Source organism: Azospirillum humicireducens (genome assembly GCF_001639105.2).
GTDB classification, from domain to species: domain Bacteria; phylum Pseudomonadota; class Alphaproteobacteria; order Azospirillales; family Azospirillaceae; genus Azospirillum; species Azospirillum humicireducens.
This window is the reverse complement of sequence record NZ_CP015285.1, coordinates 2609147-2664181: the sequence shown is the minus strand read 5'-3', so window position 1 is coordinate 2664181 and position 55035 is coordinate 2609147. Positions and strand designations below refer to the sequence as shown.

Below are 55035 nucleotides of genomic sequence, written 5' to 3'. Positions count from 1 at the left end.
GCAGATGCGCCGGAGGAGGATCCGGCCGGCGGGTTGCCAACGGACGATTTCGCCAGGATGGACAGCGCCATGGCCTGGGTGCTCCACGGCGGTGTGGTGCCTATGGTGTCGAAAGCGGCATAATCCGCCGGTCCGACAGTTGTTCGGCGGGTCGCCCTCACGCTGGCGGTTTTCAATAGCGCATGGGTCGTCTAGTATCGATGCCATGCCCATCGACATCTCCGACTCCCGGCCCGGCGACCAGCCCGATGGCCGGCCGGACGAGCAGGCCGGCGACGCACTCCGGAAGGGTCACGCCGGCAGCGGTTCCGTGCGCGTGTTCTTCGATGCCATCCTCCACCCTCACCGCAGCCTGGGCCGCAATGGCTACCGGACGCTGATGGCGGTGGTGATCCTGCTGAATCTGGTCGTCGCCGGCATCTTCGTCGCCAATGGCGCCTGGCCGGTGGTGCCCTTCTGCGGGCTGGACGTGCTGGCGCTGTGGCTGGCCTTCCGCGTCAGCTACCGGTCCGCCCGCCAGTATGAGCGGGTGCGGCTGACCGAAACCTCCCTGACGGTGCAGCGGGTCCATTGGAAGGCGCCGGAGCGTCACTGGTCCTTCCATCCCCACTGGCTGCGGATCACCCACACCGAGCGCGCCGACCACGACCGCAGCGGTCCGGCCGGTCAGGTCACGCTGACCTCGCACGGCCAGTCGGTCGGTGTCGGCAGCTTCCTGACACCGGACGAGCGCTCCAGCTTCGCCCGCGCGCTGGACGACGCGCTGCATCGCTGGCGCCGCCCGCCCTGCCCGCCGGCACCGGCCGGGTAAGGATGACGGCGGAGCGACGGCGGCAAGGAGGAGGCACCAAGGGAAACGCCCGGCAATGCCGGGCGTTTCCCTGTCGCTGAGGCCCAAGCCACCGAGACCGGAGTCTGCGCCTGCGTCACGACCCCTGACTGAGCGCGTCCGCCAATGCACGGTCTTGCGGGTTCTGGCCGACGACCAGCTGCATGGACTGGGTCGGCATGGCTATGCCCAGCTCGTCGAACTTCTTCTTCAGCAGGCGGTTGAACTCGCGGCTCACGCCCCACTGGCGGGTCGGACGGGTCTTGAACTGGGCCAGGATGTTGATGCCGGTGTCGGACAGCTTGTCGACGCCCAGCACCTCCAGCGGAGTCAGGATGTCGGCGGCGAATTGCGGCTGGGCCTGCACCTCGGCACCCGTCTCCTTCAGCACGGTGATGACGCGGTCGGGATCCTCGCGGTTGGACACCGTGACGGTGAACAGCGTGACCGAGAAGTCCTTGCTCATGTTCTTCACGGTGGTGACGGCGCTGAACGGCACCGAATGGACCGCGCCCGCCCCGTCGCGCAGCCGGATGGAGCGGATCGAGATCGCCTCCACCGTGCCGGAATGGCCGCCGCCGACGTCCACCACGTCGCCGACCGACACCGTGTCCTCGAACAGGATGAACAGGCCGGTGATGATGTCCTTGACCAGGGTCTGCGATCCGAAACCGATGGCCAGACCGACCACACCGGCACCGGCCAGCAGCGGCGCGATGTTGACGCCCAGCTCCGACAGGGTGATCAGCGACACCATCGTCACCAGCAGGATCAGGAAGGCGTTGCGCAGCAGCGGCAGCAGGGTGCGCATGCGGGCGCTGCGCTCGATGCGGGTGCCGTTCTTGTCGGTGGCACGCAACAGATGCTCGATCAGCGCGCTCACCACCTCCCAGGCGACGATGGCGCCGGCAAGCAGCAGGCCGATGGAGATGACGCTGCCGACGATGCGGCGGCCGGCGGCCGTCTCGACCATCCCCAGCGTGTCGATGCCCCAGCCGTTCAGTGCGACGCCCAGCGCGACCAGCCAGATGACGATCTTGCCGATGCGCTGGACGATGGGAAGGTAATGGAAGGCGCGCAGGTGCAGCTGCGGCAGGTTGCCGGCCAGATCGCGGTTCATGGTCAGGCCGCGGCGCAGCGCCCGGTTCAGCCCGCCCACCAGCAGCCGGGCCACCACCACCGCCACCACCGTCACCGCGGTGCCGCGGGCCAGATACTCGAAGCCGCCATAGACGTTCAGCACCCAGACGCCCAGCGTCACCACGACATAGAGGATGGCGAGGACATGCCAGATCTCGGCGAAGCGGCGGCGTGCGGTGCGCAGGACCGCCCCCTGCCCTTCCGCCTCGCGCCGGGCGGTGGCCAGCGGGTCGCCGTCGCCCGACAGCGGGTTGCCGCGCATCCAGTCGGCCACGGCGACGCGGTTCTGCAGGATCAGCAGGGTGGTCATGACGGCGAGAACCACGCCCAGCAGCTTCAGCAGCGCGCCGTAGGCGCCCAGCGGCAGGCCCAGCACATAGGCGCCCTCCGCCAGGAAATAGCCGTAGACCGCGACCGCGACCAGACGGCGGGACCAGACGTAACAGCGGCGTGCCCCGACGTCGCTGGTCTGAACGATCCGCAGGTTGGGGGCATCGGGAGCGAAGGTCATCCGCACCAGGATCAGCAGCGCCTGGGTGATGACCGTGGCGTTCACCACCGCCAGCGCCACCAGCCGCACGCGCGGCGCCGGTTCGGTCACCGACAGGATGGTGTAGGCAACGACGATGAAGCCGACGATCGGCGCCAACTCCAGCACCGCGCGGCCGAGCAGCATCGGAATGCGCAGCAGGGTGGAGCCGACATGGCGGGCGGCCAGCGCCTGGCGCGGCCGGGCGAGCAGCCAGGCGATGCCGCGGGCGGCCACGACGCCGATGCCGAGGATCATCGCCAGCTGGACGGCGATCTGCACCCAGCGCTCGCGCGCCATGTCGTCCTGCACCTGCCGCTGCACCCAGGACAGGGCCCCCGGCAGATCGGCGAAGACGTTGGCCACCTGCACCAGCTGGCGGCTGACCACGTCCATGCGGGCCGCCAGGAAGGCCAGCGCCCGGGCGCCGATGGTCTGCGGCAGCGCCGATTCGCCTTCCGCCTCCTTGGCCTGGGCCAGCCCGCGCTGGGCGGTGATCAGGTTGCGCAGCTGCGTGACCAGCTGCGACCGGGCATCCTGGTTCTCCAGCGTGCCGACCAGCGCCTCCAGCTGCTGCACGGTGGCCTCGTCCACCACCACCGGGGCCGCGGGAGCGGCGCCGCCGGCGGGTGCCGGAGCGGCGGCAGGCGCAGGCGATGCGGCCAGAGCGGCCGGACCAGCCCCGGCGAGCAGGGCCGCGAGCAGCAGGACGGCAAGGCCGCCGGACAGGAACAAACGCCAAGCGCGTGCCCAGACATGTGCAGGGGAGGGTGCGGCGGGCGTTGCGGACCGGATCATCGGCAATTCACTCGGGTGGTCTCGGAAATGGCGGCGGAAAACGGAGCCGGCGGAAAGCAGCCGGCCGGAACCCTGGCCTGGAACTGTGGCTCCAATATGCCGGGTTTCGGGAAGTTAGGTCTCCAGCTTCCGCTTGCCAACCCGACCGTCTGTTCCTTTTTTAAGCGGGACCCCTGCCGGACGCCCCGGAAACGCAGAAGAGGACGAGCCATGAGCGATACACCCGCCATACCGGACAAGGACGCGGACAGGATCACCGGGCCGGAACCCGGCCAGGAAGTGGAGCAGGAGGGCGCCGTCCGCGACAAGCTGGTCGCCACCAAGGAGCGGTGGGCGCGCGACGGCCGCGCCCTGACCGGCCATGCCGCCGATCCGGCGCGCGACCGGCTGCCACCCGGCCAGCGCCTGGTGACCGACTGGCCGGTGCTGGACCTCGGCATCACGCCGAAGGTGACGACCGCCAACTGGACGCTGAGCGTCGACGGGCTGGTGGAGAACCCGCTGTCCTGGACCTGGCAGGATTTCCAGGCCCAGCCGCAGGAGAGCTTCGTCTCCGACATCCACTGCGTCACCACATGGTCGCGCTACGACAACCGGTGGGAGGGCGTCAGCGCCCGCCGCCTGCTGGAGCTGGCCCGGCCGAAGCCGGAGGCGCGCTTCGTCGTCTTCCATTCCTTCGACGGCTACACCACCAACGTCGCCCTGCCGGACTTCGACGACGACGGCGTGCTGCTCGCCACCAATTGGGAAGGCCAGCCGATCAGCCGCGAGCATGGCGGCCCGGTGCGGATCATCCTGCCCAAGCTGTATCTGTGGAAGAGCGCCAAGTGGGTGAAGCGGATCGAGCTGCTGGCCGGCGACCGCAAGGGCTATTGGGAGGTCCGCGGCTACAACAATCACGCCGACCCGTGGCTGGAGGAACGCTATTCCGACTGACGGCCCGAAACAGGCCGTGAACCCGGACCTGGCGTGACACCTGACGGAACCGACTCTCCCGCTTCAGGCGAAGCGCTTGCGCATCTCGTTCGGTCCGATCCCGAATTGGCGGATCATCGCCCGCCGCAAGCCGACCTCGGAATGGAACCCGGTCTGTGCGGCGATTTGCCCGAAGCCGAGGTCGGTTGTGTGAAGGAGGGACCGGGCCAGCTCGCACCTGACCTTTTCGACGGCTTCGGCCGGAGTTGCTCCCGTCGCCGCCTGGAAGCGGCGATGGAAGGTTCGCAATGACTGACCGGCGATTTCGGCCATCCTCTCCACGGTCCAGTCCGCCACGGGATTGCTGACGATGCGCTGGGTCAACTCCCGGTAAGGCGATGCGTCGGCGATCTGCAGTGCTAACGGTTCGCTGTATTGTTTTTGTCCGCCCGGCCGCTTCATGTAGACGACGAGCCGCCGCGCGATGCGCGCGGCGAGCGCAGGATCGTGATCCCGCTGGACCAGCTCCAGCGACAGGTCGATCCCGGCGGTGACGCCCGCCGTCGTCCAGATCGGCCCGTCATTCATGAACAACGGGGCCGGGTCGACCCTGATCGAGGGGAATTCCCGAGCGAAGCGCTCGCAGGAGCGCCAATGCGTGACCGCCTTGCGCTTGTCGAGAACGCCGGTTTCGGCCAGCAGGAACGCCCCGGTGCACACTGCGCAGATACGCTCCGCGCGGCGAAGCAGGGCCTGGAGAGCGGCAATGAATCCGGGATCCCGACGGACCTCGTGAACGCCGGGTCCGCCCGGCACGAAGACCGTATCGACCGTCTCCACGGCAGGGATCGCGGTCGCGACCAGCCCGACCCCGGACGCGGTTTCGACCGGCCCGTCCGCGAAGGCGACGACCCGCAACTCGTAGGGCGGTGTCGCCCCTTCCTCGTTCGCCGTGGTGAACACCTGGGTCGGCCCGGCGACGTCGATGATCTGAACGCCGGGAAATGCCAATATCAAGATCAGTCGACTTGGCACTTTCTGGTCTGTGTTTGGCATGGACAGAATATCCATCGTCTGCAAATCATAATCATAGATTTCCCAAAGGAAATGACGCTGTCAATACATGAGAGGAGATTGCGATGGATTTCACGCGTCGGGAAACTTTCGGCATTGCCGCAGCCGTTTCCGTGATCGTCGGCGGCGGTCGTCTTGCGCGCGGCGCGGAAAATGATGGGGCAGTGGCAAGTCTCTCGAAGCAGGGGATGCACTGCAACATCGTGACCGTGCCCGACATGGTGCAGCTCGACATCACCGGTCCGTTCGAAGTGTTGGCGCGTACGCCCGGCTGGACGGTCGATCTTGTCGCGGCGACCATGGATCCCGTCCGTACGGACCGCGGGCTGCGGCTGCTGCCCAGCGCCACGCGCGAGACCGCCAAGCCATGCGACATCATCGTCGTGCCGGGAGGAACCGGTATCGATGCGGCGATGCTCGATCCGGCATGGATCGCTTTCGTCCAGCACCAGGCGGCGACGGCCAAATATGTGTTTGGTGTCTGCACCGGTTCCCTGCTGCTCGGTGCCGCGGGGCTGCTGCGAGGCCGCCGCGCCGGCGGACATTGGCAGGCGCGTGACCTGCTGACGCAATTCGGCGCCACAGTCTCGAACGATCGCATGACGAGGGACGGCAACCTCTATACGGCGGGCGGCGTGACCTCCGGCATCGACATGGCGTTGCGGGTCGTCGGCGATCTTGCGGGCGACGAGGTGGCGATGAAAATCCAACTCGCCATGGAATACGACCCGGAACCCCCGTTCAAGGGCGGCACACCCTATACGTCACCGGAGCCTGTCGTGCAGGCCGTGCTTGCCGACACGAAGAAGCGTCGCCTCAAGCGTGAGGAGCAGGTTGCCCTGGCGGCGGCGCGCATGCGGGAAGCGAACTGACGTTTCTGCCGGGATGCCCCGCGCGCATTTCACAGCAGGGCAATCGCATATGAAGATCATGCTCCTTTCCAAGGAAACCCGTCATCCCCGCGAAGGCGGGGATGACGGAAGTCCCTTCATAGGACTCTAGATTTCAAATGCGATTGCCCTCACCAAAAGCCACTTTCCCCTTCCCGGCGAAACCGTTAAGGTGCGGCGCAAGTGGCCCCGTAGCTCATCAGGATAGAGCGCGAGTTTCCTAAACTTGAGGCAGCAGGTTCGAGTCCTGCCGGGGTCACCACCGCCCTTTCGGGTTCAGCGTTCCGGGTTCAGCGGGCAACGTCCGATGCGCGGCAATCAATGGGCCACGATGGCGCAGACCGCCGCATTCGTCGCCTTGGCGAGATCGGCGGGAGCCAGCACGATCTGAAGGCCGCGCCGTCCGCCATTCACCACCATTTCCGGCAGCGCCTCGGCGCTCGCGTCGATAAAGGTCGGCAGGGCCTTCTTCTGGCCCAGCGGGCTGATGCCGCCGACCAGGAAGCCTGTGGTCTTTTCCGCCAGCGCCGGGTCGGCAAGATCGGCCTTCTTCGCCTTTGCCGCCGCTGCAATGGCCTTCAAATCCAACTTCGCCGCGACCGGAATGACGGCGCAGGCCAGCGCCTTCGGCTCCAGCTGGACGATCAGGGTCTTGTAGACGATGGCGGGATCGAGCCCGAGCGATTCGGCGGCGTGCAGGCCGATGGCGTCGGCCGACGGGTCGTAGTCGTACTCCATCAGCCGGAAGCCGACGCCCGCCGCCTTCGCCGCATTGACCGCCGGTGTGACCTTAGCCGCCATGCTCCGCACCGCTCACTGGAAAACAGCGGCGGGAGCTTGGCAGGCGCTGCGATGGGTGTAAAGCCCCCTCCCATTGCGGGAGAGGGAGATGGTCATTCGCCGCCGCGCGAGGACGGATTGCCGATCATCGTCAGGAATTCGCGGCGGGTGGAGGGATCGGTACGGAAGGCGCCCAGCATGCGGCTGGTCACCATGGTCACGCCGGTCTTGTGGACGCCACGGGTGGTCATGCACTGGTGCTGCGCCTCGACCACCACGGCGACGCCTTCGGGCTGAAGGACCTCGTCGATCGTGTTGGCGATCTGGGCAGTCATCTTCTCCTGGATCTGCAGGCGCTTGCCATAGGCCTCGACCAGACGCGCCAGCTTGGAGATGCCGACGACGCGGCGGCGCGGCAGATAGGCGACATGGGCCTTGCCGATGATCGGCACCATGTGGTGCTCGCAGTAGGACTCCACCCGGATGTCGCGCAGAATGACCATCTCGTCGTAGCCGTCGGTCTCCTCGAAGGTGCGCGACAGGATCTCGACCGGGTCGATGCGATAGCCGGCGAAGAACTCGTCGTAGGAGCGGACGACGCGGTCGGGCGTGCCGACCAGACCTTCGCGCGCCGGATCGTCGCCGGCCCAGCGGATCAGGGTCCGCACGGCTTCCTCCGCTTCGGCGCGTGACGGACGGGCGATGGTGTCGGGCCGGGACAGTCCGGGGCCGCGAAGCACATTGTCGACCGCCGGGGGGTTGACGTGCGGGGTCTTGGTAGCCGTCACGGGAACATCCTTTCCAATACTGGGAAACGCCCTGCGCGAAGCCGGTTGCCGTGAACCGAGAGCTGTCGCGCAACACGCCCATAGTGTCCAGCGTCAGTACGAAGCCGATGCCTCGGCGGATCAGCCGAACGGCTCGCAAGACGAAAAGCACCTAATCCATGAACGGAGTGGCGGCGTCCGCCTTCCCATTTCCGCCCGGTATCCGTCTCCGGGCGCCATTCGGAAGCCGGTAGATAGGGTCGGACCCATGGTCGTCAAGCGATGGATAAAGTACGGACAGCCATGCGGATTGTCAAAGCTGAGTGTTAATTTCTTCCCATATATACACAAATTCCGTTGTACTATTCATGTGCGTCGGATTTGCCGGTCGGTCGGGTCGTCCGATCAGTTCAGCTGCATCGGCTGGTGCGGGCTGTCGAGCGAGAAGGCCGGGATGGTCACGTCGAACGCGCGGCCATCCGCCCCCTCCATGCCGTAGGTGCCGGCCATGATGCCGGACGGCGTGCCCAGCGGCGTGCCGCTGGTGTATTCGAAATGGTCGCCGGGCTCCAGGACCGGCTGCTCGCCGACCACGCCGGGGCCCCGCACCTCCTGCACGCGGCCCATGGCGTCGGTGATGCGCCAGTGGCGGGTGCGCAGTTGGACCGTCTCGCTGCCCTCGTTCTCGATGCGCACATGGTAGGCCCAGACGAAGCGGCTCTCGGCTGGGGCCGACTGGTCTTCCAGGAACACGGGCTGGACGGTGACGCGGATGTCATGGGTGACGGCAGTGTACATGTCTGGCGATCCTGGCAGACGATCCGAGGACGGGGCCGGCCGAAAAAGGACTGGCGGCCGGGGGTCCGGGTGGCTGGGCGGCGGTTCAGCGCAGAATAAAGTCGGCCTTCCCCACTGTCCAGAACCCGGCCGGACAAAGCTGCGACATCCACGCACCGGGATCGATACAGTCATGCACAGTCCCCGGGTCTCCACGGTCTTGCGACGGAGGGACGACGATGATATATGCGCAAGTCCCAGCAACGGCCGATGAGCCTTGTCCATGTCCCGTTCGCACGCCCTTCGCATCCGACGACGGAGCCTCGCACCGCGCATCGCGGTTGCGGCCGTCCTTGGGTCGCGTGCGGACGCCAAAGGCACATCGGGGACCTGACACCCCCGGCCTTCCGGCGGCGGCGCGATCCGCCCTTCAGAAGACTTCTGAGAAGACCTTCTTCCCGCCGGGAGCCCCACGCATGATCATCACCGTCGAAGAGCCGAAGCACGCCGCCGCCATCGAAGCCCTGCTGGACGCGTCGTTCGGCCCCGACCGCTTTTCCAAGACCGCCTACCGGCTGCGCGACGGCATCGACTCCATCCCCGCCCTGAACCTCGTCGCCATCGAGCATGACGAGCATGGGCGCGAGGTGGTGGTGGGCACCATCCGCTATTGGCCGATCCTGGTCGGCGGCGCCACCCCGTCCATCCTGCTCGGCCCCATCGCCGTCGCCGCCCATCTGCAGGGCAGCGGACTGGGCAGCAAGCTGATCCGGATGAGCCTGAACAAGGCGGTGGCGCTGGGCCACAAGTCGGTGATCCTGGTCGGCGACGCCCCCTATTACGAGCGGTTCGGCTTCTCCCGCACCCTGACGCTGGGCATGGAGATGCCGGGTCCGGTCGACATGAACCGGCTGCTGGGCCTGGAACTGGTCGAAGGCGCGCTGTCCGGCGCCGCCGGCATGATCGGCAGGCCGGAACCGGTGGGCGCGCAGGACGGCACCGTCGGCGCCACCCCGGTGCTGGCGCAGTCCCTCGACATGCCGGCCGGCATCCAGACCGGAGAACCCCCCGTCCCTTTCAGCGCCCTTTTCGCACGGACGGCGGCGGAGCGACTCTGGACTGACCGCGTGCGGCGGACCGACTGGTTCTGGCGCGGCGGGCTGCAGGCCGGAACGGCGTGACCGAACCCCATCGCGCAGACCGGGGTCTTGCACGCATGGGTGGGGCGAAGCGGGATTGACTCGATTCGCCCCACACGCGATACCATCTTTTCAGGAGCGACGCCGGACGGACGGCGCGCCGCGCGCCACGCAACATCGTGAGCGCGCTATTCGTTTTGGTTCCAAGCGGAAGGGTGCGGGTTGACCAAGAAGCTGTTCATCAAGACCTGGGGCTGCCAGATGAACGTCTATGACTCCGCCCGGATGGCGGATGTCCTGGCACCGCTGGGCTACCAACCGGTCGATGAGCCGGACGGCGCCGACATGGTGATCCTGAACACCTGCCACATCCGCGAGAAGGCGGCCGAAAAGGTCTTCTCCGAGCTGGGGCGCCTGCGCCAGATGAAGGACCGCAAGGCGGAGACCGAGGACGGCCGGATGATCCTGGCGGTCGCCGGCTGTGTCGCCCAGGCCGAAGGCGAGGAGATCGTCGCCCGTGCCCCCTTCGTCGACATGGTTTTCGGCCCGCAGACCTACCACACCCTGCCGGAGATGGTAGCGAAGGCCAGCCGCGCCGCCGGCAGCGTGCTGAACACCGATTTCCCGGCCGAATCCAAGTTCGACTTCCTGCCGGAGGAGGCGGGATCCCAAGGCGTCTCCGCTTTCCTGGCGGTGCAGGAGGGCTGCGACAAGTTCTGCACCTTCTGCGTCGTGCCCTACACCCGCGGCGCCGAGTTCTCCCGCCCTGCCGAGCAGATCGTTGCGGAAGCAAAACGGCTTGTCGCCGGAGGCACGCGCGAGATCACCCTGCTGGGCCAGAACGTCAACGCCTGGCACGGCGACGGGCCGGATGGCTCGACCTGGGGCCTCGGCCGACTGATCCGCGAGCTGGCCGAGATCGACGGGCTGGAGCGCATCCGCTACACCACGTCGCACCCGCGCGACATGGCCGACGACCTGATCCGCGCCCATGCCGAGGTGCCGCAGCTGATGCCTTACCTGCATCTGCCGGTGCAGGCCGGGTCGGACCGCATCCTGGCGGCGATGAACCGCAAGCACAGCGCCGACGACTATCGCCGTCTGGTCGACCGGCTGCGCAGCGCCAAACCCGATCTGGCGATGTCCGGCGACTTCATCGTCGGCTTCCCCGGCGAGAGCGATGCCGATTTCGCCGCAACGCTGAAGCTGGTCACCGACATCGGCTATGCCCAGGCCTACTCCTTCAAATACAGCCCGCGCCCCGGCACGCCGGCATCCGTCGACGGCGCCCAGCTGCCGGAAGAGGTGAAGGAGTCCCGTCTGGCGGCGCTGCAGCAGTTGCTGAACGCCCAGCAGGTCGCCTTCAACCACGGCTTCGTCGGACGCAGCGTGCCGGTCCTGTTCGACCGGGTCGGCCGCCGCGACGGCCAGCTGCTGGGCCGCAGCCCGTGGATGCAGTCGGTCCATGCCGAGGCGAACGAGCGGCTGCTCGGCCGCATCGTCGAGGTGCGGGTCGACGCCGCGCTGGCCAACAGCCTCGCCGGCACGGTGGTGACCGGCGAATACATCACCGCCTCTCCCCTACAGCCTGCCGTAACCTTGGAGGCAAGCGCTTGAACGGTCTGCCCGAACGGCGCATCGACGTTCAATTCGATGACAACCGGCTTCTGCCGATGCTGTACGGGGAGCATGACCGCCACCTCGCCCGCATCGAGTCCCTTTTGGGCGTGTCGCTGATCTCGCGCGGCAACACCCTGACCATCTCCGGTCCGCCCGACGCCGCCGAGACGGCGCAGGCGGCGCTGAACGGCCTGTATCAGCGGCTGACCCGCGGCCAGACCATCGACGGGGGCGAAGTCGACGGCGCCGTCCGCATGGCGACCGCCGATCCCGGTTTCGCCGGGGTCGCCTCGGGCGAGGAGTCCCGCGCTCCCGGCCAGCAGGCGACGATCACCCGGGCGGAGATCGCGCTGCGCACCCGCCGGCGCGGCCCGATCATTCCGCGGTCTCCCACCCAGGCCGCCTATCTGCAGGCCCTGGCGGAAAGCGAACTGGTCTTCGGGCTCGGTCCGGCCGGCACCGGCAAGACCTATCTGGCGGTGGCGCAGGCGGTGGCCCTTCTGACAACCGGTCAGGTCGACCGCATCGTGCTGTCGAGGCCGGCGGTCGAGGCGGGCGAGCGGCTGGGCTTCCTGCCCGGCGACCTGAAGGAGAAGGTCGATCCTTACCTGCGCCCGCTCTACGACGCGCTGCACGACATGCTGCCGGCGGAACAGGTGAAGAAGCGGCTGGAGTCCGGGGAGATCGAGATCGCGCCGCTGGCCTTCATGCGCGGCCGGACGCTGGGCAACGCCTTCGTCATCCTGGACGAGGCGCAGAACACCACGCCGATGCAGATGAAGATGTTCCTGACCCGCCTCGGCGAAGGCGGGCGGATGGTCGTCACCGGCGACATCTCCCAGATCGACCTGCCGTCGGGCACCCGCTCGGGCCTGCGCGACGCGCTGGACATCCTGCGCGGGGTGGAGGGCGTGCGCTTCGTCCGCTTCACCGACGCCGACGTGGTCCGCCACCCGATGGTGGCCCGCATCATCCGCGCCTATGACCAGGCCGACGCCCGCGAGGCAGCGCGCAAGCAAGCCCGCCGTAGCGGTTCGGCATCCGAAACGACCGACCGCGAGGCAGGTATCGTTGGGGAAGAGGAATGACCAGCGCCGTTGACATCACTGTTTCACGTGAAGCCGGCGACTGGGCCGAGGACGCCGAGTGGCTGGCCGAGCGCGCGGCGCTTGCCGCCCTGGGTGCCGCCTATGACGACGAGGAAGGACCGGCCGAGCTGTCGGTCGTCCTGGCCGACGATGCGCTGGTCCACAGGCTGAACCGAGAGTATCGCGGCAAGGACAAGCCGACCAACGTGTTGTCCTTCGCCCTCACCGAAGCGGAGGAGCCGGAAGCGCAGGACGGCGCGCCCGTCATGCTGGGCGATGTCATCCTGGCCTATGAAACGGTCGCCCGCGAAGCCTCCGAACAGCGGAAAAACTTCAAAGACCATCTGACTCACCTTGTGATGCATGGTGTTCTGCATCTGCTGGGCTATGATCACGAGACGGACGACGAGGCCGAGGAGATGGAAGCGCTGGAAACCCGGTTGCTTGCCAGCCTCGGAATCGACGATCCTTACGCCGCCAACCACCAACCGCCGGACCGATGAGCGAAATATCCGACAGTCGCACGCCCCGTGATGACCACGGGGCCGAAGACCATTCCCTGGGCCACCTGTTCAAGGGGTGGCTCCGCACCGTCTGGGGCGGCCGCGAGGACAATTCCCTGCGCGGCACGATCGAGGAACTGATCGCCGGCCTGAACGATGCCGCCAGCGAGGACGGCGAGGATTCGCTGGGATCCGGCGAGCGTGCGCTGTTGACCAACATCCTGAAGCTGCGCGACCGCACCGTCGCCGACGTGATGGTGCCGCGCGCCGACATCATCGCGGTCGGGATCGAGACGCCCTTCCCCACCCTGGTCCAGCGCGTCGCCGAGGAAGGCCATTCCCGCCTGCCGGTGTTCCGCGAGACGCTGGACGACGTGGTCGGCATCATCCACATCAAGGATGTGCTGACCCTGCTGGCGAAGCAGGCGATCTCGCCCGAGGGCCTGCGCCACCGGCCGGATCTGACCGGCATCATCCGCGAGGCGAAGATCGTCGCCCCCTCCATGCCTGTGCTCGACCTGCTGGTGCAGATGCGCCAGACCCGCCAGCACATGGCGCTGGTGGTGGACGAGTTCGGCGGCATCGACGGCCTCGTCACCATCGAGGATTTGGTGGAGGAGATCGTCGGCGAGATCGAGGACGAGCATGACGAGGCCACGGCCCCGCGGCTGGTCGAACGCCCCGACGGCAGCCTGATCGCCGACGCCCGCCTGCCCATCGAGGATTTCGAAGACCGGGTCGGCCCGGTCCTGACCGAGGAGGAGCGCGAGGACATCGACACGCTCGGCGGCCTTGTCGTCTCCATCGCCGGCCGCGTGCCGGGCCTGGGCGAACGGCTGGTCCACCCCTCGGGCCTGGAGTTCGAGATCGTCGATGCAGACTCCCGCCGCCTGAAGCGCCTGCGCGTCCACAACGTTCCGGCCAACAGCTCCAAACTGGCGGCGACGGCCTGAAAGTCGATGGCCTGAAAGACGGAGAGGGGCGCTCTGCACTGTCCCCTCTTCCACAACCCAGCCCCGCCCACAAGAACCTTGGCGCTCCAGCCGGGCGACATTACCTATGGCGCCGCTTGCCTTTGCCGCCGCCGGAGTTTCAGCCTTGACCGTAACCGACACCCTGCCCGTCCCGGCCCGGCTGGGCCGTGTCTCCGCACGGCTGTCCGCATTGACGGGATGGCACCGGGCGGCCGCCGCCATGGCGCTGGGCGGGCTTGCCACGCTGGCCTTGCCGCCGGTCGATCTGCTGCCGGTGCTGCTGCTGGCCTTTCCCGGATTGATCTGGCTGCTGGACGGGGTCGAGACGAAGAAGGGCGCCTTCGCGGTCGGCTGGTTCTTCGGGTTCGGCCATCATCTGCTCGGGCTCTACTGGATCAGTGCCGCGCTGTTCACCGACATCGAGCGCTTCTGGTGGGCCCTGCCGCTGTCGGCGGCCGGTCTGCCGATCCTGCTGGCGATGTTCAGCGGCGGAGCCACCCTGTCCTTCCACCTGCTGCGCCGTCGCGGCTTCGGCGCCGGGCTGGCGCGCGCATTGCTGTTCGCCGCCTGCTGGTGCCTGTGGGAATGGCTGCGCGGCCATGTCTTCACCGGTTTCCCATGGAACCTGATCGGCTATGGCTGGGTCGGGGTGCTGCCGGTGCTGCAGAGCGTGTCGCTGTTCGGCATCTATGGCCTGACGCTGGTCACGGTGCTGGTGGCCTCGTTGCCGGCCGCCCTGCCCGACCGCGCCACCACGCCGCTCCGTGCCTGGGCCGGTGTCGCCGCCGGTCTGGCTCTGCTGGCCGCGCTCGGCGGCTGGGGTGCCTGGAGGATGGCGGGCGCCGTTGACGAGCCGGTGCCCGGCGTCAGGCTGCGGCTGGTTCAGGCGGCCATCGACCAGCGGCTGAAATGGGCGCCCGGCGAGCGGGTGCAGAATTTCCAGAGCCACCTCGCCCTGTCGGCCGAACCTCCCGCCGATCCCGCCGCCCTGCCGCCCACCGTGATCATCTGGCCGGAGACCGCCGTCCCCTTCTTCATCGAAGATGACGCCCGCGTGCGGCAGGCCATGGCGTCGGTGACGCCGCCCGGCGGGCTGCTGATCACCGGAGCGCCCCGCACCACCGTCGGCGAGGACGGCGAGCGGCGTTACTACAACGGCATGGTGGCGGTGGACGGCAGCGGCGCCGCGGTCGCCAGCTACGACAAGTTCCACCTCGTGCCCTTCGGCGAGTACATGCCGTTGCGGCAATGGTTGCCGGTCGGCGCCATCGCCGGCAACGGGGCGGAATTCTCCGCCGGGCCGGGGCCACGCACCCTCCATCTCGGCGCCCAAGCGCCCGGCCTGCCGCCCTTCAGCCCGCTGATCTGTTACGAGAGCATCTTCCCCGCCGCGGTGGTCGACACGGCCGACCGGCCGCGATGGCTGCTGAACCTGACCAACGATGCCTGGTACGGCCGCACCGCCGGCCCCCACCAGCATTTCGCCATCAATCGGGTCCGCGCCGTGGAGGAAGGGCTGCCGCTGGTCCGGGTGGCGAATACGGGAATATCCGGGGTGGTGGATTCCTACGGACGTGTGAGACACTTGCTCGGACTGGGTGAGCGGGGTTTCATCGATACCACATTGCCGAAAGCTCCAGACGGCGTCACAGCCTATGCCCGCATGGGCGACTGGATTTTCGTCATAGGGCTTCTGGGCTGTTTTCTGGTGGCCTTGGCCTCGCGATATCACCGGTAAAGCAGCATTACGGGCAATAAGCCCGCCACAGGCAGAACAATTTCGTGTATCCGGCTTGACCGGAGCGGGCTTGACTGCATACGTGGATATGTCGTAACTAGGTTGCACAACCGTTGCAGGGATAAACGAGATGCAGACTGAAACTGGGGCGCCGCGCGGGCGCCGTGCGGGTGCGGGCCGTCCGAAGACCGGAAAGCCGAATCCCATCGACGTCCATGTCGGATCCCGCGTCCGTCTCCGCCGCACGCTGCTCGGCATGAGCCAGGAGAAGCTGGGCGAGGCCATCGGCCTGACCTTCCAGCAGGTGCAGAAGTACGAGCGCGGCGCCAACCGCATCGGCGCGTCGCGCCTGTTCGATCTCAGCCGCGTGCTCGACGTGCCGGTGTCCTTCTTCTTCGACGACATGCCGGCCGATGCCGCCGCCGCCCGTGTCGAGGATGACGATGAGGCGGGCGCGTCGGACGAGCGCTCCGCCGGCGCCTACGAGCCCGATCCGATGGCCAAGCGCGAGACGTTGGAACTGGTCCGCGCCTATTACAAGATCAGCGACCCGTCGGTCCGCAAGCGCCTGTTCGAGTTGACGAAAGCGGTCGCCAGCGCCGCCGTTGCGGAAGCCGCGGAGTAAATCCTGCCGGTTGACGCAAAGCGTGCGATACCCACCGAATGGGGATGGTGCGGCGCAGCCGCGCTCCCCCTTCGTGTGGCGTGTGCGCTGATCGGTCCGTTGCTTTACCGCTGGTAGTCTTCTTGACCGCGGGTGAATTCCTTGTCAAAACCGGTTTTGGACCGGTGTCTGCGGCCGCTGTACCGGTCTGCCGTTTCGGCTCATGAAATAGCGTGCCGCCGAATGCCGAGGTTTCCCGTGGCAAAGCTCAACTACGTCTTCACCAGCGAGTCCGTGTCGGAAGGTCATCCCGACAAGGTCTGCGACCGCATTTCCGACGCCATCGTCGATCTTTATCTTTCGCACGACCCGCAGGCCCGCGTGGCCGTCGAGACGCTCGCGACCACCAACCAGGTCGTTCTGGCCGGCGAAGTCCGCGGCCCCGACAGCATCAAGGCCGACCAGCTGGTCGAGGTGGCCCGCGCCGCGGTGAAGGACATCGGTTACGAGCAGGACGGCTTCCATTGGGAGAAGATGGACGTCAAGTGCTTCGTCCATTCCCAGTCCGCCGACATCGCCGTCGGCGTCGACGCCGCCGGCAACAAGGACGAGGGTGCCGGCGACCAGGGCATCATGTTCGGCTATGCCTGCCGCGAGACCCCGGCGCTGATGCCGGCGCCGATCTACTACAGCCACGCCATCCTGAAGTCGCTGGCCGAGGCGCGCCATTCCGGCGCCGCCCCGCAGCTGGGCCCGGACGCCAAGAGCCAGGTCACCCTGCAATACATCGACGGCCGCCCGACCCGCGCCACCGCCATCGTGCTGTCGACCCAGCATGCCGAGGGGCTGGACCAGGACGCCGTTCGCGAGATCGTCCTGCCGCACATCGTCAACTGCCTGCCGGAAGGCTGGATGTGCGACGATAAGAACCTGTACGTCAACCCGACCGGCCGTTTCGTCATCGGCGGCCCGGACGGTGACGCCGGCCTGACCGGCCGCAAGATCATCGTCGACACCTACGGCGGTGCCGCTCCGCACGGCGGCGGCGCCTTCTCCGGCAAGGATCCGACGAAGGTCGACCGCTCGGCCGCCTACGCCGCCCGCTACCTCGCCAAGAACGTCGTCGCGGCGGAGCTGGCGGAGAAGTGCACGATCCAGGTCTCCTACGCCATCGGCGTGTCGAAGCCGCTGTCGGTCTATGTCGACACCCACGGCACCGGCAACGTCGACGAGGACCGTCTGTCCGATGTGCTGCAGCAGCTGGTGGACCTGTCCCCGCGCGGCATCCGCACGCATCTGGGCCTGAACAAGCCGATCTACGCCCGCACCGCCGCCTACGGCCATTTCGGCCGCGAGCCGGAGGTGGATGGCGGCTTCTCGTGGGAGAAGACCGATCTGGTGGGCGACCTGCGGAACGCCTTCCTCTAAGGCGCCTTCGCGGCATAATATCCGCAGCCGATGCGGAAAAGACGGCAGGGGCTGGAAACGGCCCCTGCTTTCTTTTGCGCTTTCCTCATTTTCACGCAGCGTTCCGACATGACCGACGACAGCACCTCCGGATCCCTTTCCGAAAGCTCCAACCGCCTGTTCGGGCGCCGCAAGGGCCGGCCGCTGCGCAAACGCCGGACGGAGCTGATCGATACCCTGCTGCCGCAGCTTCAGATCGCGCTGCCGAAGCCCGGCGACCGGCTGGACCCGGCCGGCCTGTTCGACGGCCCGAAACGGGAGGTCTGGCTGGAGATCGGGTTCGGCATGGGACATCATCTCGCCTGGCAGGCCGGGCGCAATCCGGATGTCGGCATCATCGGCGCCGAACCCTTCCTCAACGGCATCGCCGGCCTGCTGGGCATGGTCGAGGACGGCGGGTTGAGCAACGTCCGCATCCAGCCCGACGACGCCCGGCCGCTGCTGGACGCCCTGCCCGACGCCTCCATCGGCCGCGCCTTCGTTCTCTTCGCCGACCCCTGGCCGAAGAAGCGCCATGCCGACCGCCGCTTCATCGGACCGGAGAACCTGCCGCGGTTGGCCCGCGTGCTGAAGGATGGCGCCGAGCTGCGGCTGGCCAGCGACGACATGGGTCTGGTGCGCTGGATGCTCGAACACACGGTGAAGCATCCCGATTTCGAATGGACGGCGCGCCGCCCGTCGGACTGGCGCATCCGCCCAGAGGACTGGCCGGCGACCCGCTACGAGGAGAAGGCCGTTGCCGCCGGCCGCAAGCCGGTCTTCATGCGCTTCGTCCGCCGCCCGCGGCGCTGACGCATACCCGCTCCGCTTGAGAATCCGGCCGGTTACGATGATCGGCCCGGAAAAGGCTTGCGGCATCGGTTGGAATGGCTATATTCACCCTCTGAGAACCCATACGGATCGGCGGCCCGGGCAACCGGGCCGGCGAGACGCTTTGCGGGTGGGCTTTTGCCCACTTATTTTTTTATGAGCGTGTGGAAGCGCGCGCTTGTTGAACCTTCTGTTGTGGAAACCTCGTCCGGTTCGATCCCGGCCGCAGGCTTTGGGTCAGGTGGAATGGACGCTACAGGTCGCATCGAACAGATCATCACGCCGTCGGTCGAAGCCATGGGCTATGAGGTCGTGCGCGTTCAGATCTCAGGCGGCCAGCGGTCGGTTCTCCAGATCATGGCGGAGCGCGCCGACGGCGCGCCCATGACCGTCGAGGATTGTGCCGACATCAGCCGTTCCGTCTCGGCCCTGCTGGACGTGGAAGACCCGATCCGCGAAGCCTACACGCTGGAGGTCAGCTCGCCCGGCATCGACCGGCCGCTGACCCGCCTCAAGGATTTCGAGCGCTTCGCCGGCTTCGAAGCCCGGCTGGAGAGCCGCATGGCCATCGATGGCCGCAAGCGTTTCAAGGGCATGCTGAAGGGCGTCGAGGACGGCCTCGTATGCGTCGATACCGAACAGGGACCGGCCCGGCTGGAGTTCGACAACATCCTGCGCGCCAAGCTGGTGCTGACGGACGAGTTGATCCGCGCCAGCCAGGAGCAGCAGGAGGGCCCGCAGAACTGACGGCCGGGGTCCGCCAAGGACACGCCGACAGGATGCCCGCCCCCGAAAGCCGAACCGACATCCCGCCGAGACGACCGGACATCACGCAAGACCGGCATCACACAAGACCGAGCCAGGAAGTGTAACGGATGGAATTGCTGCAAGTCGCTGACGCGGTCGCCCGCGAAAAGAACATCGACCGGGACGAAGTCCTGGAGGCGATGGAGCAGGCGATTCAGAAGGCCGGCCGCTCCAAGTACGGCCACGAGCACGACATCCGCGCCCGGATCGACCGCAAGACCGGCGACATCCATCTGACGCGCCACCTGGAGGTGGTCGAAACGGTGGAGAACGAGGCGACGCAGGTCACCCTGCCCTACGCCCAGCGCCGCAAGGCCGGCGCCAAGATCGGCGATTTCCTGGTCGACCCGCTGCCTCCGATCGATTTCGGCCGCATCGCCGCCCAGACCGCCAAGCAGGTGATCGTGCAGAAGGTGCGCGACGCCGAGCGCAAGCGCCAGTTCAACGAGTACAAGGACCGCAACGGCGAGATCGTCAACGGTCTGGTCAAGCGCGTCGAGTACGGCAACGTCACCGTCGATCTGGGCCGCGCCGAAGCGATCCTGCGACGCGACGAGCTGCTGCCCCGCGAGCATTTCAAGAACGGCGACCGCGTCCGCGCCTATATCTACGACGTCCGCGAGGAACCGCGCGGGCCCCAGATCTTCCTGTCGCGCACGCATCCCATGTTCATGGCGAAGCTGTTCGCCCAGGAAGTGCCGGAAATCTACGACGGCATCATCGAGATCCGGGCGGTCGCCCGCGATCCGGGCAGCCGTGCGAAGATCGCCGTCCACAGCAACGACAGCTCGATCGACCCGGTCGGTGCCTGCGTCGGCATGCGCGGCAGCCGCGTCCAGGCCGTCGTCGGCGAGCTGCAGGGCGAGAAGATCGACATCATCCCGTGGTCGGGCGAGGCGGCGACCTTCGTCGTCAACGCGCTCGCCCCGGCCGAAGTCGCCAAGGTCGTGCTCGACGACGACAACCGCCGCATCGAGGTGGTGGTGCCAGACGACCAGCTGTCGCTGGCCATCGGCCGCCGCGGCCAGAATGTGCGCCTCGCCTCGATGCTGACTGGCTGGGACATCGACATCCTCACCGAACAGGAGGAGTCGGAGCGCCGGTCCGAGGAAATCCACAGCCGCTCCGCCCTGTTCATGCAGGCGCTGGACGTCGACGACGTGATCGCCCACCTGCTGGTGGCCGAAGGCTTCACCTCGGTCGAGGAGATCGCCTTCGTCGAGACCGAGGAACTGGCCGAAATCGAAGGTTTCGACGAGTCGGTCGCCGACGAGCTGAAGCAGCGCGCCCTCGCCTTCCTGGAAGTTCAGGACGAGCAGGCGAACGAGCGCCGTCTTGAGCTGGGCGTCGAGGACATCGTCGCCGAGCTGACCGGCTTCAGCGCCACGCAGCTGGTGAAGCTGGGTGAGAACGGCGTGAAGACGCTGGACGATCTGGCCGATCTGGCCGGCGACGAGCTGGTCGAGATCCTGAGCAAGGACGGCGCCAAGGACGCTCCCTCGGAAGAGGAGGCGAACGCGATCATCATGGCCGCGCGCGCCCACTGGTTCGAGGGTGAGGAACAGGACGGCGCCGCCGCGGCTCCGGCCACCAACGGTTCGGCCGACGGCAATGCCGATGGTCAGGGCGCGCAGGCCTGACCGGCAGCAATGCCGGTTGGAACTACGCCCGACAGGAACGATTATTCGGGACCGCGCGAGCGGATGACGATCGGATGACCGAACGGAACGACGAACGGACACCGACCGCCGCCGCGGATGCGGTGCCGGATCAGGAATTAGCACCGGACGACGGTGCCGGGACGGACCGCCTGCCGGCCGACGACGAGAAGGGGCCTCTGCGCCGCTGCATCGCGTCGGGCACGGTGGGGCCGAAGGAGAGCATGATCCGCTTCGTGATCGGCCCCGACGGCGAGGTGGTTCCCGACCTGGAGGAACGTCTGCCCGGCCGCGGCCTTTGGGTCACGGCCGACCGGGATGCCCTGGCGAAGGCCTTGGGCAAATCCGTTTTCGCCAAGGCGGCCCGTCGGGCGGTGAAGCTACCGCCAGATCTGGCCGAAAGGCTGGAACGGCTGCTGGAACGCCGTTGTCTGCATGCGTTGGGCCTTGCCCGCCGTGCCGGCCACGTCCTGGCGGGGTACGAGAAGGTGCGCGAGGCGTTGAGGGCCAACCAGGTCGGCCGTGCGGGTCCCCCGCCGGCCCTGCTGGTCGAAGCCGCGGACGGCTCGCTGGACCAACGCGGCAAGGTGACGGCGCTCGCGCCGTCGCTGCCGGTGATCGATCTGTTCCAGTCCTCGGCCTTGGCCGCGGCGCTCGGACGCGATCACGCGGTGCACGCCGTGGTGGCGCGAGGCAGGCTGGCCGCAGGGCTGGCCCGCGATGCGGCACGCCTGAGGGGGCTGAAAGGTCCCCTTGGGAACCTGGACCTGAAAGGTCCCCTTGGGGACCGGGACGCGCACCAGGAATCTGATAAGGGCTTGGGAGTCGGCGATACGGCCGGCCGGCCTGCGATGTAACGTCTGACCATTCGGGAACCGATGACCGACAGCAACGACCAGGACCAGAAGAAAGTCTTGCACCTAACCGGCGCCAGCAAAGGAAAGCTGGAGTCGAAGAAGCCGGTCGAGACCCAGGTCCGGCAGAGCTTCTCCCATGGCCGGTCAAAAGCGGTGACCGTCGAGGTCAAGCGCAAGCGTCATGTTGAAAAGGGCGCCGTGCCCGGCGTTGCCGACGGCGGCGCCGCCGCCCGTCAGGCTGCCCAGGGCTTGCCCATCCGCGGTGCGGCGGGCCAGCGGCCCCGCGGCGGCGGTGCTCCTGCCGGGCGCCAGCTGACCCGTGAGGAGCTGGAATCGCGCCTGCGTGCACTTCGTGGCGCCGCGGCGTTCGAAGAGCAGCGCCGGATCGAGGCCGAGGAAGAAGCGGCCCGCGCCGAAGCCCGCGCCGCAGAGGCCGCCGAACGCGCCGCCGAAGAGGCGGCCGCTCCTGCCGATACCGCCGCAGCAGTCCCCGCCGCCGCAGCAGCAGCCGAGGCGCCGACTGCGGCCCAGCCGGAAATTCCGCCGATCATCCTGGATGCCGAGACCTTGCGCCAGCGCGAGCTGGACGAGATGCGCGCCATCCAGGAGGAGGAGCGCAAGATCGCCGAGGAGGCCGAACGCCGCCGCAAGGAGGAAGAGGCCAAGCGCAAGGAAGCCGAGGAGGCCAAGCGCCGCGACGCCGAACCTGCGGCCCGCCGTGATGGCAACCGTGACGGTGGCCGCGATGCTGCCCCCCGCGACGGTGCCCGCCCCGCCGGCGCCCGTCCGGCCGGGGACCAGCGCCCCGGCGGTGCCTCCGCCCGTCCGGCCGGCGACGCCGCTCCCGGCCGCACCCTGCCGGGCGCCGGTGCCCCGCCGGCCCGCGCCGTCGAGGAGGAGGAGGACAACCGCCGCAAGGGTGGCCGTGGTGGCGCCCCGGCCAAGGCCGCTCCGGCCCGTCCGGCCGCCAAGGCTCCCGCCGGCGCCGACCGCCGCAAGGGCACCAAGCTCACCGTCTCGCAGGCGCTCAGCGACGATGGCGGCGACCGCACCCGGTCGCTGGCCGCCGTCCGCCGTGCCCGCGAGCGTGAACGCCTGCGCCAGATGAGCCGCCAGGAGACGGCGAAGGTCACCCGCGACGTCGTGCTGCCGGAAGTCATCACCGTCCAGGAGCTGGCCAACCGCATGGCCGAGCGTGGCGCCGACGTCATCAAGGCGCTGATGCGCATGGGCGTGATGGCGACCATCAACCAGACCATCGACGCCGACACCGCCGAACTGGTCATCACCGAGTTCGGCCACCGCGTCCGCCGCGTGTCGGAATCCGACGTCGAGATCGGCCTGCGTGCCACCGAGGAAGAGGGCGCCATCCTGGTGCCGCGTCCGCCGGTCGTCACCATCATGGGCCACGTCGACCACGGCAAGACCTCGCTGCTCGACGCGCTGCGCCAGACCGACGTGGTGTCGGGCGAGGCCGGCGGCATCACCCAGCACATCGGCGCCTATCAGGTGCAGCTGGAGTCGGGTGCGAAGATCACCTTCATCGACACGCCGGGCCACGCCGCCTTCACCGAAATGCGTGCCCGCGGCGCCAACGTCACCGACGTGGTCGTGCTGGTGGTCGCCGCCAACGACGGCGTCATGCCGCAGACGATCGAGGCCATCCGCCACGCCAAGGCGGCCAAGGTTCCGATCATCGTCGCCATCAACAAGTGCGACCTTCCCGACGCCAAGCCGGAGCGTGTCCGCCAGGAACTGCTCCAGCACGAGCTGGTGGTCGAGGAGATGGGCGGCGACGTTCTCGACGTCGAAGTGTCGGCCAAGGCCAAGCGCAACCTGAACAAGCTGGAAGAGGCCATCCTCCTCCAGGCCGAAATCCTGGAGCTGCGGGCCAACCCCGAGCGTGCCGCCGAAGGCGTCGTCATCGAGGCGAAGCTGGAGCGTGGCCGTGGTTCGGTCGCCACCGTGCTGGTCCAGCGCGGCACGCTGAAGGTCGGCGACGTGTTCGTCACCGGCGCCGAGTGGGGCCGCGTCCGCGCCCTGATCAACGACCGCGGCCAGACCGTCAACGAGGCGGCCCCGGCCGTCCCCGTCGAGGTCCTGGGCCTGAACGGCACGCCGATGGCCGGCGACGACTTCACCGTCGTCGAGTCCGAAGCCCGTGCCCGCGAGATCGCCGAGTTCCGCCAGCGCAAGAAGCGCGAAGCGGTGGTGGCGGCCTCGGCCCGCGGTTCGCTGCAGGACATGTTCAGCCGCATCCAGGCCGGCGAGGCCAAGGAACTGCCGGTCGTCATCAAGGGCGACGTGCAGGGCTCGATCGAAGCCATCGCCAGCTCGCTGGAGAAGCTCACGGCCGAGAACACCGAGGTCAAGGTCCGCGTCCTGCACAACTCGGTCGGTGCGATCAACGAGTCCGACATCACGCTGGCCAATGCGTCCAACGCGATGATCATCGGCTTCAACGTCCGCGCCAACCCGCAGGCCCGCGACCTCGCCAAGCGCGACGGCGTCGAAATCCGCTACTACTCGATCATCTACAACGTGATCGACGACGTGAAGGCGGCGCTGACCGGTCTGTTGTCTCCGACGCTGCGGGAACGCTTCATCGGCTACGCGACCATCCGCGAGGTGTTCAACATCACGAAGGTCGGCAAGGTCGCCGGTTGTATGGTCACGCAGGGCACCGTCAAGCGCGGCGCCGGCGTCCGCCTGCTGCGCGACAACGTCGTCATTCACGAAGGCACGCTCAAGACGCTCAAGCGCTTCAAGGACGAAGTCAAGGACGTCCGCGAGGGTTACGAGTGCGGCATGGCCTTCGAGAACTACGACAACATCCAGGCCGGCGATCAGATCGAAGCCTTCGAGATCGAGGAAATCGCCCGCGAGCTTTGACCTGTTCGGTTCGCCCGATCCCTTCCGGCATCCGGCCGGGACGGATCGGGCGGCCTTCTTCGCTTTTAGGGGCGCGGGATCAGTCCTGCGCCCTGTTCCTATATTGGGGTGATCGCCACCACCCTGCCTCCGCTCGGTGGGAGGCGGTTGAGGTGGGAGACCGGCGGCTCCCATATGTGTGTGATCGGCCGGAGAGCTGAATCGGCCCGGCGCCAGACATCGACGAAAGACACGTATCATGGCCAGCAAGAAGCGCGGCGCGTTCATCGCCGGCAAGCCCCCGTCCCAACGGCAACTGCGCGTCGGCGAGGAGTTGCGCCACGCCCTGGCCGATCTGTTCCGCCGGGGGGACTTCCACGATCCCGAGCTGGCCTCGCTGAACGTCACGGTCACCGAGGTGCGGATCAGCCCGGACCTGTCGAACGCCACCGTCTTCTATTCGACGCTGGGCGGCGAACGGATGGAGGAGGCCCAGGTCGCCCTGAAGCGGGCCGCCGCCTTCCTGCGCGGACAGGTCGCGCGCATGGTCAACCTGCGCCACGCCCCGACGCTGAGCTTCGAGGGCGACACCTCCTTCGACTACGCCCACCGCATCGACAGCATCCTGCACAGCCCGGAAGTCGCCCGCGACCTGAGCGGCCATCCCCTGAGCCGCGTCAACGGCGACGACGACCATGACGAGGATGAGGACGATTCCTGGGACGAAGATGACGATCTCGGCCCCGACGAGGCGGATGAGGACGACGACCTCGACGACGACCGGGCGATGCTCGACGACGAAGATAAGGGCGAAAGCGACGACGAGAGCCGGGGCGGCCGTCGTGGCTCGTAAGCGCAAGGGCACGCCGATCCATGGCTGGGTGGTGCTGGACAAGCCGGAAGGCATGACCTCCACCCAGGCGCTGTCGAAGGTGCGCCGCCTGCTGAACGCCGAGAAGGCCGGGCATGGCGGCACGCTGGACCCGCTGGCGACCGGCATCCTGCCGATCGCGCTGGGCGAGGCGACCAAGACCGTCTCCTATGCCATGGACGGCGCCAAGACCTACCGTTTCTCCATCCGCTGGGGCGAGCGCACCACCACCGACGACCGCGAGGGCGAGGTGGTCGCCCGCTCGGACCACCGGCCGACGACCGAGGCGATCCGCGCCGCCCTGCCCGCCTTCCTGGGCGAGATCCAGCAGGTTCCGCCGCAGTTCTGCGCCATCAAGATCGACGGCGAGCGCGCCTACGACATCGCGCGCGAAGGCGATGCGGTCGATCTGGCCGCCCGCACCGTGCGCATCGACCGTTTCGAGCTGGTCGAGGAGCCGGACGCCGACCATGCGGTGTTCGAGGTCGATTGCGGCAAGGGGACCTATGTCCGCTCGCTGGCCCGCGACCTGTCGGAAGCGCTCGGCACGGTCGGCCATGTCGGGCTGCTGCGCCGTCTGCGCGTCGGGTCCTTCACGCTGGAGCGCGCGATTTCCCTGGACGAACTGGCCGCCATGGAGCAAGGTGCGGCCGTCGAACGACTTCTGTTGCCGATCGAGACCGCGCTGGACGACATCCCGGCGCTGGCCCTGACGGAAGCGGAAGCGCACCGACTGAGGCACGGCCAGACGGTCGCTCTCCTCACCCGGCAGGACCGTGACCGCCTGATGGCGGTTCAGGGTGCTGACGGTGGGGATGGCACCGTCATTGCGCTTTTCGGCGGAACGCCGGTGGCGTTGGCCCGTGTCGAGGGGGCGGAGGTCCGTCCGGTGCGCGTGCTCAACCTCACGTGATTTAGGAGACCCCGATGTCGATTACGCCCGAGCGCAAGCAAGAGCTGATCAAGGAATTTTCCCGCGGCACCAACGACACCGGTTCGCCCGAGGTCCAGGTGTCGATCCTGACGGAGCGCATCAGCAACCTGACGGATCACCTGAAGGGCCACAAGAAGGACTTCCACTCCCGCCGTGGTCTGCTGGTGATGGTCGGTCAGCGCCGCCGTCTGCTCGACTACCTGAAGAAGAAGGATCAGTCGCGCTACGCCGCTCTGATCGAGCGTCTGGGCCTGCGCCGCTAACAAGCCGCGTTGTTCCACTGACGGGTTTGGGTTCCCCCGGTCCAGCGGCCGGGGGTTTCCTTCCAGTCCAGCGCAGCATGAAGTTTTCATCCACCTGTATCGTTCCGGAACACCTCATTGGTTATTGGCAATAGAAACTCGATCTTGAGCGTTTCGTAACGGACAGGCCGGCCCGATCATTCGGGGACCGGCCTTTTTTGCATCCGCGGCGCCTCTATCTTGATTCGTTCATTCCTGTTGTCGAACACCACATCTCCAGTTTTCTCGCGGGGTCCTACGACCGATGGCCCCGGCCTTGGGCGGCAATCCGGCCGTTGCAGGGTGTCGGATGGAAGGAAAAAATCCATGTTTACTGTTCATCGCAAGGAAATCGAGTGGGGCGGGCGCAAGCTGGTCCTGGAAACGGGCAAGATCGCCCGTCAGGCCAACGGCGCGGTTCTGGTCACCTATGGTGACACCACCGTCCTGTGCACCGCCGTCGCCGCCAAGGCGCCGAAGCCGGGCGTCGATTTCTTCCCGCTGACCGTCAATTACCAGGAAAAGGCGTTCGCGGCCGGCAAGATTCCCGGCGGCTTCTTCAAGCGCGAAGGCCGTCCGACCGAGAAGGAAACGCTGGTCAGCCGCCTGATCGACCGTCCGATCCGTCCGCTGTTCGCCGATGGCTTCCGCAACGAGACGCAGGTCGTCTGCACCGTGCTGAGCCATGATCTGGAGAACGATCCGGACATCGTGGCGATGGTCGGCGCGTCCGCCGCCCTGACGATTTCCGGCATCCCGTTCCTGGGTCCGATCGGCGCCGCCCGCGTCGGCTACAAGAACGGCCAGTATGTTCTGAACCCGACCATGGACGAGGTCGAGGACAGCGACCTGGATCTGGTCGTCGCCGGCACCGTCGAAGGCGTGCTGATGGTCGAATCGGAAGCCAAGGAGCTGACCGAAGAGGTCATGCTGGGCGCCGTCATGTTCGGCCACACCAACTTCCAGCCGGTGATCAACATGATCATCGATCTGGCCGAGGAAGCCGCCAAGGAGCCGTGGGATCTGCCGGAGCCGGCCTATGACCGCAAGGCCCTGAAGGCCCGCCTGCGCGAGACCGTCGGGTCGGATGTCGAAGCCGCCTACACCGAGACGGTCAAGCAGAGCCGCTACGAGAAGGTCGGCGCCGCCAAGGCGAAGGCGCTCGAGACGCTGGCCGAGGAATTCGACGCCCAGTCGATCGGTTTCGAGTTCAAGGAACTGGAAGCCGACATCCTGCGCGGCGCCGTTCTGAAGACCGGCCGCCGCATCGACGGCCGCGACACCAAGACCGTGCGCCCGATCGTGTCGGAAGTCGGCGTGCTGCCGCGCGCCCACGGTTCGGCCCTGTTCACCCGCGGCGAGACCCAGGCGCTGGTCGTCACCACGCTGGGCACCAGCCAGGACGAGCAGATCATCGACGCGCTCGAAGGCGAGTACCGCGAGCACTTCATGCTGCACTACAACTTCCCCCCGTACTCGGTGGGTGAAGCCGGCCGCATGGGTTCGCCGGGCCGCCGCGAGATCGGCCACGGCAAGCTGGCGTGGCGCGCCATCCACCCGCTGCTGCCGAAGAAGGAAGACTTCCCCTACACGCTGCGCGTCGTGTCGGAAGTCACGGAGTCCAACGGTTCCTCCTCGATGGCCACCGTCTGCGGCACCTCGCTGTCGCTGATGGACGCCGGTGCGCCGCTGGCCCGTCCGGTCGCCGGCATCGCCATGGGCCTGATCAAGGAAGACCACGGCTTCGCCGTCCTGTCGGACATCCTGGGTGACGAAGACCACCTGGGCGACATGGACTTCAAGGTCGCCGGGACGGAAGTCGGCGTCACCGCGCTGCAGATGGACATCAAGATCACCTCGATCACCGAGGAGATCATGAAGATCGCGCTGGGCCAGGCCAAGGACGGCCGCCTGCACATCCTGGGCGAGATGTCGAAGGCGCTGACCGGCGCCCGCGAAGGCGTCAACGAGAACGCCCCGCGCATCACCGTGATCAACATCCCGAAGGAGAAGATCCGCGACGTGATCGGCTCCGGCGGCAAGGTGATCCGCGAGATCGTCGAGCAGACCGGCGCCAAGATCGACATCGACGACGACGGCACCGTCAAGGTCTCGGCCGTCGACCAGAAGAAGTCGGACGCCGCCATCGAGTGGATCAAGGGCATCGTCGCCGAGCCGGAAATGAACGTCGTCTACACCGGCAAGGTGGTGAAGGTCGTCGATTTCGGCGCCTTCGTGAACTTCCTGGGCTCGCGCGACGGCCTCGTCCACATCTCCGAGCTGGCGCAGCAGCGCGTCGGCAAGGTGTCGGACGTCGTGTCGCAGGGTGATTCGGTGAAGGTGAAGGTCATCGGCTTCGACGACCGCGGCAAGGTCAAGCTGTCGATGAAGCAGGTCGACCAGGCCACCGGCGAGGACCTGACCAAGAAGGCGGAGTGATCCGTCTCTTCCGGTTTGGATAACGAAAAAGCCCCGGCTCGCAGGAGCCGGGGCTTTTTTCTTTCTGCGGTGCCGTCAGCGCCCGCCGGATACGTCAAGGATCGCGCCGGTCGTGTAGGACGCGGCATCGCTCAGCAGCCAGACGGCGGCCTCGGCCACCTCCTCCGCCCGCCCGGCCCGCCCGAGCGGAGCGTTGACGCCCAGGCGCTGTGCGCGGCCGGGCTGGCCTCCGCTGGCGTGAATCTCCGTATCGATCAAACCGGGGCGGATCGCGTTGACGCGGACACCCTGCGGTCCCAACTCTTTCGACAGCCCGACCGTCAACGTGTCCAACGCCGCCTTCGATCCGGCATAGTCCACATACTCGAAGGGCGAACCGAGCCGGGCCGCCGCGGAGGACATCAGAACGATCGACCCGGCCCCCCGCGGTGCCAGACGGCGCGCACTCTCCCGCGCACACAGATAGGCCCCGAAGACGTTCACCTCGAACACCCGGCGCATCCGCTCGGCGCTCATTTCGGTCAAGGGGCAGGATGGTGCGACGATGCCGGCGTTCACCACCACGCCGTCGAGCGGCCCGAGCTGCTGCTCCGCCGCCTCGAACATGGCGACGACATCCGCCTCGACCGCCACGTCGCCCCGGAGCGTCACTGCCCGCCCGCCCGCCGCCCGCACCACGTCGGCCGTCTCACGGGCGGCGGCTTCGTTGCCGACATAATTGATGCCGACCGACCAGCCGCGACTGCCGGCCAACAGAGCGGTGGCCTTCCCGATCCCGCGCCCGCCGCCGGTGATGAGAATGGTTTTCATGAGTCCCTCTGGATTGAGCCTCAACCAGCGCGACAGTATGCTTGCCTGAAGTGGGTGAACAGGCTGAACCAGCACTGCCTTCCATCACTGCTCCCATCCCTCGCCTTCCGGTTTCATGTCGCGCGCCGAACGTCTCCTCGATCTGATGCAGGTTCTGCGGCGGCATCGGCAGCCGGTCAGCGGCCGCTCGCTCGCCGATGAGCTGGGGGTCAGCCTGCGTACGCTCTATCGCGACATCGCCACGCTGCAGGCGCAGGGCGCGATGATCGAGGGGGAGCCGGGGGTGGGCTATCTGCTGCGGGCGGGGTTCCTGCTGCCGCCGCTGATGTTCACCGAGGAGGAGCTGGAGGCGCTGGTGCTGGGGTCGCGCTGGGTGGTGGACCGCGGCGACAGCCGGCTGGGCGGGGCGGCACGCAATGCGCTCGCCAAGATCGCAGCGGTGCTGCCGCCGGACAGGCGGGAGGGGCTGGACGGTTCCGCCCTGCTGGTGGGTCCGGGCGAACCCATCGCCGGAGGCGGTAACGGCGTTTCCGCCGGGGATGCCGAGCTGGCGACCATCCGCACCGCCATCCGCGGCGAACGCAAGCTGGAGATCGCCTATCGCGACCGCGACGGTACGGAAAGCCGGCGCATGGTCTGGCCCTTCGCGCTCGGCTTCTTCGACCGGGTGCGGGTGATGGTGGCGTGGTGCGAACTGCGTCAATCCTTCCGTCACTTCCGCACCGACCGCATCCTGGCATTGACCGTCAGCGGCATCCGTTATCCCCGCCGCCGGCAGGCGATGCTGAAGGAGTGGCGCGCGGCGGAGGGCATTCCGCAGCGGTAAAACAATGCTGACGTAAACTGTCAGCATGTCGGCCTAGTCTTGGCTGTGCCGGTAAGGGCGGCGAACGGAAGCGCCCTTCCCCAATCCTCCATTCAAGACTGGAACCCACCATGACCGCGAGCCAGACCGCCAGCACAACCGCTGCCGCCAAACCCGATGCCGCCAAGCTGACCCTCGATTTCGTCCTGCTCCACGTCGACAGCCCCGTTGCCAGCGCCGCCTTCTATACCGACCTGCTTGGCCGGCCGCCGGTGGAAGCCTCCCCCACCTTCGCCATGTTCAAGGCGGGGAACGGGCTGATGCTGGGACTGTGGTCGCGCCACACGGTGGAACCGGCCTCGACCCCGCCCGGCGGCGGCGAGATCGCCTTCACCGTCGCCGACGAGGCCGCCGTGCGCGACCTGCACGCCGACTGGAGCGACCGCGGCCTGACCATCCTGCAACCGCCGACGGCAATGGATTTCGGCCATACTTTCGTTGCACAGGACCCGGACGGCCATCGCCTGCGCGTGTTCGCCCCCCATCGGGAAGAAGCCCTGCCGGTACGGGTGCGGTCGTGAGCGGCGGCGCGCGTTCCGGCGCCTGGATCGCGGTCGCCAGCGCCGAGCATGTGCGGCGCGGCCGCGCCGGTGGCTTCATGCAGGTCTGCCACGGCAAGGCAGCGCCGCTGCGGCGCATCCGGCCGGGCGACCATGTCGTCTATTATTCTCCCACCGACCGGTTCGGCGCGGCGGACGGGCTGAAGTCCTTCACCGCCATCGGCACGGTGCTGTCGGGTGAGCCCTACGCGTTCGACATGGGCGGCGGCTTCGTCCCCATCCGGCGCGATGTCTCCTGGTGGCCGGCGGAGGAGGCACCGATCCAGCCGCTGCTGGACCGGCTGGAGCTGACCGCCGGGGTGCGGAACTGGGGCTATCCCTTCCGCTTCGGACTGCTGCCGGTCAGCCCCCGCGACTTCGACCTGATCGCCGGGGCGATGCGGGCGGCCATGCCGGAGGGCTTGCGGGAGGAACTGGCCGCCTGACCGAAAAAAGATCCGCCGGCGGGACGGGATGAAAAGCCCTTCCCCGGCGTCTTTATTGGGTTATGAACCGAGTGCCCCAAGGGGCTTGGGACCTCTCATACCTTGGTGTCAGAGTACGAACGAATGGCGGATCGGCCTGACCGAGATCAAGGCGAAACCCCTCGCAGTCCGCCATACATGCGCTTATATCGTCCGCAAGCCTGACCAAGGTCATCCGTACCGGGGCCATCGTTCCATGCATCGCTTCGCCAATCCCGCCCGCTTCCTGCGCCTGTCGGCCGTGCTGCTGCCGTGGTGCGCCGGGGCGACCGTGATCCTGACGATCCTCGGGCTGTGGCTCAGCCTGTTCGGCTCGCCGCCCGACTATCAGCAGGGCGAGACGGTGCGGATCATGTACATCCATGTCCCCGCCGCCTGGATGAGCCTGTTCGTCTACACCAACATGGCCATCGCCGCGGCTTGCGGCCTGGTGTGGAAGCACCCGTTGGCCGACCTGTTCGCCAAGGCCGCCGCCCCCATCGGCGCCGGCTTCACCTTCGTGTGTCTGGTGACCGGGTCGCTGTGGGGCGCACCCATGTGGGGCACCTGGTGGGTGTGGGACGCCCGTCTGACCAGCGTGCTGATCCTGTTCTTTCTCTATCTCGGCTACATGGCGCTGGTGAACGCCTTCGACGATCCGCAGCGCGGCATGAAGGCCGGCAACGTCCTGCTGCTGGTCGGCATCGTCAATGTGCCGATCATCAAGTTCTCGGTCGATTGGTGGAACACGCTGCACCAGCCCGCCAGCGTCGTGCGCATGGGTGGCCCCAGCATCGACCCGAGCATGCTGACGCCGCTTCTGGTCATGGCCGGAGCCTTCACCGCCTATTTCCTGTCGGTCGTCCTGCTGCGCGTGCGCACGGAGATCGCCCAGCGCAAAATACAGACATTGAGGCTGTCGGTGGCCGGTGACGGTGCTGTCACCGACGGAATCCAGGGGTAACGGCGATGAACGACTTCCTCAACATGGGCGGGTACGCCGCCTACGTCTGGCCGGCCTACGGCATCGCCACCCTTGTCCTGCTTGGCCTGCTGGTCGCCACCTGGAAGGGGCTGCGCAACGCCGAGGCGACGTTGAAGGCGCTGGAAAGCGCCCGCCCGGCCCGCCGCCGCACCCGCAACGCCGGCCGGAAAGCGGCCGATCAGAACGCCGGAACGCCGGCGGAAGCGAGCGAAGGATGACCCGCAAGAAACGCCGCCTCTACATGCTGGGCCTCGCCCTCCTGGGGCTGGGCTCGGCGACCGCCCTGGCGCTGACCGCCTTCCAGGACAACATCGTCTTCTTCTACAGCCCGACCCAGCTGCAGACACAGCAGGTCGGCGACCGCAATTTCCGCCTGGGCGGGCTGGTCGAGGAAGGCAGCGTGAAGAAGACGCCGGACGGCCTCACCACCTCCTTCCGCGTCACCGACACCGCCCACACCATCGACGTCCGCTATCGCGGCCAGCTGCCCGACCTGTTCCGCGAGGGCCAGGGCGTGGTGGCGGAGGGCAAACTGACCGGCGGCGTCTTCGTCGCGCGCGAGGTGCTGGCCAAGCATGACGAGAACTACATGCCGCCCGAGGTGTCGGAAGCGCTGAAGCAGGCCGGCGTCTACAAGAACCCGGCGGAATCCGCGACGAAGACCGCGAAGAAGGAGTAGCGGGACCGTGATCCCCGAACTCGGCCATTACGCGCTGGTACTGGCGCTGTTCGTCGCGCTGGTGCAGTCGGTGCCGCCGCTGGTCGGCGCCGCCACCCGCAACGGCGCCTGGATGAATGTCGCTGTGCCCGCGGCCATCGCCCAGATGCTGCTGGTGCTGGTCGCCTATGCCGCCCTGACCTGGGCGCATGTGGTGTCCGACTTCAGCGTGCTGAACGTGGTGCAGAACAGCCACTCGGCCAAACCGATGCTCTACAAGGTGTCGGGCGTCTGGGGCAACCACGAGGGCTCGATGATGCTGTGGATCGTCATGCTGACGGTCTTCGGCGCCGCCGTGGCCATGTTCGGGCGCAACCTGCCGCCGACCTTGAAGGCGCGGGTGCTGGCGGTCCAGGGGCTGATCGGGGTCGGTTTCCTGCTGTTCATCCTGATCACCTCCAACCCCTTCATCCGCGTGGTCCCGGCGCCGATCGACGGCAACGACCTGAACCCGCTGCTGCAGGACCCCGGCCTCGCCTTCCACCCGCCCTTCCTCTATGCCGGCTATGTCGGCTTCTCCATGGCCTTCTCCTTCGCCGTGGCCGCGCTGATCGAGGGGCGGGTCGATCCCGCCTGGGCGCGCTGGGTGCGGCCCTGGACGCTGGCGGCGTGGTCGACCCTGACCATGGGCATCGCCATGGGCTCCTGGTGGGCCTATTACGAGCTGGGCTGGGGCGGCTGGTGGTACTGGGACCCGGTGGAGAACGCGTCCTTCATGCCCTGGCTCGCCGGCACCGCGCTGCTGCACTCCGCCATCGTGGTGGAGAAGCGCGACGCACTGAAGAGCTGGACCATCCTGCTGTCCATCGTCACCTTCTCGCTGTCGCTGATGGGCACCTTCCTGGTGCGCTCGGGCATCCTGACCTCGGTCCATGCCTTCGCCGTCGATCCCAAGCGCGGCGTCTTCATCCTGGTCCTGCTGGCCATCGCCACCGGCGGTTCGCTGCTGCTCTACAGCCTGCGCGCGCCGTCGCTGAAGGCCGGCGGGCTGTTCGCGCCGATCAGCCGCGAGGGCGCGCTGGTGATGAACAACCTGCTGCTGTCCACTGCGACGGCGACGGTGTTCATCGGCACGCTCTATCCGCTGTTCCTCGACATCCTGAACCTGGGCAAGGTGTCGGTCGGCCCCCCCTTCTTCAACGCCACCTTCATTCCGGTCGCCATTCCGATGATCGTCGCCATGGTGGTCGGCCCCTTCCTGTCCTGGAAACGGGCGGATCTGGGAGCGGCACTGAGCCGGCTGTGGATTGCCGGCGTCGCCGTGGTGATCGCCGTCGCCGTCACCGCCTATGTCAAGGCGGGCGGCGGGCCGCTGCTGGCGCTGGTCGGCATCGCGCTCGCCGCCTGGGCCTTCGTCGGCTCGCTGGTCGAGTTCGCCGACCGCATCGCCCTGTTCCGCACCTCCTTCCGCAACAGCTGGAACCGCGCGGTGCATCTGCCGCGCAGCGCCTGGGGCATGACCATCGCCCATGCCTGCGTCGGCCTGTCGATCCTCGGCATGACCGGCACCTCGGCCTGGCAGACGGAATCGATCACCGCGATGAAACCGGGCGACCGCGCCAGCGTCGCCGGCTACGAGTTCCATTTCGACAGCGTCGGGCTGGTCGACGGCCCGAACTTCAAGGCGGAGCGCGGCGTCTTCACCGTCACCGAGGACGGACGGCCCATCGCCACCCTGACGCCGGAACGCCGCAGCTACAGCACCACCCGGATGACCACCACGGAATCGGCCATCCACACCACGGTCTTCTCCGACCTGTATGTGGCGCTGGGCGACCCGACGCAGAACGGCACCGCCTGGATCGTCCGCATCTACCACCACCCGCTGGTGCCGTGGATCTGGATCGGCGGCGTGGGCATGATGCTGGGCGGGCTGGTCAGCCTGACCGACCGCCGCTTCCGCATCGGCGCACCGGAACGCCGCCGTACGGCCGGCAAGTCGGCCCCGCTTCCGGCCGAATGAGGACCAAGACACCATGCGCCGCCTTCTGTACCTGCTGCCCTTCCTGCTGTTCATCGGGGTGGGTGTCGCCTTCTACCTGGGGTTCCAGCGCGACCCGCGCGACATCCCGTCGGCCCTGATCGACAAGCCGGCGCCGACCTTCGACCTGCCGGCCATTCCGGGCCAGCCGGCGACGGGCGGCCTGTCTTCGGCCAAGCTGACCGGCGATGTGACGCTGGTGAACGTCTTCGCCTCCTGGTGCATCCCCTGCAAGGCGGAGCATCCCGTCATCACCCGCCTGTCGCGGGAGCAGGGGGTGACGGTCTTCGGCATCAACTACAAGGACAAGCCGGAGGACGCGCTGACCTGGCTGGCGCGCAACGGCAATCCCTATGCCGCCATCGGCGCCGACCAGGATGGCCGGGTGTCGATCGACTGGGGCGTCTATGGCGTGCCGGAAAGCTACCTGATCGACCGCCAGGGCCGGATCCGCTTCAAACATGTCGGCCCGCTGACCCCGAAGGTGGTGGAGGAGCAGCTTCTCCCCATGGTCAAGCATCTGAGGCAGGGCTGATGAAACGCGCCATTCTTGCCGCCGTGCTGGCGCTGTCGGTCACCCTGCCGGCGCTGACCCCGGCCCTGGCAGTCCAGCCCGAAGAGGTTCTGCCGGACCCCGCGCTGGAATCGCGCGCCCGCGCGATCAGCCAGGAGCTGCGCTGCCTCGTCTGTCAGAACCAGTCCATCGACGACAGCAACGCGCCGCTGGCCCGCGACCTGCGGGTTCTGGTGCGCGACCGGCTGCAGGCCGGCGACAGCGACGCCAAGGTTATGGAGTATGTCACCGACCGCTACGGCGACTATGTGCTGCTGCGCCCGCCCTTCAAGGCGACCACGCTGGTGCTGTGGATCGGTCCCTTCGCCGTGCTGCTGCTGGGGGCGATCGGCACCTTCCTGTTCCTGCGCGGGCGGCGGGGTGTGGCCGCCGGCGCCGACACCGCTCCCCTGAGCGCGGATGAGCGGCGGCGGCTGGATGCCCTGCTGCGGAAAGACGATTGATGCTGTTCTGGATTCTCGCCGCCGTCCTGACCGCGGCCGTGCTGCTGTTCATCGTGCCGCCGCTGCTGCGGTCCGGTGCCACCGCTCCTGAGCGCGAGGCTTTCGACCGCGAGGTCTACCGCGACCAGCTCGACGAGCTGGAGCGCGACCGGGCGCGCGGCCTGATCAACGACGCCCAGGCCGAAGCCGCCAAGGCGGAGATCGCGCGGCGCATGCTGGCGACCGCCGAGAAGGGTGTCGCCACCGCGACCCCGGCGGCGCCGCGCAGCGCGCGGGTGCTGGCGGTGTTGCTGGCACTGGTGCTGCCGCTCGGCGCACTCAGCGTCTATGGCCTCTATGGCCGCCCGGATCTGCCGGCGCAGCCGCTGGCGTCGCGCAACCTCAAGCAGGAACGCGGCGGTCCGCCCGAGACCGTGCTGGCGGCGATGGACAAGCTGAAGGCGCAGCTGGCGGAGAATCCGAACGACCTTCAGGGCTGGCTGATTCTGGGTCAGGCCTATGCCAAGATGGGCCGCAACGCCGACGCGGCGGAGGCGCTACGCCACGCTGTCGCCCTGAACAAGGATGATGTGGAGCTGCAGGGCCTGTTCGGCGAGACGCTGGTTTCGGCCAACGACGGCATGGTCGGGGAAGAGGCGGTGAAGGCCTTCGACGCCGTGCTGGCGAAGGAGCCGAAGGACCCGCGCGCCCGCTTCTTCGCGGCGCTCGCCCGCTACCAGGCCGGGGACCGCCAGGACGCACTCGACCGCTGGAGCGCGCTGATGGCGGAATCGCCCGCCGACGCGCCATGGGTTCCGGTCCTGCGCGACCAGATCCGCGAGGCGGCGGTTGCACTGAACCTCGACCCTGCCAAGGTGACGCCGCAGCCGCTGCCGGCGGAACAGAAGCCTGCCGGCCCAGTGGCCCAGGGCCAGAACGGGCCGGCGTCCGAAGGCCAAAGCCAGGATGAGATGATCCGCGGCATGGTCGCCAGCCTCGCCACCCGGCTGGAAGCCGATCCGTCGGACATCGAAGGCTGGCTGAAGCTCGCTCGTTCCTACGGCGTGCTGGGCGAGCCGGCCAAGGCGCTGGAAGCCGCCCGCAAGGCGCGCGAGCGGGCACCCGACCGCGCCGATGTGCAGGTGGTATACGCCAATGCCGTCCTGCAGACCCAGCCGCGCAACGAGACGCCAAAGCCCCTGCCGGAGGAGGCGACCTCGGCCCTGCGGCTGGCGCTGAAGGCGGAACCGGAGAACAAGGACGCGCTGTGGCTTCTGGGCCTCGACGCCATGATGTCGGGCCGCAAGGATGAGGCCGCCGCCCATTGGGGCAGGCTGATCGCCCAGTTCAAGCCGACCGACCCGGAATACACCCTGTTGAAGGGGCGTCTGGACGCGTTGAAGACGGGCGGCTGAAGCAATCCGCCTGCACCCGTCCTTTTCTCCCGCCACCTTTTCTTTGGCATTGCCGCGACACACATTGACAGGGGCGCGTCGGCGGGCTTTATCCCTCGATGCAGCCCCTTTTTCTTTTCCGCAGAAGGTTCCGCGCCGATGACCCGCAGACGACTGCCCACGCCCGACGAGCGGCGCTTGTGGCGGATCGCCATGCGCGACGCCGAACCGATGCCGGGCCGGCAGGTCGAGGCGGAGCCGGAACCGGTGGCGACCATGGCCGAACTGGTGGAGGAGCCGGTGGCGACCAGCCTCGCCCCACCGCCGACCGCAAAGCAGTTCCCCTCCCCGGCCCGCCCCTCCCGGACGTCCCATCCGCCGCTGACGCCCGGATCGACGGCCAACATCGACCGCCGCACCGGCGACCGCTTCCGCCGCGGCGAGCTGGAGATCGACGGCCGGATCGACCTGCATGGCATGACCCAGGCGCAGGCGCACACCGCCCTTGCCTCCTTCGTCCACCGCGCCTGGAACGAGGGCCGGCGCTGCATCCTGGTCATCACCGGCAAGGGCAGCTTCGGCGGGCTGGGCGTCCTGCGCCAGGCAACGCCCCGCTGGCTGGCGGATCCGGCCTTGCGCCCGATGGTTCTGGCGATCCAGCCGGCCCGGCCCAAGGATGGTGGCGACGGCGCGCTGTATGTCTTGATCAAACGGCGGCGCAACCGTAAGGACTGAGTCCCAAACAATCAGGGACTTCCCATGACTCCATTCGGCGAACGGGTCCGGTCGCTGCGCGACGCCAAGGGCGTGTCGCTGAAGCAGATGGCGACGGACCTGTCCATCTCGTCCGCCTATCTCTCGGCACTGGAACATGGCAAGCGCGGCCAGCCTTCCCCCCAGCTGGTCCGGCAGATCTGCGCCTATTTCGGCATCATCTGGGACGATGCTGAGGAACTGGAACGGCTGGCGGCTCTGTCCCATCCCCGCGTGACGGTCGACACCGCGGGCTTGAGCGCCAAGGCGACGGAGCTTGCCAATCTTCTGTCGGAACGCATCGGCGACCTGGACGAGGAGCGGATCGACGCGATCCTGGATATTCTGGACACGGTGCCGCCGAAGAAGGCCGGGCGGCGGCGGGCTGGGGTGCGGCGGAGGTGATGGCGTTGTCGGGGTGTCGGTTACCGGATGCCCCCTCCCCGACCCTCCCCCACCTTCGGTGGGAGAGGGGGCAAAACGCTGAACGCCAAACGCGCCCTCAAGCCTTCCCGATCATCCGCCCCAGGTCGCGCCCGGCGAACAGGTGGATATGCAGGTGGGGCACTTCCTGATGCGCGGCCTCACCGCAGTTGGACAGGATGCGGTAGCCGGGGCCGTCGGCACCGACCATGCGTGCGACCTCGCCCACCGCGCGGAACAGGCCGGCGATCTCGGCCTCCGACGCCTTGGCGGTGAAATCGTCCATATCGGTGTAGGCGCCCTTCGGGATCACCAGCACATGGGTTGGCGTCTGCGGGTCGATGTCGTGGAAGGCAAGCGCGTACTCGGTCTCGTGCACCTTCCTGCACGGGATCTCGCCGCGCAGGATGCGGGCGAACACGTTGCTGTCGTCATAGCTCTTGGCCATCGCATGCGTCCTCTTGCTGGGGAATCCCGCTCAAACCTTGCGGGACTTCTTTTCGTCGATGCCGCTGGTGCCCTCGCGCTGGGCGAGCTTGCTCCAGACATCCGCCGGATCCAGCCCGAGATCGGCCCACAGCACCAGCAGGTGATAGAGCAGATCGGCGGATTCCGCGGCCAGCGCCGCCTTGTCGCCGCGCACCGCCTCCAGGATCGCCTCCACCGCCTCCTCGCCCACCTTCTGGGCGATCTTGGCGGTGCCGCGGCTGTAGAGCTTCGCGGTGTAGGAAGTCTCCGGATCCGCGCCCTTGCGGGCCTGGACGGTGGCAAACAGCCGGTCGAGCACCTCGGCGCCCAGAGCCGGCGCCCGTTCGGCAGCCTTCTCCGCCGCCTTTTCAGCCGACTTCTTGTCAGCCATTTGCCGCCTCCAACGTCCGGGCCGGACGCACCGGAATGCCGGCAGCGCTGAGAGCGGCTTTGGCCTGACCGATGGTGTAGGTGCCGAAATGGAAGATCGAGGCGGCGAGCACCGCGGTGGCGTGCCCCTCGCGGATGCCCTCCACCAGATGGTCGAGCGTGCCGACGCCGCCCGACGCGATCACCGGGATGCGGATCGAATCCGCCACGGTACGCGTCAGCTCCAGGTCGAAGCCGCTCTTGGTGCCGTCGCGGTCCATCGAGGTCAGCAGGATTTCGCCCGCGCCCAGCGATTCCATCCGCTTGGCCCATTCCACCGCGTCGATGCCGGTGGCGTTGCGGCCGCCATGGGTGAAGACCTCCCACTTGCCGGGAGCCACCTTCTTGGCGTCGATGGCGACGACGATGCACTGGGCGCCGAATTTCTCGGCACCCTCTCGGACGAACTCCGGACGATGAATCGCCGCGGTGTTGATCGACACCTTGTCGGCGCCGGCCAGCAGCAGCTTGCGGATGTCGTCCACCGTGCGCACGCCGCCGCCGACGGTCAGCGGCATGAAGACCTGCTCCGCCGTCCGCCGCACCACGTCGAAGATGGTGTCGCGGTTCTCGTGGCTGGCGGTGATGTCGAGGAAGGTCAGCTCGTCCGCGCCTTCACGGTCGTAGACGCGGGCCTGTTCCACCGGGTCGCCGGCATCGACCAGATCGACGAAATTGACCCCCTTCACCACCCGGCCGTCCTTGACGTCCAGGCAGGGGATGACACGCATCTTCAGCATCAGTCGGCGTCCTCGACGGCGGTGGCGGAGAGCAGGGCCAGCGCCTCCTTGGGGTCGATCCGGCCGTCATAGAGCGCACGGCCGCAGATCACGCCCTCGATCCCGGTGTCCTCCTCCAGCTTCAACGCCTTCAGGTCGTCGATTGAAGAGACGCCGCCCGACGCGATGACCGGGGTGGTCAGGTGGAAGGCGAGGTCGGAGGTGGACTCGACATTCACGCCGCCCATGGCACCGTCGCGGTTGATGTCGGTGTAGATGATGGCGGCGACGCCGCAATCCTCGAACTTCAGCGCCAGATCCAGCGCCTTGATGTCGGAGGTCTCGGCCCAGCCCGCCACGGCGACATAGCCCTCGCGCGCGTCGATACCCACCGCGATCCTGCCCGGAAACTCACGGCAGGCAGCCTTGACCAGATCCGGGTCACGCAGGGCCACCGTGCCCAGGATGACGCGGCTGATGCCCTTTTCCAGCCACATCCCGATGGTGGTCAGGTCGCGGATGCCGCCGCCGAGCTGGACCGGAATGGTGACGGATTTCAGGATGCTTTCGACCGCGGCACCGTTCACCGGCTTGCCTTCGAAGGCGCCGTTGAGGTCGACCAGATGCAGCCATTCGAAGCCCTGGCTCTGGAACAGGCGGGCCTGTTCGCCGGGATCGGTGTTAAAGACCGTGGCCTGGCTCATCTCGCCGCGCAGCAGGCGGACGCAGGCACCGTCCTTGAGGTCGATGGCGGGGTAGATGATCATCGCGGGCGTCGTCCTATGGCTTGCTGGCGGTTATTGGGCGGGCGGCTGGGGGGCAGGCTGAAGGTCTTTGCAGTAGAAATGTCCGGCGAGCGGCTTGCCCTGCACCAGCGCATAGAAGGGATGGGTTCCCCAGCGCCTGAAGCCGAGCGATTCATAGAGCGCGATGGCCGCCTCCTGCGTCACGCGGACGTCCAGATTCAGCACCCGGAACCCGGCGCTGCAGGCTTCGTCCATCACCGCCATGGTCAGCCGGCGGGCGAGGCCGTGGCCGCGCGCCCAGGGAGCGACGAAGCTGGTGGTCAGCTGGGCGGCGTGGGCCTGCGCCTCGTTGTTGCGCGGCGGCTTGACCAGCTGGGCGGATCCGGCCACCACCCCGTCGAGGCGGGCAACGAACAGCACCCGTTCCGGCACCACCAGCACACCCTTCCAGAACCGCTCCATCACGTCGCGTGGCGGCGGCTCGACCCAGCCGAAGCCGCCGCCGGCCCGGATGGCGTCGTCGGCCGCGTCGCAGAGGTCATGCAGGTCGGCGGTTTTCAGCGCATCGACCTTGTCGATGGCGATCTCTGCCATCGCGTCAGACCTTCCAGCGCAGGAAGTTGGCGATCAGCGCCAGACCCGTCGCCTGGCTCTTCTCCGGGTGAAATTGGGTGCCGACCAGATTGTCGCGCCCGACCACCGCGGCGAACGGGCCGCCATAGTCGGCCGACGCGATCAGCGTGGCGGGATCGGCCAGCTTGAACTGGTAGGAATGGACGAAATAGGCATGCGCGCCCTCCGGCAGCCCGGCGAGGACCGGGTGCGGATGGCGGATGTTCAGCTCGTTCCAGCCCATATGCGGGATTTTCAGGGCCGGATCCGCCGGCTCCAGCTTCACCACCTCGCCCCGGATCCAGCCCAGCCCCTCGGTCACGCCATATTCGCGCCCGCGTTCGGCCATCAGCTGCATGCCGACGCAGATGCCCAGGAAGGGCCGGCCGCGGCGGTGCACCACCTCCTCCAGCGCCTCGAGCATGCCGGGAACCTCCGACAGGCCGCGCTTGCAGTCGGCGAAGGCGCCGACGCCGGGCAGGACCACGCGGTCGGCCCGGCGGACGGCATCGGCGTCGGAGGTGACGAGGACGGTGTAGGAGGCCTCGGCTTCGCCGGCCGCGCGCTCGATCGCCTTGGCGGCGGAGCGCAGGTTGCCGGAGCCGTAATCGATCAGCGCGACCGTTTCCATGGACGTGACAAACCTTCCGGTAGGACGGCGGAGGGGGACTTCAGGTCCCCGCCGTCAGAGCGATCCGCCGAGCGTGCCCTTGGTGGAGGGCACCGCATCGCGCTTGCGCGGGTCGATCTCCACCCCGGCGCGCAGCGCGCGGGCAAGCGCCTTGTAGCAGCTTTCCACGATGTGGTGGTTGTTCTCGCCATACAGGTTTTCGACGTGCAGCGTCACGCCGGCGGCCATGGCGAAGGCCTGGAACCACTCCCGGAACAGCTCGGTGTCGAAATCGCCGATCTTGTCGCGGGTGAAATTCACCTTCCAGATCAGATAGGGCCGGTTGGAGAAGTCCAGCGCCACCCGCGTCAGCGTCTCGTCCATCGGGACATAGGAATGGCCGTAGCGCTGGATGCCCTTGCGGTCGCCCAGCGCCTTCGCCACCGCCATGCCGATGGCGATGCCGGTATCCTCGGTCGTGTGGTGATAGTCGATGTGGAGGTCGCCGTCGGCCAGGACCGTCAGGTCCATCAGGCTGTGGCGCGACAGCTGTTCCAGCATATGGTCGAGGAAGCCGACCCCCGTCTTGACGTCATAGACGCCGGTGCCGTCAAGGTTCAGCGCGACCCGGATCCGGGTCTCTGTGGTGTTCCGCTCGATCGAGGCGCGGCGGCCGCCGTTGATGGGGGTCTGGTCCATGGCGATTTTGTAGCAGGAAGCATCCCTGCGCGCCAGCATCCGGCATGATTGATGCGCAGCCCGTCCATTCCGACGATTGTCCTGCAATGGTGTGCAGGGTACAGTTCCATACACTTCCTGCGTGCATATCCGCTTATGACGATCTTTCCGCGCCCGATCGCCGCAGCATTGTTGCTCTTTCTCGGCCTGCTGCCGGCCGGCTGCGGCGGTGGCCCCCCGCCCCCGCAGGCCGGCAGATCCGCCCCCCCGGTTGCTGCCGGAACCACCGCGCCCTTCCGCTTCGGCGAGCTTGCCATCGGATCGATGCGGCGGGGAATGCAGATCGGCCGCTATGTCTGGGGCATCGACTGCGCCCCGCCCTATGACGACGTTTATTGGACCAGCGGCGTCAACATGCGCCGGGGGTCGACCTTCGAGGAGCGGTTTGCCGAGGTGATGACCTCCGCCGGTTTCGACGTGGTCGGACGGCCCGGCGGTCCCGACAGCCCCGACGGCAACCGCAGCCGTGCCCGCTTCACCGTGCAGGGCGACCTGCGCGACGTACAGTTGGAGCTGTGCAACCGCGTCAACTGGCTGACCGGCAGCAGCAAGGGCAGTTCCGGCACCGGCAGCGTCAAGGTGGAATGGACGGTCTACGATGCGCGTGGCGGCGGGCTGGTCCACCGTCTCGTCACCACCGGCGTGACGACCCAGGAGCGCGGCGTGCCCCAGGGCGATACCATGTTGATGGAGGAGGCATTCGCCGCCGCGGTGGAGGCGCTCGCCGCCGACGCAGGCTTCCGCAACCTGCTGTCGGGCGGCACCCTGCCCGCCCCGGCAGCGGCGCCGGCAGCGCCGATGTCCCCGGCAACATCGGCCGGATCCGGGCCCATCCCGCTGGTTCCCGTGGCCGGTGTTCCCGTGCCGGGTCCGGCATCCCCGTCCCCGGCGGTCGGCCGTCTCCTGCTGCGGACCGGATCCGGGTCCGGCAGGGTCGCGGCGGCGCGGGTGGCTGTCGGCGGATCATCGGGCGCTTCCCACGGGTTCGTTATCGGCGAGACCGATGTGGCCGGCGAGGTGCAGGCCGTGCTGCTGGCTGCCCTCCCCGGATCCGATCCCACCGTCAGTGTCAGACCGGCACAGGGGGTGGAGCTGACAGGCTGGGTGATCGGACGCGACACGGCGAGCGGTTTTGCACTGGTGAAGGTGCCGGCGCGGCTGACTGCCCTTCCCGTCCGTACCGGGAGCCTGCACGTCAGCCAGCCGGTGCGGGCGGTCCCCGGCGGGCGAGGCAAGGAAATCGAGGGGATCATCGCCAGCCTGCGATCTGGAGAGAGCCGCGGAGCCACGCTGATCCAGGCGGATCTGGGCTCCGCCGCCCTGTTCACGGCGGTGACGGAGGCCGGCGATCCACTGCTCGATGGCGACGGGATGCTGATCGGCGTAGCAGCCGCTGCCGGTCGACCGGCCGCCACACCGGCCGGGCTGGTCGAGTTCCTGGCAATCGGTCCGCTGCTCGACCGGCTGGGGGCGGATCCGGCCGGGCCAAACGCATCTTCTCCGCCATCCAAACAGGATCGAATGGGCCGCAACACCGCCCGGACGGCGGACCGGAACCGGCTGGACCGCGGCATTCCGTCCGATCCCTGGGCGGAGGAGGGGGAGCTTGACGGTGATGTTCTTGACGGGGACCGCGCTCCTCCCACATAGACCGGATGCCCTGCCGCCGCGGCTCCAGGGACTTGCGCCCTGCAACGGTGCGCCTTTCCGGGGCAGCGGGCGGCTCCCCTTTTCCAGCATGGTTTGCGCATGACCTACCCAGCGTCCAATTCCCATGATCCCATCCAATGGCACGGCACCACCATCCTGTCGGTGCGCAAGAACGGTCAGGTGGTGATCGCCGGCGACGGGCAGGTCTCGGTCGGCCAGACGGTGATGAAGGCCAACGCGCGCAAGGTCCGCTGGCTGGCCGGCGGCACGGTGATGGCCGGCTTCGCCGGCGCCACCGCCGACGCGATGACCCTGTTCGAACGGCTGGAAGGCAAACTGGAGCAGTATCCCGGCCAGCTGACCCGCGCCTGCGTCGAGATGGCCAAGGACTGGCGCACCGACCGCTACCTGCGCCGGCTTGAGGCGATGATGGCGGTGGCCGACAAGAGCGTCAGCCTGGTGCTGACCGGCAACGGCGACGTGCTGGAGCCGGAGGACGGGCTGATCGGCATCGGTTCCGGCGGCTCCTATGCCCTGTCGGCCGCGCGCGCGCTGATCGACATCGACGGGATGGATGCGGAAGCCGTGGCGCGCAAGGCGATGAAGATCGCCGCCGGCATCTGCGTCTACACCAATGAAAACGTCACCCTGGAAAAGCTGTGAGCGCCATGACGATTCAGACCGCTTCCGTATCCGCCGACACCGCCGCCTTCAGCCCGCGCGAGATCGTCTCGGAGCTCGACCGCTACATCGTCGGCCAGAACGAGGCCAAGCGCGCGGTCGCCATCGCGCTGCGCAACCGCTGGCGCCGGCAGCAGCTGCCCGAGGGGTTGCGTGAAGAGGTGTTGCCGAAGAACATCCTGATGATCGGCCCGACCGGCGTCGGCAAGACCGAGATCGCCCGCCGCCTCGCCCGGCTGGCCCAGGCTCCCTTCCTGAAGGTGGAAGCCACCAAGTTCACCGAGGTCGGCTATGTCGGCCGCGACGTCGAGCAGATCGTCCGCGATCTGGTGGAAGCCGCCATCGGCCTGACCCGCGAGCGTCTGCGCAAGGAGGTCGCCGCCAAGGCTGAACTGCGTGCCGAGGAACGCGTGCTCGACGCGCTCTGCGGCGACAGCGCCAGTGCCGACACCCGCGCCAAGTTCCGCAAGATGCTGCGCGAGGGCACGCTGAACGACAAGGAGATCGAAATCCAGGTCGCCGACACCGGGGCGCCGGCCGGCATGCCGACCTTCGACATCCCCGGCGTGCCGGGCGGCCAGATGGGCATGCTGAACCTGAACGACATGTTCGGCAAGATGATGGGCGGCCGCACCAAGACCCGCCGCATGACGGTGGCCGAAAGCCACACCGTGCTGATGGCCGAGGAGTCCGACAAGCTGCTGGACCAGGAAAAGGTGGTGGCGGAGGCGATCCGCGCGGTCGAGCAGAACGGCATCGTCTTCCTCGACGAGATCGACAAGATCTCCGCCCGGTCGGATGCCCGCGGCGCCGATGTCAGCCGCGAGGGCGTCCAGCGCGACCTGCTGCCGCTGATCGAGGGCACCACGGTCTCGACCAAGCATGGGCCGGTGAAGACCGACCATGTCCTGTTCATCGCGTCGGGCGCGTTCCACATCGCCAAGCCGTCGGACCTGCTGCCCGAACTGCAGGGCCGCCTGCCGATCCGCGTCGAGCTGAAGGCGCTGAGCCAGGACGATTTCAAGCGCATCCTGACCGAGCCGGAAGCCAGCCTGATCCGCCAGTACAAGGCGCTGATGAAGACGGAGGAGGTCGATCTGGTCTTCACCGACGACAGCATCGACGAGCTGGCCCGGCTGGCGGCGGAGATCAACAGCTCGGTCGAGAACATCGGCGCGCGGCGACTGCACACCGTTCTGGAACGCCTGCTGGAAGAGATCAGCTTCGCCGCGAGCGACCGCGCCGGCGAGACCATCACCATCGACGCCGCCCTGGTGCGCGAGCGGGTCGGCGGGCTGGCGAAGAACGCGGATCTGTCGAAGTTCATCCTGTGACGCTGCGGGGGCGCACGCGTCGGGCGCCCCGCTTCACGTGAAACATTCCCCTACCCGCCGGCTGCCACCTTCACACTCTTCGGCAGCAGCAGCGCGTAGGTGCCACGGCTCTTCATCACCCCGGCCTTCTGTTCCGCCTCCGCCCCATGGCCCCAGAAGACGTCGCCGCGCACCGGCCCGCGGATGGCGCCGCCGGTGTCCTGGGCAATCAGCAGCCGCTGCAGCCGCTGCCGGCCGTCGAGCGGGTCCTCGGCATCCAGCCAGACCGGCGCGCCGTAGGGCATGAATTTGGAATCCACCGCCAGACTGCGCCCCGGCGTCAGGGCAACGCCCTGGGCACCGTTGGGACCGTCGCCGGTCAGCGGCTGGAAGAAGACATAGGACGGGTTGACGTTCATCACCCCGGCTGCCTGATCGGGATTGGCAAGCAGCCAAGCGCGGATGGTCTGGAGCGACACCTCCTCCCGCTTCAAATGCCCGCGGTCGATCAGCTCCTTGCCGATCGCAACGTATTTGTGGCCGTTCTGTGCGGCGTAGCCGACCCGCATCTCGCCGCCTTCCGCCAGCCGGATCCGCCCCGATCCCTGGATCTGCAGGAAGAAGGCGCCGATCGGGTCCTTCACCCAGACCAGTTCCAACCCCTTGCCCTTGAGCGAGCCGGAAACGATGGCGGCGCGATCCTCGTAGGGCTTCAGCCGGCCGTCGATCACCCGGCCGGCGGTGCGTTCGCCCCGCCAGCGGTCGGAGAAGTCGCCGAGATCGACCATCACCAGATCCGGCGGCCGGCGGTAGAGCGGCACGGGATAGGCCGGATCCGGCCGGCGGCTGCCCTCCAGCTCGGCTTCGTAATAGCCGGTGAACAGCCCTTCCCGCGTGCCGTTGTTGCCGGAGGCATAGGGAATGAAGTTGGCTTCAAAGAACGCGCGGGCGGCATCGTCGCCGGGCGGCAGATCCGCCAGTTGGGCGCAAGGACCCTGCCAGTCGCCGACGGTCCCAGCCACACCGTTCGGCCCGACCGGCCTGTCCGCCGGCAGCGTCCTGAAACGGGCGCAGGAACGGGCGAGCGCCGGGATTGCCTGGGCGACCGCATCGCTCCGCCAACCCGGAAGCTCGGCGAAGCTCAGCGGTGCCAGCGTCAAGGCGTCGGGCGGCGGCTTGGCCTCCTCCCGCTTCGCTTCGTCCTTCGGCGTGCAGGCCGAAAACAGCAACGCCACCGCCCCGAAGAGGGCGATGGCGCTGAATGCGGTACGATGACGGAGGGTCATTACTGAACCGGACGCACCTCGACCAGCGACCAGTTCGGATCGCGCGAGCGGATGTTTCGGGCGAAGGTCCAGATGTCGACGTTCTCCACCAGCTCCTTGGGATCGCCGTCGATCACAGTGCCATTGCGGTCGCGCACGACATTGACCTGATCGGTGACCAGACGGACGGTGACCAGGGCGGTGCGGCCGGCATCCAGCTTGGCCTCCACCACCTCGGCCTCGCGCACGAACTCGATGCGGGCCTCGTGCTGCTCGCCGGCGGCCTGACGGTCGCGGATGACGCGGGCAAAGCTCTCATAGACGTCGTCGGCCAGCAGCGGGCGCAAGGTCGCGGTGTCGCCGCGGGCGAAGGCATCGACGATCATGGCGAAAGCGGCCTTGGAGCCTTCCAGAAAATGCTTCTCGTCGAAGGTCGGGTCGGCAGCCCGGAGCTGGTCGATGGAAGCGGCCAGCGACAACGGCTCGTCCGGGGAGACTGCGACATCGGGACGCGGCCGGTTGCGTTCCGGCAGGGGCACGACATTGTCGGGCTTTGCGGTGTTCGGGGCGGGGGTGAACGGGTTGGGGCGCTGACGCTCCTCCCCCGTCCGGCGGCCCAGGACGCTGCGCAGCCGATAGACGAGGAAGGCCGCGATCATCGCGAAGATCACGATCTCGATGAACACGAACCCGTCTCCCATCATCTGTTCCTTCCAACGACTTGAGCGATTTGACCTGCGGAAGCGGCCTTGATATTGCGGATCCGGTGGACGGTTCCGGCGGTGGCCGCGGCGTCACCGCCTGCTCCCCCCTGGACCTTGCGGATGGGCGGCATTACGTGTTGCCTGCCCGTTACAAACCGCCATCCCGGATGGAGCCGCCGGCCTTTCGACCGGACGACCTATCCAAACCTAGATAGGGGCAGCGAGCCCGAAGAGCAAGGACACCATGAATCCCCTGCTGTTGATCCTTCTTCTGCCGATCCTGGAGATCGTCGGATTCATCCAGGTCGGCGACTGGATCGGCGCCGGGCCGACCATCGGGCTGCTCGCCCTGTCGGCGGTGGTGGGCGTGCTGCTGGTCCGCCACCGCGGCCTGTCGTCGCTGACCCGTGCGCAGGCCGCGGCGGCCCGCGGAGAGGCGCCGATCGGCACGGTACTCGACGGCTTCTGTGCCGTGCTGGCCGGCATTCTGCTGATCATCCCCGGCTTCCTCACAGACATGCTGGGACTGGCCCTGCTGATCGGTCCGCTGCGCCGGGGCATCGGCCGCTGGCTGCTCGGCCGGATCGGGGCCGGCATGCCGGTCTTCACCACCATGGGCGGAACCGACGCCGGCGGTAGCTCCGGCTTCGGTGGCGGCTTCGGAAGAGAGGGCTTCGGCGAGCCGGGATTCGGAGCCAGCGATTCCCGCCGTGCCGACGATCCCTTCCGCCCCGCGCCCGGCGTGATCGACGTGGATTACCGCGACGTCACGCCCGGAGACGGGAATGGCGATGGAAAGGCGGAAGGCGACGCGCCACGGCTGACCGATTCCCAATGGGGGAAGCATCGCCCGGATGAGCGGCGCTGAGCCGCCGGATCGCCGGTGGTTTCCGTTGGCAGGACGGCCGATCCGTGATAGCCAGCCCACTGGGCGAAGGCACAACCGTCGCGAACCAAACCCTGTCACCCCACATCCGGGTCGGCCAGCCGCCCCTGCCCTGCCCCAAACCGGGAGAAGGGCCGGGAGGAAGGCCGGCGATTAGGAGTCCGTTATGTCCGATCAGATGAGCAACGGCGCCGAGCAGCAGCAGGCGTCCTCGCTGCCGATGCATGTCCTCGCGCAGTATGTGAAGGACCTGTCGTTCGAGAACCCCAACGCCCCGCAGAGCCTGCTGCCCAACCAGCCGCAGCCGCAGGTGAATATCGGCGTCGACGTCCAGGGTCAGAAGGTTGGCGAGGACATCTACGAGCTGACTCTGAACCTGCGCTGCGAAGCCCGCCAGGGCGAGGCCGTGGCCTTCCTGGTCGAGCTGTCCTATGGCGCCCTGTTCCAGTTCCCCGGCCTGCCGGAAGAGCATCACCGCCCGGTCCTGATGATCGAAGGCGCCCGGATGATCTTCCCGTTCGCCCGCGCCATCGTGTCCAGCGCGACCCGCGAAGGCGGCTTCCCGCCGCTGATGATCAACCCGATCGACTTCGCCGAGCTGTATCACCGCCAGTCGGCCCAGCAAGCCGAACAGCCGCAGCAGCCGCCGTTCTGATCAGGGTTTCCGATCCCAGGCGGATCGGACAGAGCCGAAAAGAGAAAGGGCGGGTGGCCGAAAGGCCCCCGCCCTTTTTTGTGCGCTGTCCGAACCGCTTGTCACTTCTCTCAGCCGTCATTCCCGCGAAGGCGGGAATCCAGGGCTTTCCGAAGCAGCATCTCCGGAAAACCTGGATCCCCGCCTTCGCGGGGATGACGCTTCCTGAAAGTCCAGGCCAAAGACCGGCGGATCCGGCCCCGGATCCGGCGCGGCCTTACTGGTTCATGCTTTCGAAGAACTCGTTGTTCGACTTGGTGTGCTTCAGCTTGTCGACCAGGAAGTCGACCGCATCGGTCACGCCCATCGGCATCAGGATGCGGCGCAGGATCCACATCTTCGACATGGTGCCCTTGTCGACCAGCAGCTCCTCCTTGCGGGTGCCCGACTTGGAGATGTCGATGGCCGGGAAGGTGCGCTTGTCGGAGAGCTTGCGGTCCAGCACGATTTCCGAGTTGCCGGTGCCCTTGAACTCTTCGAAGATCACCTCGTCCATGCGGCTGCCGGTGTCGATCAGCGCGGTGGCGATGATGGTCAGCGACCCGCCCTCCTCCACGTTGCGGGCGGCGCCGAAGAAGCGCTTAGGCCGCTGCAGGGCGTTTGCGTCGACACCGCCGGTCAGCACCTTGCCGGAGCTCGGCACCACCGTGTTGTAGGCGCGGGCCAGACGGGTGATGCTGTCCAGCAGGATCACCACGTCGCGCTTGTGCTCGACCAGCCGCTTGGCCTTCTCGATCACCATTTCGGCGACCTGGACGTGGCGGGTGGCCGGTTCGTCGAAGGTGGAACTGATGACCTCGCCGCGGACCGAGCGCGCCATGTCCGTCACTTCTTCCGGACGCTCGTCGATCAGCAGGACGATCAGATAGGCTTCGGGGTGGTTGGTGGCGACCGAATGGGCGATGTTCTGCAGCATCACCGTCTTGCCGGTGCGCGGCGGTGCCACGATCAGCCCGCGCTGTCCCTTGCCGAGCGGCGCCACCAGGTCGACGATGCGGCCGGTGAGGTTCTTCTTCGTGGGGTCTTCAACCTCCATCCGGATGCGTTCCTCCGGATAGAGCGGCGTCAGGTTGTCGAAGTTGATGCGGTGACGGACCTTGTCGGGCGCATCGAAATTGATGGTGTTGACCTTCAGCAGGGCGAAGTAGCGCTCACCATCCTTGGGCGAGCGGATCTGCCCTTCCACCGTGTCGCCGGTGCGCAGGCCGAAACGGCGCACCTGGCTGGGGCTGACGTAGATGTCGTCGGGACCCGGCAGATAGTTGGCTTCCGGCGAGCGCAGGAAACCGAACCCGTCCTGCAGCACCTCCAAAACGCCGTCGCCGAAGATCGGAATGTCGTTCTCGGCCAGCTGCTTCAGGATCGCGAACATCATGTCCTGCTTGCGCAGCGTGCTCGCGTTCTCGATCTGCAGCTCCTCCGCGAACGCCAGCAGTTCGGCGGGGCTTTTGCACTTCAGCTCTTGGAGATGCATCGGATTGCCTGTGAAATCGTCATGCGGGGGAGTGGCCTTTGGGGTAGGGGAAGTGCCTGGAATCCCGGCCGACGGCGGTTGGGGGCGGCGGGAGCCGCAACGCGGTCGCGTCGGGTGGGCAGCGGGTGGCGCTTGGACGATCACGCGCCAGGGCGTCCGGAAAATGGTCGCACGGGAGCGGGTCGCCAGCCACCAGGCCCGGCTCAAGAACAGAGCGTCGGATCGGCAGATGTGGGCGTGGGAGGCCGCGGGGCGAAAACCCCGTGGTCCTGACATGGTTATCGGATCGGCGGGCGCAAGTCAAACGAAAGCGAAACCCGCGTCGGTCGCGGATTCCGCTTTTTCCGGGGTGTGGAAGACAGCTCGTTCACGGGCAGCCGGTCAGAAGGGCTTCACGATCACGAAGATCACGATGCCGATCATCAGCAGAGTCGGCACCTCGTTGGCGATGCGGTAGAAGCGCTGCGGCCGCGTGTTGCGGTCCTCGGCGAACTCCCGGCGCCACTTGGCCATCATCATGTGGCTGGCAGTCAGCAGAAGGACGAACAGCAGCTTGGCATGCAGCCATCCCTGCTTCATCCATTCCGGCGTCAGCACGATCATGGCGATGCCGAACACGTACGCCGCGATCATCGCCGGGTTCATGATGGCGCGCAGCAGGCGGCGTTCCATCACCTTGAATCGTTCCGACATGTCGGATCCGGCCGGCACCTCGCAGTGATAGACGAACAGGCGCGGCAGGTACAGCAGTCCCGCCATCCAGGCGATGATGCTGATGACGTGCAGCGCTTTGATCCATTCGTACAGCACCGGGTGTGTCCCCTCTCTGGTTGCGGTTCAGCGCCGCGCCTGCGGGCAGCCGGGGAAGTTGGGTGGGCAGATCCGGTCCCCGTTGTGGGCGCAGACCGCCGCCTTGCCCGCGACCGTCTGCCGCACCAGCCGGGCCAGCCCGTCGATGAAGCCGGGATGCACCCCCACCGTCGGGACTCGGGTGAAGTGCGGCACCCCCGCCTCCTTGGCCAAATGCCGGTATTCGATCTCGATTTCCACCAGCGTTTCGGAATGCTCCGAGACGAACGCCATCGGAACCACCAGGATCGGCACTCCGTCCTGCCCGGCCCGGCGGATCTCGGCGTCGGTGCTGGGGCCGATCCACTCCATCGGGCCGACGCGGCTCTGATAGCAGTTCACCCAATCCAGATGCTCGATTCCCAGCGCCGCGGCGATGGATTCGGCGGTCCGCTCGCACTGCCACTGATAGGGGTCGCCGCCGGCCACCACCTTCTTCGGCAGCCCGTGGGCGGAGAACAGGACGCGCGGCGTGCCATGGGCCTTGGCGGCCTCGTACAGCGGGCGGATCAGGTCCGCCGACGCGTCGATGAAGCCGGCCTGGGTCGGGTAGCAGCACAGCAGCCTGGTCGGCGCCGTCAGCCCGACGGTCTTCGCCGTCTCGTGCCAGACCTTTGCGCTGGAGGCCGTGGTGGTGGTGGAGAATTGCGGATAGAGCGGCAGAAGCACCACCAGATCCGGGTCATAGGCTTTCACCCGTGCCGCCGTCTCGGCACTCATCGGATGCCAGTAGCGCATGGCGATGAAGACCTTGGTCTCCGCCCCGTCAGCCGCCGGCTCCGCCCCCGGATCTGCCCCGAGCGCCGCCTCCAGCGCCGCGGCCTGGGCCTCCGTGTTCTCCAGCAGCGGCGACTTGCCGCCGAGCTGGGCGTAGATCTCCGTCGCCGGCTTCGCCCGCCGCCCGCTGATCAGGCTGGCAATCAGGAAACGGAAGGGGTTCGGCAGCCGGATGATGGCCGGATCCGCGAACAGGTTGAACAGAAAGGGCCGCACCGCCTCCGGCGCGTCGGGGCCGCCAAGGTTGAACAGCACGACGGCCACGCGGCGCGGCCGGCTGCCGGAAAGGGATTGCGAGGCGGAGGTCTTGGGAGAGGGCTGGCTCATGGTGACCGCTAAACTGGAGCGTCGCCGTCCCTCTGTCCAGACCCCTGCCGTCGCTTTTTCAACCCTTTGGCATCTGATATCGCAAGAGTCGTCAGCCGCGGTCCGGCCACTCCCGCAGGATCCGGGTCAGCGCCGCCACATGATCGGGCGGAGTGGACTGGATCACGCCATGGCCCAGGTTGAACACGAAGGGGCGGTCGGCCAACGCCTCGAGGATGTCGCGGGTCGCCGTCTCCAACGCCTTGCCACCCGTGGCCAGCATGATCGGATCGAGGTTTCCCTGCACAGGCAGGCGGGGCTGCAGTGTACGGGCGGCCCAGACCGGCGAGACGGTGGTGTCGAGCCCGACGGCATCGATGCCGGCGTCGGCGACGTAATCCTCATAGGCGTGACCGGCCCCGCGCGGAAAGCCGATGATCGGCGTGTTCGGGTGCTTGGCCTTCACCAGTGCGACAATCCGCCGCGTCGGCTCGATCACCCAACGGCGGAACTCGCCGACGGGCAGGACGCCGGCCCAGCTGTCAAACAGCTGCACCGTCTCCGCCCCCGCCTCGATCTGGCGGCAGAGATAGTCCGCGGTCACCTCCACGATCAGGTCGATCAGCTGGCCGAATCCCACCGGGTCGCCATAGGCCCAGCGCTTGACGTGCGCATACTCCTTCGACCCCGCCCCTTCGACCATGTAGCAGGCGATGGTCCAGGGAGCCCCGGCAAAGCCGATCAGCGTCGTGCCCTCGGGGATCGCGGTGGAGAGGCGGCGCACCGTCTCATAGACCGGCGCCAGCGTCTCGTGGAAGCGGTCGCGCGACAGGCGCTTCAGGTCCTCGACATTGCGGACCGGATCCAGCTTCGGCCCCTCCCCTTCCAAATAGGCGAGCGGCTGGCCCAAGGCGTGCGGCACGACAAGGATATCGGAGAACAGAATCGCCGCGTCCATGCCGTAGCGGCGCAGCGGCTGCAGAGTGACCTCGACCGCGAAGTCGGGATTGTAGCACAGGTCCAGGA

Annotated in this window: 57 protein-coding genes and 1 tRNA gene (2 of these 58 only partly in view); 39 read left to right on the top strand and 19 right to left on the bottom strand. The window is 67.7% G+C overall.

Going from position 1 to position 55035, the window contains the following annotated elements; translation table 11 throughout:
* On the top strand, positions 1-123 hold the end of the coding sequence (locus A6A40_RS12530; RefSeq protein ID WP_063635682.1) for a hypothetical protein. It extends 354 nt beyond the left edge of the window; 123 of the gene's 477 nt are visible here — the last part of the coding sequence; its start codon lies off the left edge, out of view; the stop codon is at positions 121-123.
* 82 nt (positions 124-205) lie between these two features.
* Positions 206-811 carry a DUF2244 domain-containing protein gene (locus A6A40_RS12525; RefSeq protein ID WP_082860808.1) on the top strand — a complete coding sequence of 202 codons (606 nt, stop codon included), beginning with the start codon at positions 206-208 and terminating at the stop codon, positions 809-811.
* Between the two features lie 115 nt (positions 812-926).
* Here the strand turns inward: A6A40_RS12525 and A6A40_RS12520 are convergent, their stop codons facing one another.
* Positions 927-3296: a mechanosensitive ion channel domain-containing protein gene (locus tag A6A40_RS12520; RefSeq protein ID WP_236783659.1), complete on the bottom strand. Its 2370-nt coding sequence runs from the start codon at positions 3294-3296 to the stop codon at positions 927-929.
* A 210-nt stretch (positions 3297-3506) separates the two neighbouring features.
* Here A6A40_RS12520 and A6A40_RS12515 point away from each other — a divergent pair, with 210 nt between their 5' ends.
* Positions 3507-4232 carry a sulfite oxidase-like oxidoreductase gene (locus A6A40_RS12515; RefSeq protein WP_236783658.1) on the top strand — a complete coding sequence of 242 codons (726 nt, stop codon included), beginning with the start codon at positions 3507-3509 and terminating at the stop codon, positions 4230-4232.
* A 63-nt stretch (positions 4233-4295) separates the two neighbouring features.
* Here A6A40_RS12515 and A6A40_RS12510 read toward each other — a convergent pair whose 3' ends face one another.
* Positions 4296-5282 (bottom strand): GlxA family transcriptional regulator, encoded by a 987-nt coding sequence (locus tag A6A40_RS12510; protein ID WP_146191560.1) that lies wholly within the window; start codon positions 5280-5282, stop codon positions 4296-4298.
* A 68-nt stretch (positions 5283-5350) separates the two neighbouring features.
* Between A6A40_RS12510 and A6A40_RS12505 the strand changes: the two genes are divergently transcribed.
* Positions 5351-6157: a DJ-1/PfpI family protein gene (locus A6A40_RS12505; RefSeq protein ID WP_199275875.1), complete on the top strand. Its 807-nt coding sequence runs from the start codon at positions 5351-5353 to the stop codon at positions 6155-6157.
* A gap of 203 nt (positions 6158-6360) precedes the next feature.
* Positions 6361-6437 (top strand) — tRNA-Arg (locus A6A40_RS12500).
* Positions 6438-6493: 56 nt separating this feature from the next.
* Here the strand turns inward: A6A40_RS12500 and ybaK are convergent.
* The 3 genes from ybaK to apaG form a co-directional block, all read right to left on the bottom strand.
* Positions 6494-6976 (bottom strand): Cys-tRNA(Pro) deacylase, encoded by a 483-nt coding sequence (gene ybaK / locus A6A40_RS12495; RefSeq protein ID WP_063635679.1) that lies wholly within the window; start codon positions 6974-6976, stop codon positions 6494-6496.
* A gap of 92 nt (positions 6977-7068) precedes the next feature.
* Entirely contained in the window at positions 7069-7695 is a 627-nt protein-coding gene (gene folE, locus A6A40_RS12490; RefSeq protein ID WP_174718521.1) for a GTP cyclohydrolase I FolE, read from the bottom strand.
* A gap of 432 nt (positions 7696-8127) precedes the next feature.
* Positions 8128-8520 (bottom strand): Co2+/Mg2+ efflux protein ApaG, encoded by a 393-nt coding sequence (gene apaG / locus A6A40_RS12485; RefSeq protein WP_063635678.1) that lies wholly within the window; start codon positions 8518-8520, stop codon positions 8128-8130.
* A 455-nt stretch (positions 8521-8975) separates the two neighbouring features.
* Here apaG and A6A40_RS12480 point away from each other — a divergent pair, with 455 nt between their 5' ends.
* The 17 genes from A6A40_RS12480 to pnp all read left to right on the top strand — a co-directional run bounded on the left by A6A40_RS12480 (position 8976) and on the right by pnp (position 29160).
* The gene (locus A6A40_RS12480; protein WP_063635677.1) at positions 8976-9680 is read left to right on the top strand and encodes a GNAT family N-acetyltransferase; all 705 of its coding nucleotides are present in this window, start codon (positions 8976-8978) and stop codon (positions 9678-9680) included.
* A 180-nt stretch (positions 9681-9860) separates the two neighbouring features.
* A complete protein-coding gene (gene miaB, locus A6A40_RS12475; protein ID WP_082860806.1) occupies positions 9861-11255 on the top strand; it encodes a tRNA (N6-isopentenyl adenosine(37)-C2)-methylthiotransferase MiaB in 1395 nt (464 codons plus the stop codon).
* Positions 11252-12346 carry a PhoH family protein gene (locus A6A40_RS12470; RefSeq protein WP_063635675.1) on the top strand — a complete coding sequence of 365 codons (1095 nt, stop codon included), beginning with the start codon at positions 11252-11254 and terminating at the stop codon, positions 12344-12346. Before miaB ends, A6A40_RS12470 begins: the two co-directional genes overlap by 4 nt.
* Entirely contained in the window at positions 12343-12849 is a 507-nt protein-coding gene (ybeY, locus tag A6A40_RS12465; RefSeq protein WP_063635674.1) for an rRNA maturation RNase YbeY, read from the top strand. The genes A6A40_RS12470 and ybeY overlap by 4 nt, the downstream gene beginning before the upstream one ends.
* Positions 12846-13802: a hemolysin family protein gene (locus A6A40_RS12460; RefSeq protein ID WP_063635673.1), complete on the top strand. Its 957-nt coding sequence runs from the start codon at positions 12846-12848 to the stop codon at positions 13800-13802. Before ybeY ends, A6A40_RS12460 begins: the two co-directional genes overlap by 4 nt.
* Before the next feature lie 145 nt (positions 13803-13947).
* Entirely contained in the window at positions 13948-15561 is a 1614-nt protein-coding gene (gene lnt / locus A6A40_RS12455; protein WP_063635672.1) for an apolipoprotein N-acyltransferase, read from the top strand.
* A 130-nt stretch (positions 15562-15691) separates the two neighbouring features.
* Complete coding sequence (locus A6A40_RS12450) at positions 15692-16186, top strand: helix-turn-helix domain-containing protein (protein ID WP_063635671.1); 495 nt, start codon at positions 15692-15694, stop codon at positions 16184-16186.
* A gap of 237 nt (positions 16187-16423) precedes the next feature.
* Positions 16424-17593, top strand: a complete 1170-nt coding sequence (gene metK / locus A6A40_RS12445) for a methionine adenosyltransferase (protein WP_063635670.1) — start codon at positions 16424-16426, stop codon at positions 17591-17593.
* Between the two features lie 108 nt (positions 17594-17701).
* Positions 17702-18424 carry a tRNA (guanine(46)-N(7))-methyltransferase TrmB gene (gene trmB / locus A6A40_RS12440; RefSeq protein ID WP_063635669.1) on the top strand — a complete coding sequence of 241 codons (723 nt, stop codon included), beginning with the start codon at positions 17702-17704 and terminating at the stop codon, positions 18422-18424.
* Between the two features lie 264 nt (positions 18425-18688).
* Positions 18689-19189 (top strand): ribosome maturation factor RimP, encoded by a 501-nt coding sequence (gene rimP, locus A6A40_RS12435; RefSeq protein ID WP_063635668.1) that lies wholly within the window; start codon positions 18689-18691, stop codon positions 19187-19189.
* 128 nt (positions 19190-19317) lie between these two features.
* Entirely contained in the window at positions 19318-20889 is a 1572-nt protein-coding gene (gene nusA / locus A6A40_RS12430) for a transcription termination factor NusA (protein ID WP_063635667.1), read from the top strand.
* Positions 20890-20963: 74 nt separating this feature from the next.
* The gene (locus tag A6A40_RS12425) at positions 20964-21764 is read left to right on the top strand and encodes an RNA-binding protein (protein WP_063635666.1); all 801 of its coding nucleotides are present in this window, start codon (positions 20964-20966) and stop codon (positions 21762-21764) included.
* A gap of 21 nt (positions 21765-21785) precedes the next feature.
* The gene (gene infB / locus A6A40_RS12420) at positions 21786-24656 is read left to right on the top strand and encodes a translation initiation factor IF-2 (protein WP_063635665.1); all 2871 of its coding nucleotides are present in this window, start codon (positions 21786-21788) and stop codon (positions 24654-24656) included.
* 238 nt (positions 24657-24894) lie between these two features.
* On the top strand, positions 24895-25488 hold the full coding sequence (gene rbfA / locus A6A40_RS12415) for a 30S ribosome-binding factor RbfA (RefSeq protein ID WP_063635664.1): 594 nt from the start codon (positions 24895-24897) through the stop codon (positions 25486-25488).
* Positions 25478-26419: a tRNA pseudouridine(55) synthase TruB gene (truB, locus tag A6A40_RS12410; RefSeq protein WP_063635663.1), complete on the top strand. Its 942-nt coding sequence runs from the start codon at positions 25478-25480 to the stop codon at positions 26417-26419. Before rbfA ends, truB begins: the two co-directional genes overlap by 11 nt.
* 14 nt (positions 26420-26433) lie before the next feature.
* Positions 26434-26703, top strand: a complete 270-nt coding sequence (gene rpsO / locus A6A40_RS12405; RefSeq protein WP_063635662.1) for a 30S ribosomal protein S15 — start codon at positions 26434-26436, stop codon at positions 26701-26703.
* A gap of 345 nt (positions 26704-27048) precedes the next feature.
* Complete coding sequence (gene pnp, locus A6A40_RS12400; protein ID WP_063635661.1) at positions 27049-29160, top strand: polyribonucleotide nucleotidyltransferase; 2112 nt, start codon at positions 27049-27051, stop codon at positions 29158-29160.
* Positions 29161-29235: 75 nt separating this feature from the next.
* Here the strand turns inward: pnp and A6A40_RS12395 are convergent, their stop codons facing one another.
* Positions 29236-29970 carry an SDR family oxidoreductase gene (locus A6A40_RS12395; protein WP_063635660.1) on the bottom strand — a complete coding sequence of 245 codons (735 nt, stop codon included), beginning with the start codon at positions 29968-29970 and terminating at the stop codon, positions 29236-29238.
* 115 nt (positions 29971-30085) lie between these two features.
* Between A6A40_RS12395 and A6A40_RS12390 the strand changes: the two genes are divergently transcribed.
* The 12 genes from A6A40_RS12390 to A6A40_RS12335 all read left to right on the top strand — a co-directional run bounded on the left by A6A40_RS12390 (position 30086) and on the right by A6A40_RS12335 (position 39070).
* Positions 30086-30796: a helix-turn-helix transcriptional regulator gene (locus A6A40_RS12390; protein WP_063635659.1), complete on the top strand. Its 711-nt coding sequence runs from the start codon at positions 30086-30088 to the stop codon at positions 30794-30796.
* Between the two features lie 110 nt (positions 30797-30906).
* The gene (locus A6A40_RS12385; protein ID WP_082860804.1) at positions 30907-31356 is read left to right on the top strand and encodes a VOC family protein; all 450 of its coding nucleotides are present in this window, start codon (positions 30907-30909) and stop codon (positions 31354-31356) included.
* Complete coding sequence (locus A6A40_RS12380; protein WP_063635658.1) at positions 31353-31820, top strand: EVE domain-containing protein; 468 nt, start codon at positions 31353-31355, stop codon at positions 31818-31820. Before A6A40_RS12385 ends, A6A40_RS12380 begins: the two co-directional genes overlap by 4 nt.
* 235 nt (positions 31821-32055) lie before the next feature.
* Positions 32056-32802: a heme ABC transporter permease gene (locus tag A6A40_RS12375; RefSeq protein ID WP_063635657.1), complete on the top strand. Its 747-nt coding sequence runs from the start codon at positions 32056-32058 to the stop codon at positions 32800-32802.
* Between the two features lie 5 nt (positions 32803-32807).
* Positions 32808-33041, top strand: coding sequence for a heme exporter protein CcmD (ccmD, locus tag A6A40_RS12370; RefSeq protein WP_063635656.1), 234 nt, complete (start codon positions 32808-32810; stop codon positions 33039-33041).
* Positions 33038-33502 (top strand): cytochrome c maturation protein CcmE, encoded by a 465-nt coding sequence (gene ccmE / locus A6A40_RS12365; protein ID WP_063635655.1) that lies wholly within the window; start codon positions 33038-33040, stop codon positions 33500-33502. The genes ccmD and ccmE overlap by 4 nt, the downstream gene beginning before the upstream one ends.
* 7 nt (positions 33503-33509) lie before the next feature.
* Positions 33510-35504 carry a heme lyase CcmF/NrfE family subunit gene (locus tag A6A40_RS12360; protein WP_063635654.1) on the top strand — a complete coding sequence of 665 codons (1995 nt, stop codon included), beginning with the start codon at positions 33510-33512 and terminating at the stop codon, positions 35502-35504.
* A 13-nt stretch (positions 35505-35517) separates the two neighbouring features.
* The gene (locus tag A6A40_RS12355; RefSeq protein ID WP_063635653.1) at positions 35518-36057 is read left to right on the top strand and encodes a DsbE family thiol:disulfide interchange protein; all 540 of its coding nucleotides are present in this window, start codon (positions 35518-35520) and stop codon (positions 36055-36057) included.
* Complete coding sequence (locus A6A40_RS12350; RefSeq protein WP_063635652.1) at positions 36057-36539, top strand: cytochrome c-type biogenesis protein; 483 nt, start codon at positions 36057-36059, stop codon at positions 36537-36539. Before A6A40_RS12355 ends, A6A40_RS12350 begins: the two co-directional genes overlap by 1 nt.
* Positions 36539-37933, top strand: coding sequence for a c-type cytochrome biogenesis protein CcmI (gene ccmI / locus A6A40_RS12345; RefSeq protein WP_063635651.1), 1395 nt, complete (start codon positions 36539-36541; stop codon positions 37931-37933). Before A6A40_RS12350 ends, ccmI begins: the two co-directional genes overlap by 1 nt.
* A gap of 138 nt (positions 37934-38071) precedes the next feature.
* Complete coding sequence (locus A6A40_RS12340) at positions 38072-38647, top strand: Smr/MutS family protein (RefSeq protein WP_063635650.1); 576 nt, start codon at positions 38072-38074, stop codon at positions 38645-38647.
* Between the two features lie 24 nt (positions 38648-38671).
* Entirely contained in the window at positions 38672-39070 is a 399-nt protein-coding gene (locus A6A40_RS12335) for a helix-turn-helix domain-containing protein (RefSeq protein ID WP_063635649.1), read from the top strand.
* Positions 39071-39167: 97 nt separating this feature from the next.
* Here the strand turns inward: A6A40_RS12335 and A6A40_RS12330 are convergent, their stop codons facing one another.
* From A6A40_RS12330 to hisB, 7 genes are read right to left on the bottom strand one after another with little or no spacing between them, the layout of a single operon-like run.
* On the bottom strand, positions 39168-39536 hold the full coding sequence (locus A6A40_RS12330) for a histidine triad nucleotide-binding protein (RefSeq protein ID WP_063635648.1): 369 nt from the start codon (positions 39534-39536) through the stop codon (positions 39168-39170).
* Positions 39537-39566: 30 nt separating this feature from the next.
* The gene (locus tag A6A40_RS12325) at positions 39567-39947 is read right to left on the bottom strand and encodes a phosphoribosyl-ATP diphosphatase (RefSeq protein WP_063635647.1); all 381 of its coding nucleotides are present in this window, start codon (positions 39945-39947) and stop codon (positions 39567-39569) included.
* Positions 39940-40725 carry an imidazole glycerol phosphate synthase subunit HisF gene (gene hisF / locus A6A40_RS12320; protein WP_063635646.1) on the bottom strand — a complete coding sequence of 262 codons (786 nt, stop codon included), beginning with the start codon at positions 40723-40725 and terminating at the stop codon, positions 39940-39942. The genes A6A40_RS12325 and hisF overlap by 8 nt, the downstream gene beginning before the upstream one ends.
* Positions 40725-41471, bottom strand: coding sequence for a 1-(5-phosphoribosyl)-5-[(5-phosphoribosylamino)methylideneamino]imidazole-4-carboxamide isomerase (gene hisA, locus A6A40_RS12315; RefSeq protein ID WP_063635645.1), 747 nt, complete (start codon positions 41469-41471; stop codon positions 40725-40727). The genes hisF and hisA overlap by 1 nt, the downstream gene beginning before the upstream one ends.
* A gap of 30 nt (positions 41472-41501) precedes the next feature.
* Positions 41502-42044, bottom strand: coding sequence for a GNAT family N-acetyltransferase (locus A6A40_RS12310; protein ID WP_063635644.1), 543 nt, complete (start codon positions 42042-42044; stop codon positions 41502-41504).
* Positions 42045-42048: 4 nt separating this feature from the next.
* Positions 42049-42693, bottom strand: a complete 645-nt coding sequence (gene hisH / locus A6A40_RS12305; RefSeq protein WP_063635643.1) for an imidazole glycerol phosphate synthase subunit HisH — start codon at positions 42691-42693, stop codon at positions 42049-42051.
* A 54-nt stretch (positions 42694-42747) separates the two neighbouring features.
* The gene (hisB, locus tag A6A40_RS12300; protein ID WP_044550958.1) at positions 42748-43371 is read right to left on the bottom strand and encodes an imidazoleglycerol-phosphate dehydratase HisB; all 624 of its coding nucleotides are present in this window, start codon (positions 43369-43371) and stop codon (positions 42748-42750) included.
* A gap of 135 nt (positions 43372-43506) precedes the next feature.
* On the opposite strand from hisB, the gene A6A40_RS12295 reads away from it, so the two are divergent.
* The 3 genes from A6A40_RS12295 to hslU all read left to right on the top strand — a co-directional run bounded on the left by A6A40_RS12295 (position 43507) and on the right by hslU (position 47075).
* On the top strand, positions 43507-45060 hold the full coding sequence (locus A6A40_RS12295; protein WP_063635642.1) for a serine protease family protein: 1554 nt from the start codon (positions 43507-43509) through the stop codon (positions 45058-45060).
* Positions 45061-45159: 99 nt separating this feature from the next.
* A complete protein-coding gene (hslV, locus tag A6A40_RS12290) occupies positions 45160-45723 on the top strand; it encodes an ATP-dependent protease subunit HslV (protein ID WP_063635641.1) in 564 nt (187 codons plus the stop codon).
* A 5-nt stretch (positions 45724-45728) separates the two neighbouring features.
* Positions 45729-47075 (top strand): ATP-dependent protease ATPase subunit HslU, encoded by a 1347-nt coding sequence (gene hslU, locus A6A40_RS12285; RefSeq protein WP_063635640.1) that lies wholly within the window; start codon positions 45729-45731, stop codon positions 47073-47075.
* A 50-nt stretch (positions 47076-47125) separates the two neighbouring features.
* On the opposite strand, the gene mltA is transcribed toward hslU, so the two are convergent.
* Together mltA and A6A40_RS12275 are read right to left on the bottom strand one after the other, a co-directional pair.
* Entirely contained in the window at positions 47126-48340 is a 1215-nt protein-coding gene (gene mltA, locus A6A40_RS12280; RefSeq protein WP_063635639.1) for a murein transglycosylase A, read from the bottom strand.
* Complete coding sequence (locus A6A40_RS12275) at positions 48340-49020, bottom strand: Tim44/TimA family putative adaptor protein (RefSeq protein WP_063636265.1); 681 nt, start codon at positions 49018-49020, stop codon at positions 48340-48342. Before A6A40_RS12275 ends, mltA begins: the two co-directional genes overlap by 1 nt.
* A gap of 247 nt (positions 49021-49267) precedes the next feature.
* Here A6A40_RS12275 and A6A40_RS12270 point away from each other — a divergent pair, with 247 nt between their 5' ends.
* Together A6A40_RS12270 and secB are read left to right on the top strand one after the other, a co-directional pair.
* On the top strand, positions 49268-49891 hold the full coding sequence (locus A6A40_RS12270) for an FxsA family protein (RefSeq protein WP_063635638.1): 624 nt from the start codon (positions 49268-49270) through the stop codon (positions 49889-49891).
* Positions 49892-50075: 184 nt separating this feature from the next.
* Positions 50076-50564, top strand: a complete 489-nt coding sequence (secB, locus tag A6A40_RS12265; RefSeq protein WP_063635637.1) for a protein-export chaperone SecB — start codon at positions 50076-50078, stop codon at positions 50562-50564.
* Positions 50565-50820: 256 nt separating this feature from the next.
* On the opposite strand, the gene rho is transcribed toward secB, so the two are convergent.
* The 4 genes from rho to hemE all read right to left on the bottom strand — a co-directional run.
* Positions 50821-52077, bottom strand: a complete 1257-nt coding sequence (rho, locus tag A6A40_RS12260; protein WP_014249179.1) for a transcription termination factor Rho — start codon at positions 52075-52077, stop codon at positions 50821-50823.
* Positions 52078-52458: 381 nt separating this feature from the next.
* The gene (gene hemJ / locus A6A40_RS12255; protein ID WP_082860803.1) at positions 52459-52887 is read right to left on the bottom strand and encodes a protoporphyrinogen oxidase HemJ; all 429 of its coding nucleotides are present in this window, start codon (positions 52885-52887) and stop codon (positions 52459-52461) included.
* Between the two features lie 27 nt (positions 52888-52914).
* Positions 52915-54030, bottom strand: coding sequence for a ferrochelatase (gene hemH / locus A6A40_RS12250; RefSeq protein WP_063635636.1), 1116 nt, complete (start codon positions 54028-54030; stop codon positions 52915-52917).
* Between the two features lie 91 nt (positions 54031-54121).
* Positions 54122-55035 carry the 3' portion of a uroporphyrinogen decarboxylase gene (hemE, locus tag A6A40_RS12245; RefSeq protein ID WP_063636263.1) on the bottom strand. The gene runs 112 nt beyond the window's last position, so 914 of the gene's 1026 nt are visible here — the last part of the coding sequence; the start codon falls outside the window, past its right edge — the gene reads right to left on this strand; it ends in the stop codon at positions 54122-54124.

What these genes read in the sequence shown, in the direction of transcription:
- A6A40_RS12460 (WP_063635673.1), top strand. Translation starts at nt 12,846, where the DNA reads ATGAGCGAAATATCCGACAGTCGCACGCCCCGTGATGACCACGGGGCC.
- rimP (WP_063635668.1), top strand. Translation starts at nt 18,689, where the DNA reads ATGGACGCTACAGGTCGCATCGAACAGATCATCACGCCGTCGGTCGAA.
- A6A40_RS12385 (WP_082860804.1), top strand. Translation starts at nt 30,907, where the DNA reads ATGACCGCGAGCCAGACCGCCAGCACAACCGCTGCCGCCAAACCCGAT.
- A6A40_RS12335 (WP_063635649.1), top strand. Translation starts at nt 38,672, where the DNA reads ATGACTCCATTCGGCGAACGGGTCCGGTCGCTGCGCGACGCCAAGGGC.
- A6A40_RS12390 (WP_063635659.1), top strand. Translation starts at nt 30,086, where the DNA reads ATGTCGCGCGCCGAACGTCTCCTCGATCTGATGCAGGTTCTGCGGCGG.
- A6A40_RS12295 (WP_063635642.1), top strand. Translation starts at nt 43,507, where the DNA reads ATGACGATCTTTCCGCGCCCGATCGCCGCAGCATTGTTGCTCTTTCTC.
- hisB (WP_044550958.1), bottom strand. Translation starts at nt 43,371, where the DNA reads ATGGACCAGACCCCCATCAACGGCGGCCGCCGCGCCTCGATCGAGCGG.
- hisA (WP_063635645.1), bottom strand. Translation starts at nt 41,471, where the DNA reads ATGATCATCTACCCCGCCATCGACCTCAAGGACGGTGCCTGCGTCCGC.
- ccmE (WP_063635655.1), top strand. Translation starts at nt 33,038, where the DNA reads ATGACCCGCAAGAAACGCCGCCTCTACATGCTGGGCCTCGCCCTCCTG.
- infB (WP_063635665.1), top strand. Translation starts at nt 21,786, where the DNA reads ATGACCGACAGCAACGACCAGGACCAGAAGAAAGTCTTGCACCTAACC.
- A6A40_RS12275 (WP_063636265.1), bottom strand. Translation starts at nt 49,020, where the DNA reads ATGGGAGACGGGTTCGTGTTCATCGAGATCGTGATCTTCGCGATGATC.
- A6A40_RS12510 (WP_146191560.1), bottom strand. Translation starts at nt 5,282, where the DNA reads ATGGATATTCTGTCCATGCCAAACACAGACCAGAAAGTGCCAAGTCGA.
- A6A40_RS12425 (WP_063635666.1), top strand. Translation starts at nt 20,964, where the DNA reads ATGACCGAACGGAACGACGAACGGACACCGACCGCCGCCGCGGATGCG.
- hslU (WP_063635640.1), top strand. Translation starts at nt 45,729, where the DNA reads ATGACGATTCAGACCGCTTCCGTATCCGCCGACACCGCCGCCTTCAGC.
- hslV (WP_063635641.1), top strand. Translation starts at nt 45,160, where the DNA reads ATGACCTACCCAGCGTCCAATTCCCATGATCCCATCCAATGGCACGGC.
- A6A40_RS12310 (WP_063635644.1), bottom strand. Translation starts at nt 42,044, where the DNA reads ATGGCAGAGATCGCCATCGACAAGGTCGATGCGCTGAAAACCGCCGAC.
- ccmI (WP_063635651.1), top strand. Translation starts at nt 36,539, where the DNA reads ATGCTGTTCTGGATTCTCGCCGCCGTCCTGACCGCGGCCGTGCTGCTG.
- rpsO (WP_063635662.1), top strand. Translation starts at nt 26,434, where the DNA reads ATGTCGATTACGCCCGAGCGCAAGCAAGAGCTGATCAAGGAATTTTCC.
- trmB (WP_063635669.1), top strand. Translation starts at nt 17,702, where the DNA reads ATGACCGACGACAGCACCTCCGGATCCCTTTCCGAAAGCTCCAACCGC.
- ybaK (WP_063635679.1), bottom strand. Translation starts at nt 6,976, where the DNA reads ATGGCGGCTAAGGTCACACCGGCGGTCAATGCGGCGAAGGCGGCGGGC.
- A6A40_RS12520 (WP_236783659.1), bottom strand. Translation starts at nt 3,296, where the DNA reads ATGATCCGGTCCGCAACGCCCGCCGCACCCTCCCCTGCACATGTCTGG.
- A6A40_RS12350 (WP_063635652.1), top strand. Translation starts at nt 36,057, where the DNA reads ATGAAACGCGCCATTCTTGCCGCCGTGCTGGCGCTGTCGGTCACCCTG.
- A6A40_RS12525 (WP_082860808.1), top strand. Translation starts at nt 206, where the DNA reads ATGCCCATCGACATCTCCGACTCCCGGCCCGGCGACCAGCCCGATGGC.
- hisF (WP_063635646.1), bottom strand. Translation starts at nt 40,725, where the DNA reads ATGCTGAAGATGCGTGTCATCCCCTGCCTGGACGTCAAGGACGGCCGG.
- A6A40_RS12340 (WP_063635650.1), top strand. Translation starts at nt 38,072, where the DNA reads ATGACCCGCAGACGACTGCCCACGCCCGACGAGCGGCGCTTGTGGCGG.
- hemH (WP_063635636.1), bottom strand. Translation starts at nt 54,030, where the DNA reads ATGAGCCAGCCCTCTCCCAAGACCTCCGCCTCGCAATCCCTTTCCGGC.
- A6A40_RS12515 (WP_236783658.1), top strand. Translation starts at nt 3,507, where the DNA reads ATGAGCGATACACCCGCCATACCGGACAAGGACGCGGACAGGATCACC.
- ybeY (WP_063635674.1), top strand. Translation starts at nt 12,343, where the DNA reads ATGACCAGCGCCGTTGACATCACTGTTTCACGTGAAGCCGGCGACTGG.
- pnp (WP_063635661.1), top strand. Translation starts at nt 27,049, where the DNA reads ATGTTTACTGTTCATCGCAAGGAAATCGAGTGGGGCGGGCGCAAGCTG.
- nusA (WP_063635667.1), top strand. Translation starts at nt 19,318, where the DNA reads ATGGAATTGCTGCAAGTCGCTGACGCGGTCGCCCGCGAAAAGAACATC.
- A6A40_RS12325 (WP_063635647.1), bottom strand. Translation starts at nt 39,947, where the DNA reads ATGGCTGACAAGAAGTCGGCTGAAAAGGCGGCGGAGAAGGCTGCCGAA.
- A6A40_RS12355 (WP_063635653.1), top strand. Translation starts at nt 35,518, where the DNA reads ATGCGCCGCCTTCTGTACCTGCTGCCCTTCCTGCTGTTCATCGGGGTG.
- A6A40_RS12450 (WP_063635671.1), top strand. Translation starts at nt 15,692, where the DNA reads ATGCAGACTGAAACTGGGGCGCCGCGCGGGCGCCGTGCGGGTGCGGGC.
- apaG (WP_063635678.1), bottom strand. Translation starts at nt 8,520, where the DNA reads ATGTACACTGCCGTCACCCATGACATCCGCGTCACCGTCCAGCCCGTG.
- rho (WP_014249179.1), bottom strand. Translation starts at nt 52,077, where the DNA reads ATGCATCTCCAAGAGCTGAAGTGCAAAAGCCCCGCCGAACTGCTGGCG.
- rbfA (WP_063635664.1), top strand. Translation starts at nt 24,895, where the DNA reads ATGGCCAGCAAGAAGCGCGGCGCGTTCATCGCCGGCAAGCCCCCGTCC.
- A6A40_RS12505 (WP_199275875.1), top strand. Translation starts at nt 5,351, where the DNA reads ATGGATTTCACGCGTCGGGAAACTTTCGGCATTGCCGCAGCCGTTTCC.
- mltA (WP_063635639.1), bottom strand. Translation starts at nt 48,340, where the DNA reads ATGACCCTCCGTCATCGTACCGCATTCAGCGCCATCGCCCTCTTCGGG.
- hisH (WP_063635643.1), bottom strand. Translation starts at nt 42,693, where the DNA reads ATGGAAACGGTCGCGCTGATCGATTACGGCTCCGGCAACCTGCGCTCC.
- secB (WP_063635637.1), top strand. Translation starts at nt 50,076, where the DNA reads ATGTCCGATCAGATGAGCAACGGCGCCGAGCAGCAGCAGGCGTCCTCG.
- A6A40_RS12480 (WP_063635677.1), top strand. Translation starts at nt 8,976, where the DNA reads ATGATCATCACCGTCGAAGAGCCGAAGCACGCCGCCGCCATCGAAGCC.
- A6A40_RS12270 (WP_063635638.1), top strand. Translation starts at nt 49,268, where the DNA reads ATGAATCCCCTGCTGTTGATCCTTCTTCTGCCGATCCTGGAGATCGTC.
- A6A40_RS12330 (WP_063635648.1), bottom strand. Translation starts at nt 39,536, where the DNA reads ATGGCCAAGAGCTATGACGACAGCAACGTGTTCGCCCGCATCCTGCGC.
- A6A40_RS12375 (WP_063635657.1), top strand. Translation starts at nt 32,056, where the DNA reads ATGCATCGCTTCGCCAATCCCGCCCGCTTCCTGCGCCTGTCGGCCGTG.
- A6A40_RS12395 (WP_063635660.1), bottom strand. Translation starts at nt 29,970, where the DNA reads ATGAAAACCATTCTCATCACCGGCGGCGGGCGCGGGATCGGGAAGGCC.
- ccmD (WP_063635656.1), top strand. Translation starts at nt 32,808, where the DNA reads ATGAACGACTTCCTCAACATGGGCGGGTACGCCGCCTACGTCTGGCCG.